The organism is Nonomuraea sp. NPDC052129, from assembly GCF_040680095.1.
In the GTDB taxonomy this organism is placed as follows: Bacteria; Actinomycetota; Actinomycetes; order Streptosporangiales; family Streptosporangiaceae; genus Nonomuraea.
Window position 1 is genome coordinate 625,289 of record NZ_JBFAVX010000001.1, and the last position, 55,939, is coordinate 681,227.

56 protein-coding genes and 1 riboswitch (2 of these 57 cut by a window edge) are annotated in these 55,939 nt (G+C 70.1%); of the genes, 23 read left to right on the forward strand and 33 right to left on the reverse strand.

What is annotated here, in order from left to right; translation table 11 throughout:
* On the forward strand, positions 1-688 hold the 3' portion of the coding sequence (locus AB0L53_RS02855; protein WP_363989342.1) for an MHYT domain-containing protein. 167 nt of this gene lie to the left of the window's left edge; only the last 688 of its 855 coding nucleotides appear in the window; its start codon lies off the left edge, out of view; the stop codon is at positions 686-688.
* A 135-nt stretch (positions 689-823) separates the two neighbouring features.
* Here the strand turns inward: AB0L53_RS02855 and AB0L53_RS02860 are convergent, their stop codons facing one another.
* Positions 824-1,849, reverse strand: coding sequence for a 6-phosphofructokinase (locus AB0L53_RS02860; RefSeq protein WP_358187960.1), 1,026 nt, complete (start codon positions 1,847-1,849; stop codon positions 824-826).
* 78 nt (positions 1,850-1,927) lie between these two features.
* Here AB0L53_RS02860 and AB0L53_RS02865 point away from each other — a divergent pair, with 78 nt between their 5' ends.
* A complete protein-coding gene (locus AB0L53_RS02865; RefSeq protein WP_358538496.1) occupies positions 1,928-2,530 on the forward strand; it encodes an IS607 family transposase in 603 nt (200 codons plus the stop codon).
* Positions 2,531-2,765: 235 nt separating this feature from the next.
* Positions 2,766-3,494 carry a Clp protease N-terminal domain-containing protein gene (locus tag AB0L53_RS02870; protein ID WP_358538499.1) on the forward strand — a complete coding sequence of 243 codons (729 nt, stop codon included), beginning with the start codon at positions 2,766-2,768 and terminating at the stop codon, positions 3,492-3,494.
* Here the strand turns inward: AB0L53_RS02870 and AB0L53_RS02875 are convergent.
* On the reverse strand, positions 3,472-4,839 hold the full coding sequence (locus tag AB0L53_RS02875; RefSeq protein WP_363989346.1) for a N,N-dimethylformamidase beta subunit family domain-containing protein: 1,368 nt from the start codon (positions 4,837-4,839) through the stop codon (positions 3,472-3,474). The genes AB0L53_RS02870 and AB0L53_RS02875 overlap by 23 nt on opposite strands.
* Before the next feature lie 98 nt (positions 4,840-4,937).
* Positions 4,938-5,852, reverse strand: a complete 915-nt coding sequence (locus AB0L53_RS02880) for a lactonase family protein (protein WP_363989349.1) — start codon at positions 5,850-5,852, stop codon at positions 4,938-4,940.
* Between the two features lie 22 nt (positions 5,853-5,874).
* On the opposite strand from AB0L53_RS02880, the gene AB0L53_RS02885 reads away from it, so the two are divergent.
* Positions 5,875-6,786, forward strand: coding sequence for a helix-turn-helix domain-containing GNAT family N-acetyltransferase (locus tag AB0L53_RS02885; RefSeq protein ID WP_363989352.1), 912 nt, complete (start codon positions 5,875-5,877; stop codon positions 6,784-6,786).
* 12 nt (positions 6,787-6,798) lie between these two features.
* Here AB0L53_RS02885 and AB0L53_RS02890 read toward each other — a convergent pair whose 3' ends face one another.
* From AB0L53_RS02890 to AB0L53_RS02900, 3 genes are all read right to left on the reverse strand, one after another.
* On the reverse strand, positions 6,799-6,942 hold the full coding sequence (locus AB0L53_RS02890) for a hypothetical protein (protein ID WP_363989354.1): 144 nt from the start codon (positions 6,940-6,942) through the stop codon (positions 6,799-6,801).
* Positions 6,943-6,944: 2 nt separating this feature from the next.
* Positions 6,945-7,967: an alkaline phosphatase PhoX gene (locus AB0L53_RS02895; protein WP_363989357.1), complete on the reverse strand. Its 1,023-nt coding sequence runs from the start codon at positions 7,965-7,967 to the stop codon at positions 6,945-6,947.
* A gap of 147 nt (positions 7,968-8,114) precedes the next feature.
* A complete protein-coding gene (locus AB0L53_RS02900) occupies positions 8,115-8,582 on the reverse strand; it encodes a DNA starvation/stationary phase protection protein (RefSeq protein WP_357945077.1) in 468 nt (155 codons plus the stop codon).
* Positions 8,583-8,689: 107 nt separating this feature from the next.
* Here AB0L53_RS02900 and AB0L53_RS02905 point away from each other — a divergent pair, with 107 nt between their 5' ends.
* Both AB0L53_RS02905 and AB0L53_RS02910 read left to right on the forward strand, forming a co-directional pair.
* Positions 8,690-9,445, forward strand: coding sequence for a helix-turn-helix domain-containing protein (locus tag AB0L53_RS02905; protein ID WP_363989360.1), 756 nt, complete (start codon positions 8,690-8,692; stop codon positions 9,443-9,445).
* A complete protein-coding gene (locus AB0L53_RS02910) occupies positions 9,442-11,883 on the forward strand; it encodes a VIT domain-containing protein (protein ID WP_363989363.1) in 2,442 nt (813 codons plus the stop codon). The genes AB0L53_RS02905 and AB0L53_RS02910 overlap by 4 nt, the downstream gene beginning before the upstream one ends.
* A 101-nt stretch (positions 11,884-11,984) precedes the next feature.
* On the opposite strand, the gene AB0L53_RS02915 is transcribed toward AB0L53_RS02910, so the two are convergent.
* Entirely contained in the window at positions 11,985-12,248 is a 264-nt protein-coding gene (locus tag AB0L53_RS02915; RefSeq protein ID WP_363989366.1) for a YciI family protein, read from the reverse strand.
* A 72-nt stretch (positions 12,249-12,320) separates the two neighbouring features.
* Between AB0L53_RS02915 and AB0L53_RS02920 the strand changes: the two genes are divergently transcribed.
* The 3 genes from AB0L53_RS02920 (at position 12,321) to mmuM (ending at position 14,842) form a co-directional block, all read left to right on the forward strand.
* Entirely contained in the window at positions 12,321-13,025 is a 705-nt protein-coding gene (locus AB0L53_RS02920) for a Crp/Fnr family transcriptional regulator (protein ID WP_363989368.1), read from the forward strand.
* Between the two features lie 42 nt (positions 13,026-13,067).
* Complete coding sequence (otsB, locus tag AB0L53_RS02925; RefSeq protein WP_363989371.1) at positions 13,068-13,886, forward strand: trehalose-phosphatase; 819 nt, start codon at positions 13,068-13,070, stop codon at positions 13,884-13,886.
* A gap of 89 nt (positions 13,887-13,975) precedes the next feature.
* Positions 13,976-14,842 (forward strand): homocysteine S-methyltransferase, encoded by an 867-nt coding sequence (gene mmuM / locus AB0L53_RS02930; protein WP_363989374.1) that lies wholly within the window; start codon positions 13,976-13,978, stop codon positions 14,840-14,842.
* Between the two features lie 12 nt (positions 14,843-14,854).
* Here mmuM and AB0L53_RS02935 read toward each other — a convergent pair whose 3' ends face one another.
* The gene (locus AB0L53_RS02935) at positions 14,855-15,286 is read right to left on the reverse strand and encodes a DoxX family protein (RefSeq protein ID WP_363989376.1); all 432 of its coding nucleotides are present in this window, start codon (positions 15,284-15,286) and stop codon (positions 14,855-14,857) included.
* An 83-nt stretch (positions 15,287-15,369) separates the two neighbouring features.
* On the opposite strand from AB0L53_RS02935, the gene AB0L53_RS02940 reads away from it, so the two are divergent.
* Positions 15,370-15,825 (forward strand): MarR family transcriptional regulator, encoded by a 456-nt coding sequence (locus AB0L53_RS02940; RefSeq protein WP_358538527.1) that lies wholly within the window; start codon positions 15,370-15,372, stop codon positions 15,823-15,825.
* Between the two features lie 57 nt (positions 15,826-15,882).
* Here AB0L53_RS02940 and AB0L53_RS02945 read toward each other — a convergent pair whose 3' ends face one another.
* Positions 15,883-16,584: a lysophospholipid acyltransferase family protein gene (locus AB0L53_RS02945; protein ID WP_225298509.1), complete on the reverse strand. Its 702-nt coding sequence runs from the start codon at positions 16,582-16,584 to the stop codon at positions 15,883-15,885.
* Positions 16,585-16,731: 147 nt separating this feature from the next.
* On the opposite strand from AB0L53_RS02945, the gene AB0L53_RS02950 reads away from it, so the two are divergent.
* Both AB0L53_RS02950 and AB0L53_RS02955 read left to right on the forward strand, forming a co-directional pair.
* A complete protein-coding gene (locus AB0L53_RS02950) occupies positions 16,732-17,490 on the forward strand; it encodes an alpha/beta fold hydrolase (RefSeq protein WP_357639918.1) in 759 nt (252 codons plus the stop codon).
* 46 nt (positions 17,491-17,536) lie between these two features.
* The gene (locus AB0L53_RS02955; protein ID WP_363989380.1) at positions 17,537-17,995 is read left to right on the forward strand and encodes a hypothetical protein; all 459 of its coding nucleotides are present in this window, start codon (positions 17,537-17,539) and stop codon (positions 17,993-17,995) included.
* A gap of 28 nt (positions 17,996-18,023) precedes the next feature.
* Here the strand turns inward: AB0L53_RS02955 and AB0L53_RS02960 are convergent, their stop codons facing one another.
* Genes AB0L53_RS02960 through AB0L53_RS02990 form a run of 7 tightly spaced genes read right to left on the reverse strand, consistent with a single transcriptional unit; the run spans position 18,024 to position 23,665 of the window.
* Positions 18,024-19,160, reverse strand: a complete 1,137-nt coding sequence (locus AB0L53_RS02960; protein WP_363989382.1) for a hypothetical protein — start codon at positions 19,158-19,160, stop codon at positions 18,024-18,026.
* Positions 19,161-19,197: 37 nt separating this feature from the next.
* Positions 19,198-19,890: an endonuclease/exonuclease/phosphatase family protein gene (locus AB0L53_RS02965; protein WP_363989385.1), complete on the reverse strand. Its 693-nt coding sequence runs from the start codon at positions 19,888-19,890 to the stop codon at positions 19,198-19,200.
* A gap of 15 nt (positions 19,891-19,905) precedes the next feature.
* On the reverse strand, positions 19,906-20,838 hold the full coding sequence (locus AB0L53_RS02970; protein ID WP_358538539.1) for an ROK family glucokinase: 933 nt from the start codon (positions 20,836-20,838) through the stop codon (positions 19,906-19,908).
* 47 nt (positions 20,839-20,885) lie between these two features.
* A complete protein-coding gene (locus tag AB0L53_RS02975) occupies positions 20,886-21,287 on the reverse strand; it encodes a hypothetical protein (RefSeq protein ID WP_363989388.1) in 402 nt (133 codons plus the stop codon).
* Positions 21,280-22,437, reverse strand: coding sequence for an ArsA family ATPase (locus AB0L53_RS02980; protein WP_363989391.1), 1,158 nt, complete (start codon positions 22,435-22,437; stop codon positions 21,280-21,282). Before AB0L53_RS02980 ends, AB0L53_RS02975 begins: the two co-directional genes overlap by 8 nt.
* A 1-nt stretch (position 22,438) precedes the next feature.
* Positions 22,439-22,876 carry an SRPBCC family protein gene (locus AB0L53_RS02985; protein WP_363989394.1) on the reverse strand — a complete coding sequence of 146 codons (438 nt, stop codon included), beginning with the start codon at positions 22,874-22,876 and terminating at the stop codon, positions 22,439-22,441.
* A gap of 21 nt (positions 22,877-22,897) precedes the next feature.
* Complete coding sequence (locus tag AB0L53_RS02990; RefSeq protein WP_357945035.1) at positions 22,898-23,665, reverse strand: metallophosphoesterase; 768 nt, start codon at positions 23,663-23,665, stop codon at positions 22,898-22,900.
* Positions 23,666-23,768: 103 nt separating this feature from the next.
* On the opposite strand from AB0L53_RS02990, the gene AB0L53_RS02995 reads away from it, so the two are divergent.
* Positions 23,769-25,535, forward strand: coding sequence for an AMP-dependent synthetase/ligase (locus AB0L53_RS02995; protein WP_363989398.1), 1,767 nt, complete (start codon positions 23,769-23,771; stop codon positions 25,533-25,535).
* Positions 25,536-25,677: 142 nt separating this feature from the next.
* A complete protein-coding gene (locus AB0L53_RS03000; RefSeq protein ID WP_363989401.1) occupies positions 25,678-26,007 on the forward strand; it encodes a hypothetical protein in 330 nt (109 codons plus the stop codon).
* A 51-nt stretch (positions 26,008-26,058) separates the two neighbouring features.
* Here the strand turns inward: AB0L53_RS03000 and AB0L53_RS03005 are convergent, their stop codons facing one another.
* The 4 genes from AB0L53_RS03005 to AB0L53_RS03020 all read right to left on the reverse strand — a co-directional run bounded on the left by AB0L53_RS03005 (position 26,059) and on the right by AB0L53_RS03020 (position 30,176).
* Positions 26,059-26,886 carry a carbohydrate ABC transporter permease gene (locus AB0L53_RS03005; protein ID WP_357945026.1) on the reverse strand — a complete coding sequence of 276 codons (828 nt, stop codon included), beginning with the start codon at positions 26,884-26,886 and terminating at the stop codon, positions 26,059-26,061.
* Complete coding sequence (locus tag AB0L53_RS03010) at positions 26,886-27,836, reverse strand: sugar ABC transporter permease (protein WP_363989404.1); 951 nt, start codon at positions 27,834-27,836, stop codon at positions 26,886-26,888. Before AB0L53_RS03010 ends, AB0L53_RS03005 begins: the two co-directional genes overlap by 1 nt.
* A 77-nt stretch (positions 27,837-27,913) precedes the next feature.
* Positions 27,914-29,227, reverse strand: a complete 1,314-nt coding sequence (locus AB0L53_RS03015) for an extracellular solute-binding protein (protein ID WP_363989407.1) — start codon at positions 29,225-29,227, stop codon at positions 27,914-27,916.
* 181 nt (positions 29,228-29,408) lie between these two features.
* Complete coding sequence (locus AB0L53_RS03020; RefSeq protein WP_363989410.1) at positions 29,409-30,176, reverse strand: DeoR/GlpR family DNA-binding transcription regulator; 768 nt, start codon at positions 30,174-30,176, stop codon at positions 29,409-29,411.
* A gap of 234 nt (positions 30,177-30,410) precedes the next feature.
* Here AB0L53_RS03020 and AB0L53_RS03025 point away from each other — a divergent pair, with 234 nt between their 5' ends.
* Genes AB0L53_RS03025 through AB0L53_RS03035 form a run of 3 tightly spaced genes read left to right on the forward strand, consistent with a single transcriptional unit; the run spans position 30,411 to position 33,486 of the window.
* Entirely contained in the window at positions 30,411-31,700 is a 1,290-nt protein-coding gene (locus AB0L53_RS03025) for an ABC transporter substrate-binding protein (protein WP_363989413.1), read from the forward strand.
* On the forward strand, positions 31,700-32,572 hold the full coding sequence (locus AB0L53_RS03030) for a sugar ABC transporter permease (RefSeq protein ID WP_363989415.1): 873 nt from the start codon (positions 31,700-31,702) through the stop codon (positions 32,570-32,572). Before AB0L53_RS03025 ends, AB0L53_RS03030 begins: the two co-directional genes overlap by 1 nt.
* Positions 32,569-33,486 (forward strand): carbohydrate ABC transporter permease, encoded by a 918-nt coding sequence (locus tag AB0L53_RS03035; RefSeq protein WP_358443994.1) that lies wholly within the window; start codon positions 32,569-32,571, stop codon positions 33,484-33,486. Before AB0L53_RS03030 ends, AB0L53_RS03035 begins: the two co-directional genes overlap by 4 nt.
* On the opposite strand, the gene AB0L53_RS03040 is transcribed toward AB0L53_RS03035, so the two are convergent.
* The 6 genes from AB0L53_RS03040 to AB0L53_RS03065 form a co-directional block, all read right to left on the reverse strand.
* Entirely contained in the window at positions 33,483-34,568 is a 1,086-nt protein-coding gene (locus AB0L53_RS03040) for a glycosyltransferase family 4 protein (RefSeq protein ID WP_363989419.1), read from the reverse strand. The genes AB0L53_RS03035 and AB0L53_RS03040 overlap by 4 nt on opposite strands.
* Entirely contained in the window at positions 34,565-35,947 is a 1,383-nt protein-coding gene (locus tag AB0L53_RS03045) for a M48 family metallopeptidase (RefSeq protein WP_363989422.1), read from the reverse strand. The genes AB0L53_RS03040 and AB0L53_RS03045 overlap by 4 nt, the downstream gene beginning before the upstream one ends.
* Before the next feature lie 11 nt (positions 35,948-35,958).
* Entirely contained in the window at positions 35,959-36,630 is a 672-nt protein-coding gene (locus AB0L53_RS03050) for a hypothetical protein (RefSeq protein WP_363989425.1), read from the reverse strand.
* Positions 36,631-37,129: 499 nt separating this feature from the next.
* On the reverse strand, positions 37,130-37,645 hold the full coding sequence (locus tag AB0L53_RS03055; RefSeq protein WP_363989428.1) for a C40 family peptidase: 516 nt from the start codon (positions 37,643-37,645) through the stop codon (positions 37,130-37,132).
* A gap of 73 nt (positions 37,646-37,718) precedes the next feature.
* A riboswitch (cyclic di-AMP (ydaO/yuaA leader) is annotated at positions 37,719-37,876 on the reverse strand.
* A gap of 750 nt (positions 37,877-38,626) precedes the next feature.
* Entirely contained in the window at positions 38,627-39,601 is a 975-nt protein-coding gene (locus AB0L53_RS03060; protein ID WP_363989431.1) for an NlpC/P60 family protein, read from the reverse strand.
* Positions 39,602-39,685: 84 nt separating this feature from the next.
* The gene (locus AB0L53_RS03065; protein ID WP_363989434.1) at positions 39,686-41,008 is read right to left on the reverse strand and encodes an NYN domain-containing protein; all 1,323 of its coding nucleotides are present in this window, start codon (positions 41,006-41,008) and stop codon (positions 39,686-39,688) included.
* 153 nt (positions 41,009-41,161) lie between these two features.
* On the opposite strand from AB0L53_RS03065, the gene AB0L53_RS03070 reads away from it, so the two are divergent.
* Positions 41,162-42,238, forward strand: a complete 1,077-nt coding sequence (locus AB0L53_RS03070) for a phosphotransferase family protein (RefSeq protein WP_363989437.1) — start codon at positions 41,162-41,164, stop codon at positions 42,236-42,238.
* On the opposite strand, the gene AB0L53_RS03075 is transcribed toward AB0L53_RS03070, so the two are convergent.
* Together AB0L53_RS03075 and AB0L53_RS03080 are read right to left on the reverse strand one after the other, a co-directional pair.
* Complete coding sequence (locus AB0L53_RS03075) at positions 42,213-42,875, reverse strand: response regulator transcription factor (RefSeq protein WP_363989439.1); 663 nt, start codon at positions 42,873-42,875, stop codon at positions 42,213-42,215. The two genes, AB0L53_RS03070 and AB0L53_RS03075, sit on opposite strands and share 26 nt — an antisense overlap.
* Positions 42,872-44,068 carry a histidine kinase gene (locus AB0L53_RS03080; protein WP_363989443.1) on the reverse strand — a complete coding sequence of 399 codons (1,197 nt, stop codon included), beginning with the start codon at positions 44,066-44,068 and terminating at the stop codon, positions 42,872-42,874. The genes AB0L53_RS03075 and AB0L53_RS03080 overlap by 4 nt, the downstream gene beginning before the upstream one ends.
* A gap of 110 nt (positions 44,069-44,178) precedes the next feature.
* On the opposite strand from AB0L53_RS03080, the gene AB0L53_RS03085 reads away from it, so the two are divergent.
* Genes AB0L53_RS03085 through AB0L53_RS03095 form a run of 3 tightly spaced genes read left to right on the forward strand, consistent with a single transcriptional unit; the run spans position 44,179 to position 46,519 of the window.
* Positions 44,179-44,406 carry a hypothetical protein gene (locus AB0L53_RS03085; protein WP_363989446.1) on the forward strand — a complete coding sequence of 76 codons (228 nt, stop codon included), beginning with the start codon at positions 44,179-44,181 and terminating at the stop codon, positions 44,404-44,406.
* Complete coding sequence (locus AB0L53_RS03090) at positions 44,403-44,927, forward strand: PH domain-containing protein (RefSeq protein ID WP_363989449.1); 525 nt, start codon at positions 44,403-44,405, stop codon at positions 44,925-44,927. The genes AB0L53_RS03085 and AB0L53_RS03090 overlap by 4 nt, the downstream gene beginning before the upstream one ends.
* The gene (locus AB0L53_RS03095; protein WP_363989452.1) at positions 44,924-46,519 is read left to right on the forward strand and encodes a PH domain-containing protein; all 1,596 of its coding nucleotides are present in this window, start codon (positions 44,924-44,926) and stop codon (positions 46,517-46,519) included. The genes AB0L53_RS03090 and AB0L53_RS03095 overlap by 4 nt, the downstream gene beginning before the upstream one ends.
* Before the next feature lie 303 nt (positions 46,520-46,822).
* Here AB0L53_RS03095 and AB0L53_RS03100 read toward each other — a convergent pair whose 3' ends face one another.
* The 3 genes from AB0L53_RS03100 to AB0L53_RS03110 form a co-directional block, all read right to left on the reverse strand.
* On the reverse strand, positions 46,823-48,343 hold the full coding sequence (locus tag AB0L53_RS03100) for a hypothetical protein (RefSeq protein ID WP_363989455.1): 1,521 nt from the start codon (positions 48,341-48,343) through the stop codon (positions 46,823-46,825).
* A 76-nt stretch (positions 48,344-48,419) separates the two neighbouring features.
* Positions 48,420-49,904, reverse strand: coding sequence for a serine/threonine-protein kinase (locus tag AB0L53_RS03105; protein WP_363989458.1), 1,485 nt, complete (start codon positions 49,902-49,904; stop codon positions 48,420-48,422).
* Entirely contained in the window at positions 49,894-51,390 is a 1,497-nt protein-coding gene (locus tag AB0L53_RS03110) for a serine/threonine-protein kinase (protein WP_363989460.1), read from the reverse strand. Before AB0L53_RS03110 ends, AB0L53_RS03105 begins: the two co-directional genes overlap by 11 nt.
* A gap of 86 nt (positions 51,391-51,476) precedes the next feature.
* On the opposite strand from AB0L53_RS03110, the gene AB0L53_RS03115 reads away from it, so the two are divergent.
* Entirely contained in the window at positions 51,477-53,177 is a 1,701-nt protein-coding gene (locus AB0L53_RS03115; RefSeq protein WP_363989463.1) for a DEDD exonuclease domain-containing protein, read from the forward strand.
* Positions 53,178-53,186: 9 nt separating this feature from the next.
* A complete protein-coding gene (locus AB0L53_RS03120) occupies positions 53,187-53,474 on the forward strand; it encodes an Lrp/AsnC ligand binding domain-containing protein (protein WP_225298448.1) in 288 nt (95 codons plus the stop codon).
* A 399-nt stretch (positions 53,475-53,873) separates the two neighbouring features.
* On the opposite strand, the gene AB0L53_RS03125 is transcribed toward AB0L53_RS03120, so the two are convergent.
* Together AB0L53_RS03125 and AB0L53_RS03130 are read right to left on the reverse strand one after the other, a co-directional pair.
* Positions 53,874-55,526 carry a ubiquinol-cytochrome c reductase cytochrome b subunit gene (locus tag AB0L53_RS03125; protein ID WP_363989466.1) on the reverse strand — a complete coding sequence of 551 codons (1,653 nt, stop codon included), beginning with the start codon at positions 55,524-55,526 and terminating at the stop codon, positions 53,874-53,876.
* A protein-coding gene (locus AB0L53_RS03130) for a Rieske 2Fe-2S domain-containing protein (RefSeq protein WP_363989469.1) crosses the window boundary here: on the reverse strand, positions 55,523-55,939 show its end. The gene runs 696 nt beyond the window's last position; the window shows 417 of its 1,113 coding nt (coding positions 697-1,113); its start codon lies off the right edge, out of view; its stop codon occupies positions 55,523-55,525. Before AB0L53_RS03130 ends, AB0L53_RS03125 begins: the two co-directional genes overlap by 4 nt.

A 55,939-nucleotide genomic window follows, 5' to 3' on the forward strand; every position in this document is an offset into this window, starting at 1 on the left:
CACCGGCATCTGGACGATGCACTTCATCGCCATGCTGGGCTTCTCGGTGCAGGGCACGGTGATCCGCTACGACATGCCGCTCACCGCGGCCTCGGCGCTGCTCGCGGTGGTGGTGGTCGGCGCCGGGCTGTTCGTGGTCTGGCGCGGCGGCGAGCGCGCCTCGTACCTGCTCGGCGGCGGCATCCTGACGGGCATCGGCGTGGCCGGCATGCACTACCTGGGCATGTACGCGATGAACATGGCGGGGGACGTCACCTACGACCCCCTGTTCGTGGCGCTGTCGGTGGTCATCGCGATCGTCGCGGCCACCGTCGCGCTCTGGTTCACCCTGCGGGTCCGCGGCGCGCTCAAGATCGGCGGCGCGGCGCTGGTCATGGGCGTCGCGGTGACCGGCATGCACTACACGGGGATGTACGGGATGTCGGTGCACGCGCACAGCCCGGCGGGGCCGGTCACCGGCGCGAAGGCCATCGACTTCCTGCTGCCGCTGATCGTGGGGCTCAGCGTGATCACCATGGGGCTGCTGCTCACCGTCATGCTCTCGCCCTCGGAGAAGGAACTGCACCGGGAGGCGGAGTTCCGTGCCCGGCTGGAGGGACGCACCCCGCCGCAGCCACAGGACGGTGCCCGGGTGGCACAAAACGGGGGCGCGCCGGATGTGGATCTCTTCGGCACGCCCCGCTCTTGAGCTATGTCATAGGTACGGCTTGCGGCGCGTGGTGGGCCGCCGACTCGCCGCGGCGCAAGCCGTACCCTGAGGGGGTTGTAGCGGTAACCCCGCTGATACAGAAGCTACGGCCGCCCGCTTGCAACCCGCTTTCAATCAGCCGAAGAACACCTCGGCCTCCGCGTAGCGCGACACCGGCACCGTCTTGAGCTCGGCCGTCGCCACGTCGAGCCCGACGCGGACCATGTCGGTGCCGCGCAGCGCCACCATGATGCCGTAGTCGCCCTCGTGCACCGCGTCGATCGCCTGCAGCCCGAACCTGGTGGCCAGGACCCGGTCGTAGGCCGTCGGGGTGCCGCCGCGCTGGATGTGGCCGAGCACGGTGGTGCGGGCCTCCTTGCCGGTGCGCTTCTCGATCTCCTTGGCCAGCACCTCGCCGATGCCGCCGAGCCGTACGTGGCCGAACGCGTCGAGCTCGCCGGCCTGCAGCGCGATCTGGCCCTCGATCGGGTGCGCGCCCTCGGCGACCACGAGGATCGGCGAGTAGCGGGTGCGGAAGCGCGACTCGACGTACTCGCAGACGCGGTCGATGTCGAACGGCCGCTCGGGGATCAGGATGACGTTGGCGCCGCCCGCCATGCCCGCGTGCAGCGCGATCCAGCCCGCGTGCCGGCCCATGACCTCGCAGATGAGCGCCCGGTGGTGGGACTCGGCGGTGGTGTGCAGGCGGTCGATGGCCTCCGTCGCGATGTTGACGGCGGTGTCGAAGCCGAAGGTGTAGTCGGTGCCCGACAGGTCGTTGTCGATCGTCTTGGGCACGCCGACGACCTTGACGTCGCGCTCGAAGAGCTGCCTGGCGACGCCGAGGGTGTCCTCGCCGCCGATGGCGATCAGCGCGTCGACGCCGGTGGCCGCCAGGTTCTCCTTGATGCGGTCGACGCCCCCCTCGATCTTGATGGGGTTGGTACGCGAGGAGCCGAGAATCGTGCCACCCCGCGGAAGGATGCCCCGTACGGCCTGGATGTCCAACGGCATCGTGTCGCCTTCGAGCGGGCCGCGCCAGCCGTCACGGAACCCGACGAACTCGTGACCGTAGACGCTCACCCCCTTCCGCACAACCGCCCTGATCACCGCGTTGAGTCCGGGACAGTCGCCGCCTCCGGTGAGCACTCCGATTCGCATGACGGGTTCCTCCTATGGGTTTCTTGCCGTTAGTGAAAACATCAGTTCTTCTCAGTCTTCGTCTGAGATTGTCGATATGTGAAGCTCTCGGAGTGGGCGCGGCGGAACGGCGTGCATTACCAGACCGCCTGGCAGTGGGCGCGAGACGGGAAGATGCCCGTCCCGGTGGTCAAGACCGCCACCGGTAGGTACATGGTCCTCGATCGGACGGCCGAGGTCACGGGCCGGACGGTCGCGTACTGCAGGGTGTCCGGCACCGACCAGCTGGCCGAGCTCGATCGGCAGGCGGCCCGCGTGGTCCGCGCGGCCACCGCGATGGGCCTGACCGTCACCGAGGTCGTCGGCGAGGTCGGCTCGGGCATGGACGGCGACCGGCCGAAGCTGGCCCGCCTGCTGCGCGACGCGTCCGTGGGCGTGATCGTGGTCGAGCGCCGCGACCGGCTCGCCCGGTTCGGGCTGGAGCAGCTGTCGGCCGCGCTGGAGGCCACCGGCCGCCGGATCGTGGTCACCGACGAAACGGAGGCCGGCGAGTCGGGCGCCGTCCCGGGCGCCCGGGTCGACGACGAGCTGTTGCGCGACATGGCGGAGGTCCTCACCTCGCTCTGCGCCCGGTTGTACGGCCGGCGCTCGGCCGCCCGCAGAGCCAGGGCCGCGCTCCGGGCCGCCTTCGAGGCAGCGTGAGGCGGCGCATGTCCCCGGCGAGCGAGGCGCATGCCGATGGAGCCGGCACGAGGATCACTAAGATTCTCCGAACGGTTTCACGACCTGGACCGTAATTCTGCCCGTCCACGCGGCCAGTGGTCTAGACCAAACGCGAGCGTAGTGACCGGAACCCCTTTCAGGGAGGCGATTTCGCGGGGTCCCCCATCGTCAACCATGGGTTGACGCCCCCGCATCGTCAACCTATGGTTGACTCATGGATCAGACCGTACGTCTCGACGACCTCATCAACGCGATCAAGAGCCGTCACCCCGACGGCGACCTCCTCGGCCAGCTCTCCGACGCCGTGACGTTGGGCGAGCACCTCGGCGAGGTGGCCGACCACCTCATCGGCCACTTCGTCGACCGAGCCCGGCACTCCGGCGCCTCCTGGACCGAGATCGGCCGCAGCATGGGCGTGACCAAGCAGGCCGCCCAGAAGCGGTTCGTCCCCAAGGAGGGAGGGCTGGCCGAAGAGCTCCGCGCCTACGCCCGCTACACCGACCGGGCGCGCTCGGTCATCGTGCGGTCCGAGCAGGCGGCCATCAGGGCGGGCAGCGAGTACATCGAGCCCGAGCACCTCGTGCTCGGGCTGCTGAGCGAGCCGGAAGCGCTGGCGGCCAAGGCCATGGTGACGCTCGGCGCGCCGCTGGAGCGGGTCGAGGAGGTCATGACGGCCATGCTCGCCCCGCCGAGCGAGAACGCGCCCGACAAGCCGCCCTACGCCCCGCAGAGCAAGAAGGCCCTGGAGCTGACGCTGCGCGAGGCCCTGCGGCTCGGCCACAACTTCATCGGCACCGAGCACATCCTGCTCGGCGTGCTGTCGCTCGGCGAGGGGACAGCCGTGGCCGCGCTCGACGGGCTCGGCGTGACCAAGGAGGGTGCCGAGCCCGAGATCCAGCGGATGCTCGCCGAGATCCTGCTCAGGCGCCAGGGGAAGGCTTAGGGCGCCCCGCCGGGCCCTGGGCGAACCTGGTCAGGATGTTGCGCGTCGCGCGGCGGGTGAAGGGGGCGGCGGCCTTGGTGACGCCGTGGCCGCACCGCCTTCCCCGCATCCCGCACACCCAGCGCATCGTCCCGGAGGCGAACACCCCGGCCCCTCCCGGTGCGGTGTAGTAGGTGCTGTCGGAGGACGTCGCCCGGCCGCCGCAGTCGACCGGCGAATGGGCCAGCACCTTGATGTTCTCGGGCGAGCCGTCGGACACCTTGTCGGTCTCGACGCCGGCCAGGCCGGGGAAGCGCCTGCCCCGGGTGCCCTCGAAGATCCAGTGGCCGGGTCTGCGCAGCACGTAGGCGGCCTCTGCGGGGAAGCAGTCGTACTCCTGCCCGACCAGCGCGCTCTCCGGCGCGGACGCGCGCCAGAGCGGGCACTGGCTCTCCTTGTCGCACGCGATCATCCGGCCGTACAGCCCGATGCGCCAGTAGACGGCGTTGGCGCCGAGGAAGGCCAGGTTCGTGCCGGCGTCGCGGGCCTGGGTGACGGCGGCGCGCATGCCGGGAGACCAGTACTCGTCATGTCCCAGGGACACCACGGCCCTGGCTCCGTCGAGCACGCCGGGGCGCAGGTCCAGGCTGGTCAGGTAGGCCAGCGGCACGCCGCTCCGCTCGGCCAGCTCGATCGCGGACAGCTCGAAGTCGAGGAAGAGCCGCGCGCCCGAGGTGTCGTAGGGCCGGTCGAAGGTCACCTTGCGCGAGCGGTCGTCGAACCCGCCCGGACCCTGGTAGAGGCTGCGGCCACCCCACAGGTTGTACGCCTGCCAGGTGGTCACCGCGTTGACCAGCACCACCCGCCCCTGTGTCGAGGCCGACCGTACGGTGATCGGGACGTAGCGCTGGCCGCCGCTGGAGGCGTCCAGGCGTACCAGGTAGGCGCCCTCCCGCCAGCCGGTCGTGTCGACGGTGAGCGAGGGCTTCCAGTGGGCGGCCGTGACCATGCCCTCCACCGTCTGGGGCGGCGCCTGATGTACCCCGGTGAGCGGGCCGGAGTGCCACACCTCCGCCGGGTGGGCGCCCACGCGGAAGGCGTGCGCGGTGAAGCGCGGCGCGGTCGTGGAGACGCGCATCCGGAACCGCTCGCCGGGCAGCACGCTGACGCGGTCGGCGTATCCCTCGATCTCGTGCTCCGCCCCGCGCTCGGTGATGCGCCAGCGCACCGGCCGGGCGGCCGGCACCTCAGCGGGGGCGGGCGCGGCGGCTTCGGGCGCCGGAGCGGGCGGGTGGGCCGGGGCGGCGGGGGTGGTGCTGCCGCACGCGGACGCCAGCAGGATCAGGACGATCAAGGACTTGCGCACAGCGCACCATGGTCACGACCGCCCGCCCACCGGACCGGCGACTTGGGGAAGTCCTTACGCCCGCAGCACGCAAGAAGGCCCCGGACGCGCAAGGACCTTTACGCCGGCAGGATGCAAGAAGGGCTGTCGACTTCCAGCACCTGACCCGTCGGCTCGGGTACGCCGTCCTTCAGCGCGAACTCGGTGACCACTCCCGAGTGCTGGTTGGCCACGTACAGGCGGTCGCCGGCGATGGCGAAGTGCCGGGGCCATTCGCCGCCCGACGGCACCTCGGCCACCGGTGTCAGGTCCTCGGCCCGCAGCACGGTGATCGTGTTGGGGCCGCGGTTGGCCACGTACAGGAAGTCGCCGTCCAGGTCGAGGTGGGAGGGCTGGTTGACGCCCTCGGCGCGCGAGGCGAGGGTGCCCGCCGTCTTCTCGCCGTCGATGAGGGTGACGATGCCGTCGAGCTCGCCCACGACGTACAGGCGTGAGCCGGCGAAGACCATGTGGCGCGGCCCGGTGCCCGGGGTCAGGCGCAGCGGCTCCAGCGCCTCGCCCTCGGGGGTGTAGCGGCGGATCTGGTCGGTGCCCAGGTCGGAGACGTACAGCAGGCCGTCGTGGAAGACCGTCTGGTGGGCGTGCGGGCCCTGCTGGCGCTCGGGGTGCGGCCCGGAGCCCTCGTGGCGCAGCACGATCGGGCGGCCCTCGAACGCGCCGCGGGAGTCGAGGTGATGCAGGCTGACCGTCCCGTCGCCGTAGTTGGCGACGGCGAGCAGATTGCCCTCCGGATCGACCGCCACGTGGCAGGGGCTGTCACCCATGCTGGGCCGCTCGTCCAGCGGGGCGAGCGCGGCCGCTTCCGTGCTGAACGCGCTCAGCCAGCCCTGGGCCAGCTCGCCCACCGCGTACAGCACCGGCAGCTTCGGATGCGCGGCCAGGAACGAGGACGAGGTGAGGCGGGTCAACTCTCCGCCGGGGGTGACGATGCCGGGCCCATATCCGCCTATATACAGGTGCTTCACAGAAGGCATCCTCTCATGCTTGACTAAAGCAATGAGTTCGTTGACAAAGGCAAGGGTCGCCGAGATCAGGGCCTTCAACCGCTTCTATACGAAGGTCATCGGCGTCCTTCAGGCCGGAATGCTCGACTCGCCCTATTCGCTGGCCGAGTGCAGGGTGCTGTTCGAGCTCGGGCACGCGGGCCGGCTGGAGACGGGCGAGCTGCGCGCCCTCATCGGTCTCGACGCGGGCTATCTGAGCAGGATCCTGACCCGCCTCGAGGGCGACGGACTGATCTCGAAGGAGCGCGCGGCCACCGACGCCCGCAAGCAGGTCGTCCGGCTCACCGCGGCGGGCGTCGAATCCTACGGGCTGCTGGACACGCGGTCGGACGAGGAGGCCGAGCGGCTGCTGGCCACGCTGCCCGAGCCGGGGCAGGAACGCCTGGCCGCGAGCATGGCCACGATCAGGACGCTGCTGGAGGGCGCCGGCGAGCGCGAGCCGTACGTGATCCGGCCCCTGCGCACGGGCGACCTGAGCTGGGTCGTCTACCGGCACGGCGTCCTTTACAGCCGGGAATACGGCTGGGGCATGGACTTCGAGCGGCTGGTGGCCAGGATCATCGGCGCGTACGACCCGTCGCGCGACATGGGGTGGATCGCCGAGGTCGGCGGGGAGCCCGCCGGGTGCGTGTTCTGCGTACGGGAGGACGACACCACCGCGCGGCTCCGGCTCCTGCTGGTCGAGCCGTCGGCCCGCGGGCTTGGCCTGGGCGGGCATCTCGTGAGCGAGTGCATGCGCCACGCCAAGGCCGGGGGCTACAAGCGGATCACGCTGATGACCCGCGACTGCCTGGACAGCGCGCGGCGCATCTACCAGGCCGCCGGGTTCGAGCTGGAAGCGGAGCACAAGGAGACGGAGAACGGGATCGAGGTCACCGAGCAGGAGTGGAGCCGCGACCTCTAGGCCACCGTTTGCTCAGAGCCTTTCGGTGAGCGTGCGGGCCGCCTCCGTGACCAGCTTGCCGTACTCGGGCCGGAGGCCATCCGGCATGCGGCTGGCCGGGGTGGAGATGCTCAGGCCGGCGATCGGGCCGTCCGGGCCCAGAACGGCGGCGGCCACGGCTAGGCGCGGAAGGGGCCGGCCACCTCGAAGGTGCGGCCGTCGTCGCGGCCCCGTCTGGCCGAGAAGTAGAGCCGCCCGCCGTCGGGCGCGAACGCCAGCCCTGTGAGCTCGGCCCCGCTGAGGCCACCGAGCTTGAGGAACGGCGTGACCGCCCGGTCGGGGGTGATGACGTCGATCTCCGTCGACTGCCTGGCGACGTAGAGGTCGCCCGAGGGGGCGGCGGTGATCGCGCGTACGCCGTCGCAGATCCGGTCGAGCGTGGAGGTCTCGGCGTCGTAGGCCCACAGGCCGCTGTCGCCCTCGGTGGTGAAGTAGCAGACCCCGCCCGCGTAGTGGCAGCCCTCGCCGCCGTCGAAGTGGCGGGCGTCGTCCATCTGGTGGCGCGTGGCCTTGAGCAGGGCGGCGGGCGACGGCACCGGCTTCCAGTCACCGGCGACGCAGAGCACCTCCAGGGTGCCCTCAGTGAGATCGCCCCAATCGCCGGGCCTGAACCGGTAGAAGCACCCGTCGGGCTCCCCCTCCGTCAGGTAGACGACCTGCCGGTCGGGGTCGCAGGCGGCGGCCTCGTGCTTGAACCGGCCCATGGCCAGGCGGGGGCGCCCGGCCCGCATGCCGTACGGGTCGCACTCGAACACCCGGCCGCGGTCACCGAGCTCGCAGGAGAGCCAGCTGTGCCACGGCGTCGCACCGCCCGCGCGGTTGCGGTCGGTGCCGGACAGGATGCGGTAGGCGTCGGCGATCGAACCGTCGGCGCGGAACCGGAGCGCGGACGCGCCGCCGAGCAGCGGCAGCTCGGAGTTGGACACGTAGATCCAGCCGGTGCCGTCAGGGAAGCACGCGCCGCCGTCGGGTGCCGCGTGCCACGTCAGCCCGGCCACCTTCTGGCCCGAGCGGGCCACGACCCGGCCGCTGAACCCCCCGGGCAGCGCCAGATCGTCGCCGCCTGGCGGCTCCAGCGGGCCGTAGGGGCTCATCCCGCCCTGCCAGAGCGGGCCCGTGCGGAGGAGAGTCTTGCTGGACATCGTGAGGCCTCCCTCTAGGTGCCACGCTAGTCGACCCCGCCGACATGAATGACAGGGAGGCCCGAGATCAAACTCTGCGCGAAATCTCTGGCCGTCAGGTGAGCGCGACGATGCGCCGGCCGCCCGGGAGCGCGGGCAGTGGCGGTGTCAGCGCTGGGCCTGGAACATCCAGTGCTGCTTGTCGATGTCCTGAGCCACCGCGATGAGCAGGTCCTGGCTGACCGGGTCGGGCTCATCAGTCGCGGCGACACGCTCACGCATCCGCTTGCCGACGGCCTCCAGGATGTCGGTCATCGTCGCCACGACCTTGCCGTCCTCGATCCAGCCGTTCTCCGGCTGCGAGAGCTTGGTGGACTTGGCGATGGTGGCCGCGCGGCCGTCCGGGTTGATGCTCAGGGCGACGGCGCGTTCGGCGATGGTGTCCGCGTGCTCACGGGCCAGGGCGGTGACCTCGTCGAGCTGGAGGTGGATCTGCCGGAAGTGCGGGCCGGTCAGGTTCCAGTGCATCTGCTTGGCCAGCAGTGAGAGATCGAGGAGATCGACCAGGGCTCCTTGAAGGGCCGTCGCGACCGTCTTCTTCGCATCGCCCGAGAGCGGACCGGTGATCGTAGCCATGATGTGTTCCTCCCCGTGGTTCGACATCAGGGTCTCTTTGCGACCCACCCCCTTTGCCCGCTTTCCCTTGGTTGACACTGCAATAGTGACAGTGTAATTGTGAAGGTATGAGCGAGACCTGGACCATCCGTGAGCTGGCGGAGCGCGCCGCCGACGCGTTGCGCGCGCACGCCCAGCCGCACGCGCAGCCGCTCAACGGCCGGGTCCGCGACGTGCCCGGCGAACGGTTGATCAGGTGGTACACCACGATCGGCCTCGTCGACCCGCCACTGACCAGGCGTGGCCGGATCGCCCAGTACGGCCGGCGGCATCTGCTGCAGCTCGTGGCCATCAAGCGGCTGCAGGCGGCCGGGCGGTCGATCGCGGAGATCCAGACCGCCCTGACCGGCGCCACGGACACGACCTTGGAGCGGACCGCCCACCCCGGCTGGTCGCCCCTGGACGAGGACGTCGCGGCGACGGCGGCCGTTCTGGACGCCACGACGACCGGGACGACGGCGCCCCAGGGCGAGGCGGCTCAGGATGAGGCGGGCATTGCGGAGAGTGAGACGGGCCTTGCGGAGGGCGAGACACCTGAGGCGGCGGCCCTCCCCGACGGCTCGGCGACTCGGTCCGGGAGCCCGCGCGGACGGTTCTGGGCCGCGCGCCCCGCCGATACTCCTCCGCCCGACGGTGCGGGCCGACCCGCACCCCTCCCCCGGCCCAGGGGGCACGGGGCGCTGGTGCGTGGGATCAGGCTGGCCGACGGAGTGACGCTCGTGCTCGACGGCGCCGGCCGTACCCCGGCTGAAGACGACATCCAGGCGGTACTCACCGCGGCGGCACCGCTGCTGGCGCTGCTCGAAGAGAGGAAGCTAGCATGAAGATCACTTCGCTCGAGCCCACCCGGTGCCTGCCGGTGCCGGACGCCGGGTTCGGCGCGCTGCGGACCGCGCGCGGGAACCTGCCTCTGGAGAGCGTCGACGTGTCCGCCGACATCTCCGGCCTGATGGCCGAGGTCGAGGTGACGCAGGGCTTCCGCAACCCGTACGACGTCACGCTGGAGGCCACCTACGTCTTCCCGCTGCCTGACAGGGCGGCGGTGACGGGGTTCAGGATGGAGGCCGACGACCGGGTGATCGACGGCGTGCTCAAGGAGCGCGGCCAGGCCAGGGCCGACTACGACCAGGCGCTGCGCGAGGGGAAGCGGGCCGCGATCGCCGAGGAGGACCGGCCCGACGTGTTCACGATCACGGTGGGCAACCTGCTGCCGGGCGAGCGGGTGACGGTCCGGCTCACCCTGAGCCAGCCGCTGCCGTACGAGGACGGCGCGGCCACGTTCCGCTTCCCGCTGGTCGTCGCCCCCCGCTACATTCCGGGCACGCCGCTCGACGGCCCCGGCGCCGGCGACGGCACCGCGCCCGACACCGACGCCGTCCCCGACGCCTCGCGCATCACGCCGCCGGTGCTCCTGCCCGGCTTCCCCGATCCGGTACGCCTGTCGCTGACGGCCACGATCGACCCCGCCGGGCTGGACCTGCGGGAGCTGGCCTCCAGCCTGCACGTGGTCGAGGAGGAGGGTCATACCGAAGAAGAGGGTCATACGGTACGACTGCGGCCGGGCGAGCGGCTGGACCGCGACTTCATCCTGCGGCTGTCGTTCGAGGCCTCGACCGCGTTGCAGCTCGACGGCCGGGGCGCGTTCTCGCTGACCGTGCTGCCCCCTGCGCTGGAGTCGCCACGCACGCCGCGCGACCTCGTCCTGCTGCTGGACAGGTCTGGCAGCATGGGCGGCTGGAAGATGGTCGCCGCGCGCCGGGCCGCGGCGCGGATCGTCGACACGCTGACGGAGCAGGACCGGTTCGCGGTGCTGACGTTCGACTCGGTGGTGGAGGAGGCGTTCGAGGGGCTCGTGACGGCCTCGGACCGCAACCGCTACCGCGCGGTCGAACATCTCGCGCGCGTGGACGCCCGCGGCGGCACCGAACTGCTGGAGCCGCTGCGCCGGGCGATCTCCCTGCTCCACGACCAGGACGGGCGCGAACGCGTCCTGGTGCTGGTCACCGACGGACAGGTGGGCCACGAGGACCAGATCCTGGAGCAGACCGGCGGCGCGCTGTCGGCCATGCGGGTGCACACCGTCGGCATCGACCGGGCGGTGAACGCCGGGTTCCTGGGCCGGCTGGCCGGTCTGGGCGCGGGCCGCTGCGAGCTGGTCGAGTCGGAGGACCGCCTGGACGCCGCCATGGAGCAGATCCACCGCCGCATCGGCGCGCCCCTCGTGACCGACCTGTCCCTCAAGGGCCTCGACGTGGAGCCCGGCACGGTCACCCACCTGGGCTCCATCTTCCCGGGCGTCCCGCTGCGCGTGCACGGCCGCTACCGGGACGGCTCGTCGGTGACCGTACGCGGGCTGGCATCGGGCGCCCCGTGGGAGCAGCAGGTGACGGGCACCGTGGTGGACAACCCGGCGATCCGCGCCGTCTGGGCCCGCGCGCACCTGCGCGAGCTGGAGGACCGGTACGCCATGGGCGAGCACGAGCTGGAGGCGGAGATCGTCCGGATCTCGCTGGAGAACGGCGTCCTGTGCCGCTTCACCGCCTACGTCGCGATCGACACCAGAAAGGTGGCGGAAGGCGAGCCGGAGCATCGCGTCATCCAGCCCGTGGAGCCGCCGAGCGGCTGGGAAATGCCGCAGAACCCGCCGATGATGCCCTTCATGGCCCAGGCCGCGGTGATGGCCGCGCCGTCCCGCCCCATGTCGATCCCCGACCCGGGCTTCGCCCCCGGCCAGAGTCACGGCCTCATGGGCACCCAGGAGACCGGCGCCCCAGACGCGGCCAGCCGCACCAGAGGGGTCGACTGGGAGGCGGAAGCGGGTCCCGGCGGCGCGCCCCGCAGCCCCGGTGGAGGCTCAGCCGGTGGTTTCGGCGGTAGCTCGGCCGGTGGGCGGATGAGCCCGTCGCCGCGGTTCGCGCCGCCCGCCGCTCCCCGTCCGGGCGGGCCCGGCCTGGAGTCCGTCAGGACGCAGCTGGTCGTCGAGCTCGACCGGCTCCGGGCGCTGCTCGGCGCTCCCGACCCGCTCTACCTGGCGGATCTGGGCTCCCGGCTGTCGGCGCTGGCCGCCTTCCTGGGCGGGCATCCGGAGCTGGCCGCCCTGGGCCGCGAGCTGCAGACGGCGGAGCAACCGGGCATCGACGCCGAAGCGCTGCGGGCGCACGCCATCGAGGTGCTCACCGCAATCACGAGCGGATCACCCTCGGCCCCGACCGGATCGCCCGCGCCGGGTACGCCCCGCCGCCCGTTCTGGAAGCGCACCTGACGACACCGCCCGCGTGACCTGTGGGTGTGGGGTGTGTCCGCATATTTCCGGCCACCCCACACTCCATAGACCGGTGAGCCGGGGCCGGGCGACCAGATCCGTTACAGAATCGGCGTCCACTCCTTGAGCAGCACCACCTCATACCCGTTCACCGCCGTATACGGATCGCTCCGGAGGATGTCCCGCACCTCCCCCTCATCGGCCGCCTCGTACACATGCAACGCCCCACTGTCGTCCGCCCACGGCCCCGCCGTCACGAGCCGCCCCTGGTCATGGAGCCCGCGCAGATGCTCCCGATGCGCCGGCCTGACGGCCAGCCGCCGGGGATCGCCGTCGAACGCCAGCTGCACCACAAATCTCGCCATACCCGCACGCTAGGCCCGCGAGCTGGACGGTCGCCGCATCACCGGGCACGGCCGTGGTGTATCACCTGATACATGACGCACACGCTGGCCGCCCTCCCGATGTTCCGTGAGCTGGGCAAAGAAGGGCTGCGCAGGCTGGAGTCCGTCGCGCGGCAGCGGCGCTACCCGGCGGGGCAGGTGCTCTGCACCGAGGGCGACCCGGCCGACCAGCTGATCGTGCTGCTCGACGGCCGGGTCAAGGCCGGGCGGGTGAGCGTCGACGGCCGCGAGGTCGTGCTGTCGGTGGACGCCGCACCCGTGGCGTTCGACAAGACGACGCTCCTGGTGGAGGGCACGCACCGGGCCACGCTGACGGCCCTCACGCCGGTGGAGGTGGCCTACCTGCCAAGCGTGGCGGTGCTCGAGGTGATCGCCACCGAGCCGTCGGTGGCGGCCCGGCTCATGCGTACACTCGCCCAGACCGTACGCGACCTCGACGAGCGGCTCACGGACGCGGTCGTGCTCGACGTCTCCGCGCGGGTGGCCAAGTGGCTGGTACGACGCAGCGAAGGTGGCCGGGTCCAGCTGCACGCCGGACAGGCGGGCCTGGGGGCCGAGATCGGCGCGACCAGGGTGAGCGTCAACCGGGCCCTGCGGTCCTTCGAGCGCCGCGAGCTCGTCGAGATCGGCGACGGCGAGGTGACGGTGAAGGACGCCGAAGCGCTCGCCCGCATCGCGAAGACCACTCCAACCGGCGACGGAACGAACTCCGGCCAGGTTCGCCCGAAATACGAATAGGCGTCTATCGAAGTCCGGCGGGCTGTTCTATCGTCACCGTACATGGCGACCTCTCGCGCACCGCTGCGCTTCGCCGAGGCGATCTCCGCCACCGTTTCCGCGGCCCGGGAATCGGGTTTCTTCTTCGATTTCGACGGCACTGTCGCGCCCATCATGAATGATCCCGACGCGGTGCTCCCCGTCCCCGGGGCGGTGGAGCGGCTGGGCGCGCTGGCGGAGCTGTTCGCCCGCGTCGCCGTCGTCTCCGCGCGCCCCGCCGCGTTCCTGCGCGACCGCTTCTCCGGCGCCCCCGGCGTGCGGCTCTTCGGCCTGTACGGCCTGCAGACGGTGGTCGACGGCGAGATCAGGAACGCCGGTGAGGCGGAGCCATGGGCGCCGGTCATCCGCCGCCTGGTCGCCGACGCCGCCCGCGATCTGCCGGGCAAGGTGCTGGTGGAGGACAAGGCGCTGATGGTCGCGCTGCACTACAGAGCGGATCCGGCGCTGCGTGGCGCGGTGGAGAGATGGTCGTCGGCGAAGGCCGCCGAGCTGGGCCTGGCCGAGCAGTTGGGCCGCATGGTGGTCGAGCTCAAGCCGCCGGTGCACGGCGACAAGGGCACCGTCGTCGAAGCGGAGAGCGCCGCCCTGGCCAGGGCCTGGTACTTCGGCGACGACCTGTCCGACGACCGCGCCTTCGAGGCCCTGCGTACGCGCGAGGAAGGCGACCCGGAGTTCGTCGGGGTCAAAGTGGCGGTGGCGAACAGCGAAACCGGCGACGAACTGGCCCGCCAGGCGGATTTCACCGTGGCCGGCCCGGCCGACGTCCCGGCCATGCTGGACGAGATAATCCGCGCTTTCCATGGCAACCGGCAAACGCAATAGCCCCGGCCGGAAATTCACCCGCCTTATTAGAGCGGTTCACCCGAGCCGGAAAGTGCTGTCGAGTACGCGGGGCACCATACCCTGGACGGGTGAGCACCCTTGTCCTGGACGGTGGCCTGGCCACCCGCCTCGAAATGCTCGGCGCCGACCTGAGCGACGAGCTGTGGTCGGCGCGGCTGCTGGTGGAGGATCCGGCGCTGATTCGGCGCGTGCACGCCGACTACTTCGCCGCCGGCGCCGACGTGGCCACGACCGCGAGCTACCAGGCGTCGATCCCGGGGTTCGTCCGGCGCGGGCTCGACGAGGCGCAGGCAGAACGGCTGATCAGGCTCTCGGTCGAGCTGGCCGGCCAGGCCCGTGACGAGGCCGGGGGCGGGCTGGTGGCCGCCTCGATCGGCCCCTACGGCGCCTACCTGGCCAACGGCGCCGAATACACCGGCGACTACGACCTCGACGAGCTGGGCCTGCTCTCGTGGCACCGGCCACGCTGGGAGATCCTCGCCTCGAGCGGGCCCGACCTGCTCGCCTGCGAGACCATCCCGTCCTACCCGGAGGCGCGGGCGCTGGCCAGGCTGCTCGCCGAGACGCCGTCGGTCAAGGCGTGGGTGAGCTTCTCCTGCCACGACGCCGCGCACCTCAACGACGGCACTCCGATCGCCGAGGCCGCCGCGTTGTTCGCCGGCAGCTCGCAGGTGGTGGCCGTCGGCGTCAACTGCACCGCGCCGCGGCACATCCCCGGCCTCATCGCCACGCTGGCCGGCGGCCTGCCGGTGGTCGTCTACCCGAACTCCGGCGAATACTGGGACGCCGAGCAGGGCCGGTGGCGCGGCACCGCCGAACCCGTGGAGTACGGCCAGGCGGCCGAGGAGTGGCAACGGGCCGGCGCCTCGCTCATCGGCGGCTGCTGCCGTACCACTCCCGAGCACATCAAGCAGATCCGCGCCCACCTGTCCTGAGCCACGTCAAGCTCAGGCTGCGACGTTCTCAGGGGTGCGGCGGCGGGAGGAGAGCACGCGGTCGAGGGCGAGCGCGCCACCTCCGCTGAAGCCGACGGCCAGCGCGCCCGCCGCCAGCGACAGGACGAACTCGAAGCCGCCCTTGTCCACCCCGAACCCGTTGGCCCCATGGACGAACAGGATGGCGCCCGCCATGTCGAGCGCCAGCAGCGTCCCCACGACGGGCAGCGCCACACCGAGGATCAGCGCCAGGCCGCCCGCGACCTCCAGCACCGCCACCGCCGGAGCGGCGGCCGCGGCCAGCGGGATCCCGGCCGACTCGAAGAACTTGGTGGTCCCGGCGATCCCCATCATGGCGAACTTCTGGTAGCCGTGCACCAGGAAGATCACGCCGACGGCCACTCGGGCGACCAGGATGGCTACGGAACGTGACTGGTCAAGCATGCGCTCTCCAAAGGCAGTAGTTCAGATTTGAACCAGCACTCTACCCGGAAGTTCAAATCTGAACAACAAGTACACTGGACGCCGTGACGGACACCGCGTGGCTCGACGAGACGGAGATGGCGGCTTGGCGCGCCTTCCTGTCCACCTCCCACCTGCTGGAGCGACGCATCGAAGAGCAGCTCAAGGCCGCGGCCGGGCTGACCCACCCGCAGTACGAGGTGCTGGCGCGCCTGGCCGACGCCCCCGGCCGCCAGATGCGCATGACGGAGCTGGCCAGGGGCGTCGTGGTGTCGAAGTCCGCGCTGACCTACCAGATCGGGCAGCTGGAGAAGGCTGGCCTGGTCGAGCGGACCACCTGCCCGTCAGACGAGCGCGGCGTGCTGGCCGTGCTGACCGAGGCGGGCGTCCGCTGCCTGGAGCGCGTCGCCCCCGGCCACGTGGAGGTCGTCCGGGCCTACCTCATCGACCGGATGACCCGCGGCGAGTTGGAGACGATGACCACCGCCATGCGCAAGACCGAGCAGGCACTACGGCAGTGACCGCCGCCGGGCGCGAGACCGAGCAGGCACCAGGGCAATCACCGTGATGAACGGTGGTCAGCCCTTGGCGGCCCGGGCCGCGCGCTCCATCTCGACCTTGGCGCTGGCGGCGTACTTGTCGACGTACTCCTGCTCCGACAGCTCCATGAGCGCGTACATGATCTCGTCGGTCACGGCGCGCAGCACCAGCCGGTCCTCCTCCATCCCGTAATAGCGGGAGAAGTCGAGCGGCTTGCCGAACCGCACCCCGGGCCGAATCCCGAGCTTGGGCAGCGGGTGGCCGGGGGGCATCATCTCGAAGGTGTGGACCATGGCCCACGGGATCACCGGCACCCGCGACATGAGGGCCAGGCGGGCGACGCCCGTCTTGCCCTTGTACAGGCGGCCGTCGGGTGAGCGGGTGCCCTCCGGGTAGATGCCCAGGACGTTGCCCTCGCGCAGCACCCGCATGCCGGTGCGCAGCGCGGCCTCGCTGGCCTTGCCGCCCGAGCGGTCGATCGGCACGGTGCCGACGCCGCTGAAGAACAGCCGGGTGAAGAAGCCCTTGACGCCGCGCCCGGTGAAGTAGTCGGACTTGCCGAGCGAGATGACCTTGCGGCGCAGATGCAGCGGCCCGAAGAAGTGGTCGGCGAACGACAGGTGGTTTCCGGCGAGAATGACCGGCCCCTGCCTGGGGACGTTCTCCACACCCTCCGCCCACGGCCGGAAGACGACGCGGAGGATAGGCCCCAAGATGGCCTTGACCACCCAGTAGAACACCCGGCCACCTCTTCCCCACAGCGCGATCTGTAAGCAAAGTCATCTTCGCATCTCAGAACCGATGCTCCTACCTCACCTCTCGCACAATCCACCTCGATCGTGCGACGATCGGGCAATTCCGGGATGAAATCCCACCGAGGAGCTGTTATGCCGCTCATGCCAGGCGCGGAGCCTTATCACCACGAAGCAGGCCAGGTCGGCGTACTGCTGTGCCATGGCTTCACCGGCACCCCGCAGTCGCTACGGCCTTGGGGCGAATATCTCGCCGGGCAGGGGGTGAGCGTCTCCCTCCCCCGCCAGCCCGGACATGGCACCACCTGGCAGGAGATGAACCGCACCCGCTGGGACGACTGGTACGCCGAGGTGGAGAAGGCGTTCGAGGACCTCCAAGGCCGCTGCGCTAACGTGTTCGTGGCGGGGCTGTCCCTGGGCGGCTGCCTGGCGCTGCGGCTGGCCGAGGTGCACGGGGACGCGATCAGCGGCGTCATCGTGGTCAACCCGTCGATCGTGCGCGATGTGCCGCTGCTGATGCTGGCCCCGGTGCTCAAGTGGTTCCTGCCGTCGGTGCCGGGGGTGGCCAACGACGTCAAGAAGCCAGGCGTGACCGAGTTGGCCTACGCGCGCACGCCGGTGAAGGCGGCCGCTTCGCTGCCCGGCCTGTGGTCGCTGGTCCAGGCCGACCTGGTGAAGGTGACGCAGCCGCTGCTGGTCTTCCACAGCACCGAGGACCATGTGGTGAAACCGAGGAGCGTGGAGATCATTCGCCAGAACGTACCGCAGGCCACGATCGAGGAGCTTACCGATAGCTACCATGTTGCGACGCTGGACAACGATGCCGACAAGATCTTTGCCGGGAGCCTCGACTTCATCCGGACACATGCCTCGGTACCCTTGCAGAGGGACTGATCGCACCCAGGGGGAAGTCGCGATCGCTGCGGAGAGGCCGATCTAGGTGACGCCCCAGAGTGATGAGGACGAGGTCTGGCGCCAGATCGTCGCGTCCTTCAACGACACAGCCGAGCGCGACTCGGCCGACCAGCCATGGCCGGACAGCGAGAACGTACCGGTCGAGCCCGTCGCCCGGGTGGTCAAACCCGCGGTCGACGAGGACGCCGACATGGAGGCGGAGCAGGGCGACGAGGACCTCGACGAGGATGAGGACGGCGAGGAGCGCTTCGTGCCCCCGCCGCCGCCCCCGCTGCCCAAGCTCGACCTGCCGACCAAGCTCGCCTGGGTGGCGCTGTTCGGTGGCCCCGCCTATCTGTTGATCGCCGCGATGGCCAACTGGCAGATGGAGGGCTGGGCGCTCTTCACCGCCGTGGCCGCGTTCATCGGCGGCTTCGTGGCGCTGGTGGTGCGGATGGGCGACGGCCCGCCCAACGACGGCTGGGACGACGGCGCCGTGCTCTGAGACCGGCTGGGACTCCTTCAGCGACCGGCTAGGAGTCCTTCAGCGAAGGCTCTCTGGGCCCGAACAACTCCACCACGTCCGTGTAGCGCTCGCGGGCGTCCACGGCGTGACCGACCGCCCAGACGTCGCCCTTGCCCGCGAGGTAGGTGACCGCCTGCAACCGCACGCTGTCCTTACCCTTCGCGGCGCCGCCCCGGATGATCTCGCAGTCGCTCTTCTCGCAGCGCATCATGAACGGCTCGGCGGCCCGCGACGGGTCGAAGCCGGAGATCCAGAACCGGCCCTTGCCGTCGCCGGTGACCCCGTAGAGCCGCGACTCGGTCTCGGGCAGCCGCTCGCGCTTCCAGCGCTTGCCGTTCCACGACAGGACGAGCGGGTCGACCTCGCCGTCACTGCCGTAGACCCCGCCCACGGCCAGCGCCCGCTTGGGGCCGTCGACCTGGATGTCGCGTAGGTAGCCGCCGGGAATGTCGGGCACGCGCATAGGCTTCCAGGTGGCGCCCGACAGGTGCATGATCAGCGGTGCCCGGCCGGTGTCGCCGACGGCGAACCCGTTGGACACACCATAGAGCGCGCCCGGCTCCAGGACCTTTCCGTCGTCGTCCCTGGGGGACTCCTGGGTGGTCCACTCGCCGCCCTGGCCGGTGAGGATGAGCCAGGAGTTGTCGCGGCTGCCGACGGCCACGACGCGCCCCGGACGGGCGTCGATGCCGCCGAGCCAGTCGCCCCCGCGCATCCCCTGCGCCCTGACCCGGTCGAAGCCGCCGGCGTCTCCGTGGGCGAGGTAGGGCAGGCCGTCGTGGCCGTCGCCCACGGCCCACACGTCGGACGGTGAGGTGGCGGCCACGCCGCGCAGGTTGCCGGCCCCGGTGGCGTCGCGCAGGGTCACCTCGGACCAGCTGGAGCCGTTCCAGTGGCGGACCGTGCCGCGGTTCTTCCAGACGTCCCAGATCTCCTGCTGGCCGACGGCCCAGACATCGCCTGACGAGAGCGCGGTAACGTCGGAAAGCGAGCCGTCGGCGTCCAGGCGGACGCTCGTCGACTGCTGCCACGCCTCAATGGTGGCGGGGCGGGGATCGGCATGCGCGGCGGGCGTGACCTGCGACAAGGCCACGGACGTCGCCAAGATCAGGGTGAGCGCACGCCGCTGATAGCGACGGGTCATGAGCAAATGCTACGGGTTCGCGGACCTCCCCGCCCCGTTAGGGCCTGACTAGCAGTTCGGCGAGTACCGGCAGGTGGTCGGTCGCGGCCGCCAGATCGGTCGCGGCGGCGTCCGCGCCGCCGCAGGAGACGACCGTCAGCTCGGGCGCCGCGAACACCGCGTCGATGCGCTCGCGCGGTTGCCGGGCGGGGAAGGTCAGCCCATCGCCCCGGGGCGCGGCCGGCCGGCAGTCGGTGAGCCGCCCGGCCAGATAGCGCCAGGTGGGCTCGGTCTCCTGTTCGTTGAGGTCGCCGCCGAGCACAATGGCGGCGCCGTACGCGGCCGCCGTACGCTCCATCAGCGTCATGGCCTCGTACGCGTGCCGCAGCCTGGCCGCTCCGTGGAGATCGAGATGGATCGAGCCGACGGCCAGCGGCACCCCCTCGACGCGCAGGACCGCGACCGCCAGCCCGCGGATCTCCAGGCCGGCGAACACCTTCAGCCGGTGGTGCTCGGCCGCCAGCACCTCGATCCCGGGCCGGGCGAACACCGCAACGCCGCCGAGCCTGCCCCCGGCCACCACCCGCAGACCGCACGCCTCGGCCAGCTCACGCCGCCGGCCACGCCAGTTGAGGAAGCGCGGGACCTCCTGGAGGCACAGGATGTCGGCCCGCATCGACGCGATCACCCGGACCAGCGCGGGCACGCTGTCACGCAGCGCCCGGACGTTGTACGTGGCCACGCGCGCCATCGCGAGCGAACCCGGTCAGCGCATCCTGGCGAGGTCGGCCGCGCCGACGACCCCGGCGGCGGCGCCCAGCTCGGCCAGCCGGATCTCGGCCAGCGGCCGGTGCCCCTTACCGGTGAGCTGGCGGGCGAAGGTCTCGCGGGCCCGGTCGAGGAAGAGATCGGCCGCGCGGGAGACGCCGCCGCCCACGATGAAGCAGCCCGGGTCGAGGATCGCGGCCAGGTCGGCCATGCCCTGGCCGAGCCAGTCGGCGAGACTGGCGAAGGCGGCGAGTGAGGCCTCGTCGCCCAGCTTGGCCGCCTCGGTGACCTCCTCGCCCTCGATCTTGCCACCGGCCAGGCCGAGCAGGATCTGGGCCCGCTCCGGCTGGGCGGTGGAGATCTGCCTGGCCTCGATGACCAGGGCGTTGCCGCTGGCGTACTGCTCCCAGCAGCCGAGCTGGCCGCACCCGCACAGCCGGCCCTCGGGCACCACCTGCATGTGGCCGAGCTCGGCCCCCATGCCCCAGTGGCCCCTGAACAGCTTGCCGTCGAAGACCAGGCCGCCGCCGATGCCGGTGCCGACCGTGATGCAGACGACGTGGGACTGGCCGCGCCCCGCGCCGAACTTGGTCTCGCCCCAGGCCATGGCGTTGGCGTCGTTCTCGATGACGACCGGCAGCCCGATCAGCCCGCTGATCTTCTTCTGCAGGGGCTCCTCGCGCCAGGCCAGGTTGGGCGCGAACCGCACGACCGACCGGGTCTCGTCGACGAACCCGGCCGCGCCGACGCCGACGGCCTCGATCTCCCTGCCTTGGGCGAGCTCGCGCACGACCTCGGCCACCGTCGCGGCGACCTGCTCGGGCTGGTCGGCCGGGGTGGGCTTGAGCGTGTGGGCGATGATCTCGCCGTCGTCGTTGACCACGCCCGCGGCGACCTTGGTGCCGCCGATGTCCACACCGATCGTGAGCATGCCCCTGTGTCTCCTTTATTCCAAACCTGGACTATCCCAAATCAGGTCTAACCCAGATCAATATGTTCAACGTTGTCGCGACCGCGATCGCCACTCTGATCGTCGCGTGGCCTGCGAGGGGCCGGCCTGCTCAGCGCGTCGATCGTCTGGCGGAACGCGGCGAACAGCTCGCCGCCTGCCGCCACCAGGTGCCCGGCCACGTCGTTGCCGGACTCCCGCTGTGCCGCGATGGCCCGGCAGACCGGGCAGGCGCGGCAGATGTACTCGTCGTGGGGCTCGGACACCGCCTCGCTCCACACGTCCTTGTCCCTCTGCCCGCCGCCGCCCCCGGTGAACGAGTTGAGCACGGTCCTGCCGACCTGGCGGGTGGCCCGCCCCTGGATGGTGTCGAAGAGCTTGCGCGCCTCGTCCGTGACGGTGCCGATCGGGTCTCTGTTGCTCTCAGTCATCTGGCCCTCCTGCTGTGAACCGTACCCGGAGCAGGCCGTCGCGGAGCGCCGCGCCGCTGATCCGTCTGCGGGCCAGCGCCGCCGGCAGGGCCAGGATCCTCCGGTAGGGGCCGGCGGTGATGATCAGCTCGTCGCCCTTGCGGGCCAGGTCCACCTCGGCCCGGTCGGCGCCCGGCAGGGCAAGGGTCAACTCGTCGGCGGACAGCCGCAGCGGCGGCTGCACGTCAGGGGCGGCGAACGGGTCCACCTCGCCGTAGATCGCCCCGCCCACCTGGGCCAGCGCGTCCTTGCCGACCGGCTCGGCCGGAAGGTAGGGCACGACGTGGATGGGCAGCGGCGCGAACGACTCCTCGGCCTCGGCCAGGAGCTTGGACTGGGCCGCCACCCACTGGGCGCGCCACTCGTCGGCGCCCTCGGCGGGGAAGACCCGGTTGGCGATCACCGCGTCGACGCGGTAGCCGTACAGGTTGAGCGAGGTGAGGGTGCGCCTGGCCTCGGCGAGCACCACGGCCTCCGGCGTGAACACCAGGCGCACGGAGGCGTTGTCGCCGGTGAGGAGCTCGCGCACCTCCAGCAGGCCCCGGTGGAAGCGCTCCCCCGCGCTCATGACCTCCTCGCCGGGCGCGCTGACGCGGGCGACGCTGCGCACGAACGGCGAGACGATCTTCATGATCTTGCGGCCGACCGGCATCAGCCTGGTCATGTGCCAGTCGAGCGCCTCGGGCAGGGCCAGCAGGCGCAGGGTCTCGGCGGTGGGGGCGCAGTCGACGACGATGACGTCCCAGCGCCCTTCGCGGGCGTGCTCGCGCAGCTCCAGGAGGGCGATGATCTCCTCGGCGCCGGGCAGGATGGTGATCTCCTCGGAGGTGATCTCGTCCAGGCCCAGCTCGGTGAGCAGCCCTCTGGCGTAGTCCTGCAGCTCGCCCCAGTGGCGCTCCAGCGTCTTCTGGGTGTCGACCTGGTGCAGGTGCAGCCCCGGCGCGACCTCGCCCGGCTCGACGCCGAGCGCGTCGGCCAGCGAGTGGGCGGTGTCGGTGGAGACGATCAGCGTCTTCAGGCCGCGCTTGGCGGCGAGCGTGGCGGTCGCCGCGGCGGCGGTGGTCTTGCCCACACCGCCCTTGCCGGTGAAGAGCAGAACTCGCGGGCTCACCTCAGTGCCCTTCGACGCGCTTCTTGAGGCCCTTGAGCGCGGTGTCCACGATGACCTTCTCCGCCTTGCGCTTGATCATGCCGATCATGGGGACCTTGAGGTCGGCCGAGAGCTCGTACGTCACCTCGGTGCCGGTGCCCGTGTCGGCCAGCTGGTAACTCCCCGCGAGCTCGGCGAGCATCTTGCCCGGCTCGACGACCTGCCAGCGGACGCTCTCGTCGTCCTGCCAGGTGTAGCCGAGGGTGTAGGCGTCGCTGATCACTCCGGCGTCCAGGACGAAGCGCACCGTCTCCGGCCTGCCGTCGGCCCCGGTGCTGAGGACCTCCGCCTCCTTCACCTGACCCGCCCATTCGGGATAGGCCGCGAAGTCGGCGATGACGGCCATCACGCCGGCCCGGTCGGCGCCGACGGTGATGCTCGAAGTGGTGCGATCAGCCATGCGACCACCGTACCGGTCGGGTCACCATTCGAGGATGAACGGAACCCCCTTTCCCCGGAAATGACCCACGTTCACGCACTCGGTGCGCCCGATACGGGTGCGCCGGTGCAGTGGCTGGTGCACATGCCCGAACAGGGCGTAGCGCGGCTGCGTCCGCCTGATCGCCGCCAGCGTCGCCTCGCTGCCGCGCTCGAAGCGCCTGGCCACCACGTCGTACAGCAACTCGGGCACCGCGGGCGGGATGTGACAGCACAGCACGTCGACCTCGCCGACCGCCTCGACCTTGGCGGCGAACTCCTCGTCACTGATCTCGTACGGGGTGCGGTAGGTGGTCTTGAGCCCGCCGCCGACGAAGCCGAACCGCCAGCCGCCGATCTCCACGCTCTGGCCGTCGAGCACCTGGTGGCCGTCCTGGAGGTAGTCGGACCACAGGCGCGGGATGTCGACGTTGCCGTAGGTGAGGTAGGCCGGCGCGGGCATGGCCGCGAAAAGCTCTTTGTACTGGGCGCGCACGTTGCGCTCGATGTGCTCGCGCGGGTCGCCGTCGAGGGTGGACCACAGCCGCGCCGACATGGCTCTGGCCTCGTCGAAGCGCTTGGCCGTGCGCAGCGCGATGAACTCCGCGGCCCGCTCGGCGCCGAACAGGTCCGGGAAGATGCCCTGCGCGTGGTCGTCGTAGTCGATGAAGAGGATCAGGTCACCGAGGCAGATCAGCGCGTCGGCCCCCGCTCCCGCGCCGGCCAGCGCGTCCGCCCTGCCGTGTACGTCGCTGATGACATGGACCCTCATGCGGGAAATCCTATGAGAGCGGCTGCTAGCGTGAGAATGACCCCTACCCGTGGGTAATTCAACGCGATAGCGTCCAGGCGGTCCCCCGAACAGGAGTTGATTCGTGCGCGAGTACAGCGTCCCGGTGCTGGTCGACGTACCTGCCTCCGCGAGCCTGCCCGACACGGTCTTCAGGCGGGCCGAGCAGGAGCCCGGCGCGGTCGTCATGCGGCGCAAGCAAGACGGCGGCTGGCCCGCCGTCACCGCCTCCGAGTTCCGCGACCAGGTGGTCGAGCTGGCCAAGGCGCTGATCGCGGCGGGCATCGAGCACGGCGACCGGGTCGCGCTCATGTCGCGCACCCGCTACGAGTGGACGCTGATCGACTACGCGATCTGGTCGATCGGCGCGGTCACCGTGCCGATCTACGAGACGTCGGCGGTCGAGCAGGTCAAGTGGATCCTGTCCGACAGTGAGGCAAAGGCGGTGTTCGTCGAGCTCGACGGGCACGCAGAGACCGTGCGCGAGGCCGCGCCCGGCCTGAAGCCGATCTGGCGCGTCGACGAGACCCTCGACGGCTCCGAGGTGACCGACACCGCCTTCGAAGAGCGGCGCGCCGGGGTCGGCTCGGCCGACCTGGCCACGGTCGTCTACACCTCCGGCACCACCGGCCGCCCCAAGGGCTGCCGGATCACGCACGACAACCTGCTGTTCACCGCCCGCAACGTGGTGGCGGGCCCCCTGGAGGCGCTCTTCGTCGGCAAGTCGCCGGCGGCGCTGCTGTTCCTGCCGCTCGCGCACATCTTCGCCCGCATGATCCAGGTCGCCATCATCGAGGCGGGCGCGATCCTGGCCCACACCCCGAACATGAAGAACGTGGCCCCGGACCTGGCCGAGTTCCAGCCGACATTCCTGCTCGGCGTGCCTCGCGTGTTCGAGAAGGTCTACAACGGCGCCGAGCAGCGGGCCATCGCCGGCGGCAAGGGCGCGATCTTCGCCCGCGCCGCCGACACCGCCGTCGCGTGGAGCAAGGCCGAGAGCTCCGGCGGCGCGGGCCTGGGCCTGCGCCTGCGGCACGCCCTGTTCGACCGGCTGGTGTACGGCAAACTCCGCACGGCCACGGGCGGCCGGCTGACGGCGGCGGTGTGCGGCGGCTCGGCCCTCGGCGACCGGCTCGGCCACTTCTTCAGGGGCGTCGGCATCGAGGTGTTCGAGGGCTACGGCCTGACCGAGACCTCGGCGCCCTGCTCGGTCAACATGCCGGGCGCCAACAAGATCGGTACGGTCGGCAAGCCGCTGCCCGGCGTGTCGATCCGCATCGCCGACGACGGCGAGATCCTGGCCAAGGGCCGCCACGTCTTCCACGGCTACTGGCACAACGACCAGGCGACGGCCGAGGCGATCGACGCCGACGGCTGGTACCACACGGGCGACGTGGGCGAACTCGACGCCGACGGCTACCTGCGCATCACGGGACGCAAGAAGGAGATCCTGGTGACGGCGGCGGGCAAGAACGTCGCCCCCGGCCCGCTGGAGGACGCGCTCCGGGCGCACCCGCTGATCTCCCAGGCCATGATCGTCGGCGACGGTCGGCCCTTCGTGGCCACGCTGATCACTCTGGACCCGGAGGCACTGGACCACTGGAAGTCGGTCAACGGCCTGCCGACGGCTACGCTGAGTGAGCTTTGCGCGGATCCGCGGGTGCTGGCGGAGGTGCAGAAGGCCGTGGACACGGCCAATCTGACGGTGTCGAAGGCGGAGCAGATCAAGAAGTTCGCCATCCTGGACGTGGACATCACCGAGGACAGCGGGCACCTGACGCCGACCCTGAAGATCAAGCGCAACGTGGTGATGCGGGACTTCGCCAAGGATGTGGACGCGCTGTACAAATGACTACGCTGGGTATAGAAGTCACTACCCGTTGTCCCGGATTCGCTGGACGCTCTTGACGCCACCCCGCTAGCCTGAGACAGCAATCGGGACCGGAGATCTGATACATCCCCGGTCCCTACCTTCAAAGGTAGGGGAGATAACGGTGAGCATCAAGGAAGCGGGTATGCAGTTCATCGGCGGCATCGAGAACGAATTCGTCCGGATAGGGGCCGACCAGATGGAGATGGGTCAGCAGCTCACTGAGCGCATCAACGGCGTCGCGGACCGGGTCAAGACACTGGACGGCAAGGTCACCGTTCTGGACGCCAAGGTCACGTCCATGCAGGCGTCGATAGACGAGCTCCAGGCTCGACAGGCAACGATGCAGACGTCGATAGACGGGCTCCAGGCCGGACAGGCAACGATGCAGCAGACTCAGACGGAGATGATGCACATCCTCGTCGCCATTCAGCGCAAGCTCGACCTCAACTAAGCAGCCACGCGAACGGCCCCCGACACGACCATGCCGGGGGCCGTTCGCGTGTCAGCCCTTCGTAGCGCCCCCCGTGAGGCCCTTGACGAACTGCTTCTGTAGCAGCAGGTAGAACACCAGGATCGGCAGCGTGGCCAGGAACATGAGCGCGAACATCCCGCCGAAGTCCGCCGCGTACTGCCCGAGCGACTTGTAGATGCCGGTCATGATCGTCGTACCCTCGCGCGGCCCATAGATGATCAGCGGGTTGAGGAAGTCGTTCCAGATCCACACCCCGAGGAAGATCAGCACGCTGGCCGTCGCCGGGCGCAACAGCGGGAAGACGATCTTCCAGAACGTCTGCCACCGCGTGGCGCCGTCGATGGCCGCGGCCTCCTCCAGCTCCCGCGGCACGCCCTTCATGAAGCCGGAGAAGACGAAGACCCCGAACGGCACGTAGTAGCCGACGTTGAAGAGCACGAGGCCCTGCAGCGTCGACATCAGCCCGAGCGCCTTGAGCACCTGCGTGATCGGGATCAGGATCACCTGCGGCGGGATCATCAGCCCGCACAGCAACAGGACCATGATCACTCGGGACCACCAGGTGTTCTGCCTGGCCAGGTAGTGGCCGAGCATGGCCGACAGCACCGTCAGGATGATGATCGACAGTGAGGTGACCAGGACGCTGGTCCGCAGCGACGACCAGAACAGGCTGTCCGGGCTGGTCAGCACCCGGATCAGGTTGTCGAAGGTGGGCGGGATCGGCAGTGACATGGCGCCGCTGGCGACCTGCCGGCTCTCCTTGAAGACGTTGATCAGCGCGATGTACAACGGGATGAAGAACACCCCGCCGACGACCAGCGCGACCAGCGGGCGCAGCCAGGGCACGGTGGATCGCATCAGAGCTGCACCTCCCTGCGCCCCAGCACGCGTAGCGTGATCACCGACAGCAGCGCGATGACGATCAGCATGACGACGGCCTCCGCCGAGGCGTAGCCGGTGCGGTTCTCCACGAACCCCTCCTGCAGGATGACGAGCGCCACGCTCGCGGTCGTCCCCGTACCGGGACCGCCGTTGGTGATCACCTTCACGTGGTCGAAGATCTTGAACGCGGAGATCAGCAGGACGACCGTGTTGATGGTGAGCGCGGGCGCCAGCAGCGGCCAGGTGACGCTCCAGAACCTGCGCACCGGACCCGCGCCGTCGATCGCCGCCGCCTCGGCCAGCTCCTGGGGTACGCCCTGCAGCCCGGCGAGATAGACGACCACGCAGAATCCGAGCATCTGCCAGCAGACGATCGACGACAGCGAGTAGAGCGCGATGTCCGGATCGGACAGCCAGCCCGGCGGCTCACTGACGCCCAGCGCCCTGAGCGCCTGGTTGATCGGCCCGTCGTCGGCGAGGATGCGCGTCCAGATGACGCTGATGACCACGGAGCTGATCACCATCGGGGTGAAGAAGACGCTGCGCAGCGCGTTGTAGAGCCAGCCGCGGCGGTCCAGGAGCACCGCGATGGCGACGCCCAGGACGTTCGGCACGATGACGACGATCAGCGTGAGGATCGTGGTCACCCGCAGCGACTGCAGGAACGTCTCGTCCTGCAGGAGCAACTGGTAGTTGCGCAGCCCGACGAAGTGCGTCTTGGGCCGCAGCAATGCCTGGTCGGTCAGGCTGTAGCCGAAACTGAGCGTGATCGGCAGCACGACGAGGCAGAAGTAGATGAGCGTGCCGGGCGCGGCGAACGACAGGAAATGCCACAGCCCGGCCCCTTTGCCGCCCGGCCGTCGCCGGCGTACTCGGGCCTGCGCGTGGCCGGGCTTGTGATGGTGGATGGTGGTGCCAGCGGCCATCAGGCCAGACCCCTCCTGGTCGGAATCGGATCCCGGTCAGATCGAGGGGCGGGCGCTCGGCGGCCCGCCCCGCCGGATCAGCCGGATTTCTCCCACTCGGTGTCGAGGAAGGCCAGTGCCTGGTCGACCGTCTTCTTGCCGCTGACCAGGTCCTGCGCCGAGGACCAGAACTTGCCCTGCATGCCCGGCAGCATCGCCGTGTCTCCGGCCTCCCAGCTGAACGCGGGGACGGTCGCCTTCTCGTTCAGCGCCTTCTGCCACAGGTCGTAGACGGCCTTGAACACCGGGCCCGTGTCCGACGGCGGCGTGTAGCCCTTGATCGCCGGGAAGAGCGCGTCGGCCTTGACCGAGGCGTCCAGGTTCTCCTTGGTGAGCTGGAAGGCCAGCGCGAACTTCTTGGCCGCGGCCATGTTCTTGGCCGTCGCGCTGACGGACAGCCCGCCGCCGGTGAAGGTCGGCATGTGCAGGGCTCCGTCGTCGCCGGGCCAGGCGAAGACCCCGATGTCGTCCTTCATGGGCGAGGCGTCGGCCGCGGCGGCGAACCAGCTGCCCATCGGGTACATCGCGCCCTTGCCGCCGAGGAAGGCCTCCTGCGTCTTGGGGTAGTCCTGCCCGATCTGCCGCTTGTCGAGGTAGCCCTTGGCGGCCAGGTCGGTGAACTTCTGCGCGGCGGCCTTCATGGCCGGGTCGGTGGCGAACTTCACCTCGCCGTTGCGCCGCTTGGTCATCCAGTCGGGCGTCTTGGCGTACAGGTCCGTGGCCAGGATGGCGGTCCACGGCTGGGAGGTGACGAACACGCCGCCGGACACGAACGGGGTGATGCCCTTGGCCTTCAGCTTCTCGGCGTCGGCCAGCAGGTCGGCGTAGGTCTTCGGCGGCTCGGCGATGCCGGCCTTCTGGAACAGCTTCTTGCTGTAGTAGACGTTCGGGATCGTCTGCGTGTTGGTCGGCAACTGGAGGATCTTCCCGTTGACCGCGCCGCAGGTCGGACAGAGGAAGTCCTTGAGCTCCTCCGGCGTCCACGTGGCCAGGCTGGGCTCCAGGGCGATCAGGTCCTGCATGCCGATCTGTACGTCAGGCAGCTGCCCCGAAGCGGCCAGTTGCTTGGCGTAGTCGTTGCGCTCGGACTCCGAAGGCGCGGCGACCAGCTCGACCTCCAGATCGGGATTGGCCTTGGTCACCAGGTCGACCTGGGCCTTCCAGTACGACTCCGGCAGGTTCGGCGAGGGGAACACCAGGAAGGAGACCTTCTGTTTGCCCCCGGAGGCCGGCGCCGAGGACTGGCTTCCACTGGGCGAATTGCTTGAGCAGGCACTAAGCGCGAGCGCGACGGCGAGTGTCATCGCCCCAGCCGCGAACAGCTTGTTCACTGTGCCACCCTTCTCACTCATCCGATCATTCGGTGGGGGCGCGAAATGATGCGTGTGAATAGGTAGGACCACTACTAGGGGTAACAGCTAAGCACTGCCAACATAAGGGTTGATCCCGCAGAAAGGTAGGATCACTCCGGCTCAGCGCATGCCATGTGATCGGATTGGTATGCGGGGACCGCCAGTGCCCGGCCCGTCAAGATCAAACGATGACCAGCTCGCCCGCCTGCTCGGACAGCGCGGTCCTGGCCGTCTCGGGCAGTCCTCCGTCCGAGATCACCACGTCAGCCTCGCTGAGCCGGGCGATCGTGCTGATGCCCACGGTCCCCCACTTGGTGTGATCGGCCAGCACGACCAGGCTGCTCGCGGCCTCGACCAGGGCGCGGTCGGTCTCGGCCTCCATCATGTTCGGCGTGGTGAACCCGGCCCGCGTGGTCATCCCGTGCACGCCCAGGAACAGCACGTCCACGTTGAGCAGCCGGATCGCGGCGACCGCCACCGGACCGACGAGCGCGTCCGATGGGGTACGCACGCCGCCCGTCAGCACCACCGTCTGGTCCGGCCGCCCTCCGTGCTGGAAGACGTCGGCGATGCGCACCGAGTTGGTCACCACGGTCAGGCCGGGCGTGTTCACCAGCTGGTGGGCGAGCGTCCAGGTCGTGGTCCCGGCCGAGAGCGCCACGGCGGTGCCCGGAAACACCATCTCGGCGGCGCGGCGGGCGATGACCAGCTTCTCGTCCTCCTGCTGGACCGACTTGGCGGCGAAGCCGGGCTCGTCGGTCGAACCGGCGCCGATGACGGTCGCGCCGCCGTGCACCTTGGCCAGCAGTCCCCGCTCGGCCAGCAGCTCGAGGTCGCGGCGGATCGTGATGTCCGAGACGCCGAACTCGCGCACCAGGTCGACCACCTTGACGGCGCCGTTCAGCCGTACGAGCTCCAGAATCGTCTGCTGTCGCTGGACGGCGAGCATCGCATCACCCAGTTCCCAACAGTTTCCCGACATTTCCCGACATGCCATTCGGACGCATCATGACACGCCACCTGCGGATTTCAAGGCCCGTGCTCGGTTGTGATGGTTCTTGGCGGCGTTCGACGTTAGGAATGACATCAAATTGTGCGTTGACAGCTGGTTGAGTGTGCTCTTCTCTGAAGGAAATCGAGCGAATTCGGGGGAATGTGAGGGTCCTGGCAAGGAGGAACCACCATGGTCCAACGTCTGCCGATCTCCCGTCGCAACCTGCTGCTCGGCGCGGCCGCCACCTTCGGCGTCCCGGCCGTCCTGGCCGGCTGCGGCTCCAGCCAGTCCGCCGCGCCGCCGGGTGGTAAGTCGTCCGGAAACCTGGGCACGGTCACGTTCGGTTCCAACGCTTCGGACGAAATCCCCAAGAAGTCCCTCGAAACCGTGTTAAAGGGCTTCACCCAGGCCCAGGTGAAGATCAATACCGTGGACCACAACACGTTCCAGGAGAACATCAACCGCTACCTCAAAGGCACGCCGGACGATGTCTTCACCTGGTTCGCCGGATATCGCATGCAGTTCTTCGCCGAGCAGGAGCTCGCGACGGACATTTCGGACGTGTGGCGGGAGATCGGGAGCGACTACACACCCGCTTTCAAGGCCGCCTCGACGGGCACCGACGGTAAGCAGTACTTCGTGCCGTTCACGTACTATCCGTGGGCCGTCTTCTATCGCAAGAGCGTGTGGCAGGAGAAGGGCTACGAGCCGCCCAAGACGCTGGACGAGTTCACCGCGCTGGCCAAGAAGATGAAGGCCGACGGGCTGATCCCGATCGGGTTCGCCGACAAGGACGGCTGGCCCGCGATGGGCACGTTCGACATCATCAACATGCGGACTAACGGCTACGACTTCCACATCTCGCTCATGGGCGGCAAGGAGTCGTGGACCGACCCCAGGGTCAAGCAGGTCTTCGACACCTGGCGCGGGCTGATGGAGTATCACCAGCCCGCCGCGCTGGGCCGTACCTGGCAGGAGGCCGGGCAGGCGCTGCAGCAGAAGAAGACGGGCATGTATCTGCTCGGCATGTTCGTCGCCCAGCAGTTCCCGGAGAACGAGCGCGACGACATCGACTTCTTCACCTTCCCCGAGATCAATCCGACCTACGGCACCGACTCCATCGACGCACCGATCGACGGCTACATGATCTCGGGCAAGGCCAAGAACGTCGACGGGGCCAAGGCCGTGCTCAAGCACCTGGCCCAGGGCAGCTCGCAGAACATCGCCACCAAGCTGGACCCGGGCACGCTGGCCGCCAGCTCCAAGGCCGACACCAGCGGTTACAGCACGCTGCAGAAGCGCGGCGCCGAGCTGGTGTCCAAGGCGACGCATCTGGCCCAGTTCCTCGACCGTGACACCCGGCCCGACTTCGCCTCGACCGTGATGATCCCGTCGCTGCAGTCGTTCGTCGGCAAGCCGAACGAGATCGACTCCTTGCTGGCGAGCATCGAGAAGCAGAAGACCAACATCTTCCGCTGATGGCCGCCAAGACCCGTCGCTACTCCGCCCGCGACGTGACCATCCTGGTCATCGGGCTGGGGGTGGCCGTCATCGTCAACGTGGGCCTCATCTGGGGGCCCACGCTGGCCTCCATCGGGCTGTCGGGCACCGACTGGAACGGCATCAAGCCGATGGAGTGGGTGGGCGGCAGGAACTACACCGACCTGGTCAACGACTATCCGCCGTTCTGGTCGGCCATCCGCAACAACGTGCTCTGGCTGGGCTTCCTCGGCCTGGTCGCGACGCCGTTCGGGCTGTTCTGCGCGGTGCTGCTGGACCGGCGGCTGCGGCTGTCGCGCGTGTACCAGAGCGCGCTGTACACGCCGGTCGTGCTGTCGCTGGCCGTCGTGGGGTTCATCGCGCAGCTCGTCTACTCCTCCGACTACGGCGTGCTGAACGCGGTGACCGGGCTGACCGTGGACTGGCTGGGCGATCGGTCGATCAACATCTGGGTGGTCATGGTGGCGGCCGGCTGGCGGCACGTCGGGTACGTGATGATCATCTATCTGGCCGGGCTGAAGGCGGTCGATCCCGCGCTCAAGGAGGCCGCCGCGATCGACGGGGCCAACGAGGCGCAGGCGTTCTTCCGGGTGGTGTTCCCGACGCTGCGCCCGGTCAACGTGATCGTGCTGGTGATCACGGTCATCGAGGCGCTGCGCGCCTTCGACATCGTCTATGCCATCAACAAGGGCAGGAACGGGCTGGAGCTGCTGTCGGTGCTGGTCACCGAGAACATCGTGGGCGAGGCGAGCCGCATCGGGTTCGGCTCGGCCATCGCGGTGATCCTGCTGGTGATCACGCTCGGGTTCATCGTCACCTACCTGTCGCAGCTGTTCAGGGAGGAACGATGACGCTCACCGCGCCCATCACCACGCCCCCGGTCCAGGATCGCCGGGAGCCGGTGCGCCGCCGGGCGCGTCCGCTGCGGATCCTGCTGCACGTCTTCCTCGGCCTCGTGGCGCTGGGCTGGGTCCTGCCGCTCGCGCTGGCGCTCTACGCCTCGCTGCGCCCGTACGACGAGACCGCGCGGCTGGGGTACTTCTCGCTGCCCGAGCACCTGACGCTGGACTACTACGGGCAGGCGTGGAGCCAGGCCGACCTGCCCCGCTACTACCTCAACACGCTGATCATCGTGATCCCGGGCGTGCTGATCACGCTGTTCATGGCGTCGTTCACCGCGTTCGCGATCGCGCGGCTGCGCATTCCGGGGCGCAAGGCGCTGCTGATCACGTTCACGGCGGGCAACCTGCTGCCGCCGCAGGTGCTCATCACCCCGCTCTACACCCTCTACACGCTCGTGCCGCTGCCCTCGTGGCTGTCGGACTCGCAGTCGCTGTACGACTCCTACCTCGGGCTGATCCTCGTGCACGTGGCGTTCCAGTTCGGCTTCTGCGTGTTCGTCATGTCGAACTTCATGCGCACGATCCCGGAGGAGATCACCGAGGCGGCGCTGGTCGACGGGGCCAGCGTGTGGCGCCGCTACTGGCAGCTCACGCTGCCGCTGTGCCGCCCGGTGCTGGCGGCGCTGGCCACGCTGGAGTTCACCTTCATGTACAACGACTTCCTGTGGGCGCTGGTGCTGATGTCGTCGGGCGACAAACTGCCCGTCACCTCGGCCCTGAACAACCTGCGCGGTCAGTTCTTCACCGACTACAACCTGCTGGCGGCCGGCTCGATGCTGGTCGCGCTGCCGACGCTGATCGTCTTCCAGATGCTGCACAAGCAGTTCGTCGCCGGACTCACGCTGGGGGCCACCAAGGGCTAGAGGAGCGCGTGGAAGCGGGCGGCGACCAGGTCCCAGGTCCACTCGCCGGCGATCCAGTCGCGGCCCCGGGCGCCCATCTTCCGGGCCCGTTCGGGGTCGCCGAGCAGCTCGATCAGGGCCGCCGCGACCTCCGCCACGTCGGTGCCGTCGACGACGAGGCCGGTCTCGCCGTGCCGTACCGCGTCCGGGGCGCCGCCGGACGCGCCCGCGACGACCGGCAGGCCGGTCGCTGACGCCTCCAGGAACACGATCCCCAGCCCTTCGACGTCGACGCCGCCCAGCCGGGTACGGCACGGCATCGCGAACACGTCGGCGGCGGCGTAGTAGCCGGCCAGGCTCCCCGCCGGGACCGTCCCGGTGAAGCGGACGGACTCCTGCCCCCGCGCCAGCTTCTCCAGCCTCTTGCGGTACGGCCCGCCGCCCACGAACAGCAGCACCGACTCCGGCACCGCCCGCAGCACCCGGGGCCAGGCCCTGATGAGCTGGTCCTGGCCCTTGCGCGGCACCAGCCTCGACACGCAGATCACCACGGGCCGCCCGGCCAGACCGAGCTCGGCCTTGGCCGCGTCCGGGTGGAACTGGCCGGTGTCCACGCCCGGCGCCAGACGTACCAGCTTGGCCGGCGAGATCGCCGCGGCCAGCCGGGCGCGCGTGTACTCGCCGAGGTAGGTCACCACGTCGGCGTGCGCACCGATCCTGCGCAGCGCCCCGCGGAACAGCGGCGCGCTCGCCCACGACGCCTCGTGGCCGTGGGTGAGCATCACCACGCGCCGCGCGCCGGCCGCCCGTAACCCCGGCGCGAGCAGGCCCAGCGGGGCCGCCGAGCCGAACACCACGGTGTCCGCCCGCTGCTCGGCCAGCAGCCGGGCCGCCCGGCGGGCGACCGCCGGGGTCGGCAGCATGAGCGAGGTGGGGTGCCGGACGATCCGGTACGGCTGGCGGCGGTCGAACTCCGCGCACTCCTGCCAGGCCGGAGCGTAGACGGCCACACCGGGGGTGCGCAGGGCCAGCCCGTGCACGAACGACTGGATGCCGCCCGGCCGGGGCGGGAAGTCGTTCGTGACGATGAGCACGCCGGTCACGGCTGCTGCTGGCCGTTCAGCACGGCCCACTCTCGGGCCATGGCGATGCGTTGGGGGCCGGTGGGGTGTGATGCATAGAGGGCATATTCCATCGGATCCGGCGACAAGTCGGAAATATTGGTGATTGCCAGGCGTTTCTGCATGGAGATGAAGGTGGCCGGGTCCTTCGTGAGGTTCAGGGCGTGGAGGTCGGCGCGTGCCTCGATGTGGCGGCTGACCACGTTCTGGGCCGGTCCCGAGATGACCGTTGCCAGGCTCATCAAGCCCATGATCACTCCCACCGCCCGCGGATCGGCCGCCGAGGCGATGCCCGTGCGCCGCCGCAGCATGCCCAGGAGCAGGAACAGCAGGATCGCGCCGAACGCGGCGCCCAGCCCGCCCACCAGCGTGCCCACCAGCACGTCCCCGTACTTGGCGTGGCCCAGCTCGTGCGCCACGACCAGCTCGACCTCGGACTGCGGAGCCCTGAGCAGCGTGTCGTACACGACGATCCGGCGCGTGGCGCCGAAGCCCGAGACGTAGGCGTTGAGCGCGTTCGTCCGGCGGGAGGCGTCGGCGATGAGCACGTCCTCGACCGGGACATGGGCGCGCTCGGCCAGCATCATCAGGTTCGCCCTGAGCGCACCCCCCGGCATCGGGCGGAAGTCGTTGAACAGCGGCTCGAACACGACCGGATACACGAACGAGGCCACCAAGGTGAACGCGAACGCGCCCGCGGCGGCCGGGATCCACCAGCGCCGCAGCCACCTGGCCAGCGCCACCACGACCAGCACCATGATGGACTGCAGCACCACGTTCACGGCCAGGCTCTTGAGCCGGTCACCGGTCCAGCCGGCCCAGTCCTGCGTGGACAGGCCGTAGTCGCGCAGCTGCACCTCGTACCAGATGCCCAGGGGCCACCTGATCGCCTCGACGATCGCGGTCAGCACCACCACCCCGAGCACGACCCGCACCCACCACGGCCCGCGCAGCTTACCCAGAACCTTGGCACCGAACGGCGTGAGCACGAGCAGCCCCGCGAACAGCACGGTCAGCCCGAGGGAGAGGTAGCCGGGCAGGCTGGTGGCCGCGTCGAAGGCGGCGGCCCTGGCGATCTCGGCGGCACTGAAGTCGCGCGCCGGATCCGGCGTCACCGTGGGGGTGCCCGAGGGCATCACCCGCCAGGGCGTCGTGAACGCCACCACGGCCAGGATCACCACACCGAGCACGACCAGCGCCCAACCGGCACCGGACCGGCCGGACCCGGCGTTCCCGCCGTCCGCGACCCAGCCGCCGGACACGGCGCGGTCACTTGGCGCGGCACGGTCGTCTGGCGCGGCGGAGTCGCTTGATGCGTCGTCGTCAGGCGGCATGTCGTCGGTGCCCTGCAGATCGTCCATCCGCGTTCCCCTTACGCAAGCTGGTCCCGCACGTAGTCACGCCACCGTGCCGTCAGCGTCCCTGCCGAGAGCCCGAGCCTGGTGAGCCCCCGGTCGATGCCACCCGTCTGGGCATCACGGTAGAGCCTCACCAGAGTCCCCTCACCGAACCGCTCGGCGATGAAGCGACACGCCAGCCACGCCTCCTGGTAGGCCCGTGCCAGGCGTGCGGGCTCCCGGCTGGACGGAGCGAATGCCGCAGACCCCGGCAATTCGCCCGGCAAGTGCCCGGCCCGCACCTCGGCGGCCAACTCGGCGGCGGCCACCCGGACCGGCAACCCCGCGTCCCGGTAGCCCACGTAGTCGGCGAACCCCTCATAGAGCCACACCGGCAACCGCTTCGTCCCGGCCGCGACGTGGGTAAGCTCGTGGGTGAGCACGATGTCCCGCCCGGTGGGGGTCAGCCGGGCGAAGTTCTCGGGCACCACGACCACTCTCCCGCCATCGGCCACCGCCGCCAACCCGTCGACACTCCCCACCCCGGCCACCCGAGCAGCCTCGGCCGCCGAACCGGGCACGAGCACCACGGGTCGTACGGGGCGTCCGAGCACAGCGGAGACCCGCGACCCGGCGGCATCGGCCCGGCGCGCCAGATCACGAAGCGACTCGGGCGCCGCACGCTGGCTGACGACAACCGAACGCACACCTCGTACGACCTCGGAGCCGTCCCCCCAGAGTCCCCGCGCCTCCGCCGGAAGCTCACGATCACCGGCCGCAGGGTTGTGGCCGGTCGCGGACTGATCGGGGCTACCGGAGGGAAGATCGCGATCCGTCACAGACTGATGGGGGCCACCGGACGGCAGGCCGCGAACCGCTGCCGAGAGGCCGTCCGTCCCCGGAGACCGGTGCGGAGCGGCGCTGGCCGAGGCGAGGGCCAGGAGCAGCACCCCCACCCCCAAGACTCGGCGGCTCACCTGCACGGACACGTTCCCCGATCGTAGTCGCCCCGCGCCGCGAACCGACCGTCGCGGAGAGACCCGGCTCCTCGTCGCGCAAAGCGTTGGCTCGTCGTCGCGGAGAGACCCGGCACGTCGTCGCGGAAAGCGTCGGCACGTCGTCGCGGAAGGCCCGGAACACGCGAAGGTCCCGTCCCAGCTGGGACGGGACCTTCGTGACGGTCTTGCAGGCCAGATCAGGCCGGACTTACAGGCCGGGACGCACCGCGCCCACGAACGACGCCTTGCGCCATCCGTTGAGCTTCTCGACGCGCACCGTCGAACCCGTCCTCGGCGAATGGACCATCTTGCCGTTGCCGACATACATGCCCACATGGCCGAGCCCATGGAAGAACATCAGGTCACCTGGCTTCAGATTCTTCCAGGAGACCTTCTTCTTGATGCGGGCGAACTGGCTGTTCGTCACGCGCGGGATCTTGACGCCGGCCTTCTTCCAGGCGTACTGGACGAGACCGGAGCAGTCGAAGGAACCAGGTCCTGTGGCCCCGAAACTGTACGGGTCACCGATCTGGTCCTCGGCCACGGCGACGGCCGTACGGGCCTTCACCTTTTGCCGAGCGACCGCTGTCTGTTGCGCGACCTGCTTCACGGACCTGACGGCTTTCGCCGCTGTATTGGTCCCGGAAACTTCGGCCGCATCACGCGTTGTCGCCGCCTGCGCCGTCGGGGCAGGGAGGACCAAACCTCCGGCCGTCACGGTCATCGTGAGCGCTGCGCCACTCAGGGCAATGCGGGACAGACGGGGGTTACTGGGGGAGGTAGACAGGATTTCTCCTTGGAGCTTCCACGAACGCCTACCGGGTTAGCTGACGGATTCGGGCCTGGAAGTCGCCCTACGGCGCAATACGCGCCGATTCACCCCTGATCCCTGGGCGGGATCGCTGGGTCCCCGGCTCCGTGCCTCCTGGCTGCACGGACTCGGCAGGCCACCGCCACGTAATGACATGTGGAAAGGCGGTGACCTAACGGATTTCTTATCTGTCCACATCGGGGACCCGATGGAGAGTCGCGACGCCATGGCTTGTTCGCCGCGACGCCAGAAGCTACGCCCTTGAGTAACGAGCTGGCAAAGCCGTCATGGGGTTGTCAGGATCACTCAGAGGTGTCAGTAAAGTCCCCAACCGCAGCTGGAGCGCCGGGTTATGTTATTCAAATGTGACCCTTCTCACACTTGACGACACAGTGATCTGTCAGGTCCCATTTGTCACTCTTGTCACACTGGTCCCGCCAGCAACGCGCAAGGCAGTGAATGGTGCCGACTAATGCGCGGAAGTGGGCAACGCGAGGATCGCGGACGGGCCGAGATCAGTGATCGTCGTCACCCGCCGAAAGCGTTCGAGCAGCGTTCAGCCGACCCGGCGCCAGCGGCATCGGCCTGCGCGCCGAGGTCCGGTGACCAGCAAATCGGGGCCGGTTGACCACCCGGCCGGGGTCCGTTGGCCACCCGGGCGAGGTCCGTTGGCCGGCAAGCCGGTAAGCCCCACGTGGACCGCCAAGCGTCCATCGGCGGACCATCCGGTCCATGGCCGCCTGAAGCCACGGACCGGGTCAAGAGGACGCACGTCACGGCGCCCAGCGCGCCCCACCGGAGGAGCGTGTCCCTGGACAGAGCCCAGCCACGGACGGCGGGTGGGGCCCACCGTGCTTGCCGTACAGAAAATCAGTGCTTTTCCGCCAGAACAACCTACGGGCGGATAGCTCCCACCAGGGTGCCACCGTAGGAGGAGAGGGTGACCACCTTGACCACGTCGCCGGTCTGGGGAGCGTGCACGATCTGCCCGTTGCCCGCATAAATGCTGACATGCCCAAGACCCGAGCTGAAGATCAGGTCGCCCGGCTGCAGGTCCTTCAGATCCACCTTGCGGGCCGAGCCCCAGGCCCACTGCTGCCACGTGGTCCGGGGCAGCGACACGCCCCCAGCGCGCCACGACGCCTGCGTGAGGCCCGAGCAGTCCCACCCGCGCGGTCCCGTGCCGCCGAACACGTACGGCTTGCCCACCTGCGCGTAGGCGAACCTGAGCACCGCGGCCGCGTTGCCGGAGGCCGAGCCGGTGTACTTGATGCCGGTGCTGTTGGGGTCACCGGTCTTGTAGGCGCCGAGCTTCTCCAGCAGCTTCTTCTGCTTCGCGATCAGCTCGCGGACCTCCGAGCGCTCCTTCTCGACCCCGTCGCGCTCCTTGTCGGCCACCTGCAGCGCCGCCTCGGCCTTGTCGCGTTCGTCCTTGAGCCCGCGGTTCTCGCGATCGAAGGCCGCCAGCCGCGCCACCTTCTCCTCCGACAGCTGCCCCGCGAGCGCCATGCTGCCCAGCAGGCCCGTGGGATCCGGCTGGCCGATCATCGTGGGCCAGGAGGTGGAGTCGGGGCCGCGCGTGTAGGTGTCGACGGCCATGTCGATGACCTGGGCGCGCAGCGTGGCGACCGTCTCCAGCTTGCGCTTGTAGCTGGCGTTCAGCTTGCCGTACTCGCCTTGGGCCGCCTTGTACTTCTCGGTCGCCGTGTTGTAGCGGTCGACGACCTTGTCGGCCTGGTCGTTCAGCTTCTTGAGCTTGGCTTTCGCCTGTTTGATCGTGGGCTTCGGCGCGGCGAGTGCCTCGCTTGTGGGGAAAAGCAGCAGCCCGATCGCGAGTCCCGCGGCCAGTGGCGCCCGGCCAAACCTCACAGTGTCGCCTCCAGGGGAATATATCTGGGGCGAAATGGTACAGAAGTGGCGGGTGTGCTTTCACCCTAACAACCGATTCGTAATCTACGCGCGGCCCAGCCTGCGCAGCAGCAGAGCCGACGGAACCGGTCTGGCTCCCATGCGCCTGACGGACTCGGCCACCTCGCGGTCGGAGGAGACCACCGCCATGGCCCGGCCGGGCGGCTCGGCGCGGACGAGCTGGCGGATCAGGTCGTCGGCGATCTCGCCGGGCGCGCTGAAGAGCACCCGCACGCCGCGCGGCGCCACCACCTGGACGGGTGCGTTGAGCTCGGCGCCGTCGAAGACCACGGTCACCTCGACCCTGGTCTGCGCGACCAGCCCGCCGAGGCCGGTCATCAGCCGGTTGCGCTGGTCGGCCAGGGTCAGCGTGCCGTAGCCGGTCTTGGTCACGTTGTAGCCGTCGATGATCAGGTGCACCTGCGGCAGCGCGAGCAGCTGGTCGAGCAGCTGCGGGTCGTCGTCGGCCAGCGCGCGGGCGGGCACGCCCCTGACGCCGGGGCGCTCGCCCGTGAGCGCGGCCACCGAGTCGGCGGGCCTGCTGATCACGGTGGGCAGGGCCAGCTCCCTGCGCAGCCCGGCGGAGGCGTCCTGGAGCGCGTCGAGCAGCACCCTGACGCGGGCGTCCTCGATGCTCCTGCCCTCACGCGCGGCCCGGCGCGAGGCTTCGAGCTGCTTCTCCACATCGGCCAGCCGCTCGCGGAGCCGGCGCAGCTCGGACTCGCCCGCGCTGCCCGCGGCCGTGGCGGCGGACTTGGCGTCGTCGGCCGCGTGCTCCATCTCCTCGGCGCGGCGCACGGCCGCCTTGCTCCGCTCGCGGGCCTCGTGGAGCTTGCGGCGCAGGTCGGAGTTCTCGGCGCGGGCCGCCCTGAGCTGCTCGCGAAGCCGGTCGGACTCGTCCTTGGCGGCGCTCTTCTGGGCGGCGAGCTGCTCGCGCAGCCGGGTCACCACCTCTTCGCGCTCGGTCCCCTCGGCCGCGACCGCCGACTGCTCGAGATCGACCCGGGCGGCCTCGACCATCTCCGCCCAGCCGACGGGTCGCGTCAGATAGGCCGCGGCGGCCACCAGCACGGGGTCGGCGGCGGGTGGCACGTTGCCCTCGATCAGCGAAGCGACGAGCTCGGGCCATCCGGCGGCCACCGACTCGGCGACCACCTCGCGGAACTCTTTGTCGTTCTCCAGCTGGGCGGCGATGGGCGCGCTGCCCAGTTTGGCGCGCTTGCGCGGGTCGAACTTGGCGATGCCGCGCAGCGGCGGCGGAATCGTGGCAGCGGGCATGGACCCGAGGACCTGCGCCGCCAGATCGACGACGTTGAGTCTCACCTGCTCGGGAAGCGGGCGAGACAGACCTTCACCCGCTGAACTCATCCCACGGTCCCTTCGTGACATGCCCTTTCAGACAAGGGTACGGCTGTCGTGTACCTGACCGTAACGGCAGGTTTCATATGGACAAGCGCTTGCTAGGGGTATACGACTGGGCCGGGACCCGCGTTCACCCGGTGTTCATCCAGGAGGCCCACCGTGACGGACGAGATGCGCACCTCCACCCGTGACCTGGAGGAACTGCACGATCGGCTGGGAATCTGGCTCAGCGGGCGAGTTGACCGGTCGGTGACGGTGTCCGAGCTGTCGAGGCCCATGGAGAACGGCATGTCCAGCGAAACGCTCTTCTTCACCGCGTCCTGGCCCGGAGAGCGCGTCCGGTGCGTGGCCAGGATGGCGCCCGCCCAGGAAGCGGTGCCCGTCTTCCCTTCCTATGATCTGCGGGCCCAGTTCGAGATCATGCGCTCGGCCAGGGAGAAAGCTGGAATTCCAGCACCCAAAGCCCTCTGGTTCGAGCCCGACCCCGGCCCGCTGGGCACTCCCTTTTTCATCATGGAACGGGAGGATGGTGACGTACCGCCCGACGTCCTGCCGTACACCTTCGAGGGCTGGATGCTCGACGCGGCGCCGCATGATCGGCGTCGGCTGCAGGACGCGACAGTGGCGATCGTGGCCGCGCTGCACGACGCGCCGTTCACCGAGCGGGACCTGGCCGTACTCCCGGAGGGCGGGCTGCGCCGCCACGTGGACGGGCAGCGCGCCTATTACGAGTGGGCGCACGGCGGGATGCGGATCCCGCTGCTGGAGCGGGGCTTCGACTGGCTGGAGGCGCACTGGCCGCGCGACCCTGGGCCCGACGTGCTCTGCTGGGGCGACGCCCGCATCGGGAACGTGATGTATCGCGACTTCAGGCCGGTGGCGGTGTTCGACTGGGAGATGGCCGCGGTGGGGCCGCGCGAGCTCGATCTGGCGTGGATGATCTTCCTGCACCGTTTCTTCCAGGACATTACCGAGGCCATCGGCATGCCCGGAATTCCCGACTTCATGCGACGCGACGACGTTTGCGGGAAATATCGGGAGCTGACGGGCTATCAGGTGCAGGACATGGAGTTCTACGAGATGTACGCGGCGCTGCGGCACGGGGCCATCATGGCCAGGGTGTGGCAGCGCCGGATCCACTTCGGCGAGCTGCCCATGCCGGACGACCCCGACGACCTGGTGCTGCACCGGGCCACGATCGAGCGGATGCTCAAAGGCTGGCGTCGTACACCGTGAGCGCGATCTGCACCCGGTTGTTGAGGTCCAGCTTGGTGAGGATCCGCGAGACGTGCGCCTTCACCGTGGCCACGCTCATGTAGAGCTCGCGGCCGATGGCGGCGTTCGACTTCCCCTGGCCGACCGCCAGCGCCACGTCGCGCTCGCGCTCACTGAGCTTGGCCAGCAGGTCACGGGCCCTGTCCGTACGCCGGCCCGCGCCGCCGCCGTCCTCGGAGACGTGCGTGATGAGCTGGCGGGTCACAGCGGGCGACAGGATCGGCTCGCCGGCCGCCACCTTCCGGATCGCCTCGACCAGCTCGCGCGGCGGAATGTCCTTCAGCAGGAACCCCGCCGCCCCCGCGCGCAGCGCCCGCACCACCTGGGCGTCGGCATGGAAGGTGGTCAGCACCACCACCTCGGGCGGCGACTCGGCGGCGCGCAGGGCCTCCGTCGCGGTGAGCCCGTCGACGTCGGGCATCCGGATGTCCATCAGCACCACGTCGGGCCGGTGCGCGGCGATCAGCGGCGGCACCTCGGAGCCGTCGCCCGCCTCGGCCACGATCTCGATGTCGCCCGTCCCGCCGAGGATCATCGACAGTCCGGCTCGCACCAGGGCGTCATCGTCGACGATCAGCACGCGGATCGGCGCGGTCATGCGTCCTCCTGGGAAGTCTCCACCGGCCAAGGTAACCAGGCGCGCACCAGGAAGTCGCCTTCGCGGGTCGCGCCGTGTTCGAGTCGCCCGCCCGCGAGCTGGGCCCGCTCGGTCAGGCCGATGAGCCCGGCGCCGGCTCCGGGGATGCGCGTGCTCTGGCGTACCCGGAGCGGGTTGCGGACCTCGGCCGTCAGGCCCGCCCCCGGAGCACCGGCGACGGTGACCGTCACGGGAGCGCCGCTCGCGTGCTTGCGCGCGTTCGTGAGTGCCTCCTGGACGATGCGGTAGACGTTGCGGCCCAGTCCTTCCGGCGTGTCACCGGCGTCGAGCGCGAAGTCCACCTCCATGCCCGCCTCATGGCACTCCTCGATCAGCGGGGGCAGGTCGGCCAGCGTGGGCTGCGGGCGGTCGGGGACGGGGTCGCCGGCCGCGGGCGCCGAATGGCGCAGCACGCCGATCACCTCGCGCAGGTCCTGCAGCGCGTGGTGGGCGCTGTTCCTGATCGCCCCGGCGGCCCTGGCGATCTCCTCCGCGGGTGCGTCCGGCCGGAACTCCAGCGCGCCCGCGTGCAGGCTGAGCATGGAGATGCGGTGCGCGAGCACGTCGTGCATCTCCCTGGCGATCCGCTCGCGTTCGAGCCGCTTGGCCTCCTCCGCCGCGCTGTCGGCGCGCTGCCTGAGCGACCAGACGAGCTGCCGCCTGGCCCGGACCACGATGCCCCAGGCGAACACGGTCAGCACGATGGCCGCCCCGAAGACGTTCTGCCCCAGCAGGCCCAGCTCCTTGTCGGGCCTGAGCATGGAGAACGGGATCAGCGTCAGGATGCCGAGCAGTGCGACCGGCCCGGAGATCTTGAACGGCCGGTGCACCGCCACGGTGAACAGGGCGACGACCGCGGGCCCGCCCACCAGCGTCAGATAGATCGACAGCACCGTGGTCACCAGCGCCAGCCCGACCGGCCACCTGCGGCGCAACCACACCGCCGCGCAGGCCAGCGCGCCGACCACCTGCTCGATCGCCACCACGGGCGTCGGCTGCCCCTCCAGGTCCGGCATGCTCAGCAGAGCCAGCCCGCAAGCGGCCAGGAACATCAGGACGTCGACGATCCAGTCGCGGGTCGAGCGCCGCACCGGACGCCGCTCGACGCCGTCCCCCAGCAGGACTGAGGGCAGCAGCCACCGGTATTCCGTCACGTTCCACGAGGTTAGAGCCTGCCCGGGCTCAAGGACAGCGACCAAAGTCGATGGTCGCCGAGACCTACGGCCGACGCGGCGGGCATCGCGGGCGCGGAACGCTGGATGGCATGAAGGTGATATTGGACCTGTTGGGCTGGCTGCTGGTGGCGCAGGGCGTCGGCGGCGTGGTCAACACCCTGCTGGGCTGGTGGCGGTGGGCCCACGACCTGCTGCTGGTCAACATCCTGCCGTTCCTCCACGGCCGCGAGATCTTCGCCGCCATCGTGATCGGCGTGCTCGGGCTGGTGCTGCTCGCGGCGTCGGCGTCGATGCGCAAGACGGAGAACCTGACGTGAGCACCGCCGCGCGACCGCGCGAGCCAGACGTGAGCACGACCACGCTGCGTCCGCCGCGCAACCAGGCCGACAGGCGGGCGATCTCCTGGTGGACGGTCCAGGCGATGATCCTGGCCGTGCCGGTTTCCGCCGCCTCGGTGGCGGCCTACTGGCTGTTCACCGACCGGTCCGTCTGGCCGGGGATCGTGACGGCCGTCTTCGCGGCGGCCTGCCTGCTGCTGGCGGTGGCCGCGCCACGCGCGTACTACCGGGTGGAGCGCTGGGAGGTCACCGGCGAGGCCGTCTACACGCGCAAGGGCTGGCTGACCCACACCTGGCGGGTCGCGCCGATGTCGCGCATCCAGACCGTCGACACCGCGCGGGGGCCGGTGCAGCGGCTGTTCGGGCTGGCGGACGTCACGGTGACCACGGGCTCGGCGGCGGGCGCGATCAAGATCGAGGCGCTGGACCACGAGCTGGCGGCCGAGCTGGCGCGGCGGCTCACCGCGATCACCCAGGCGACGCCGGGAGACGCGACGTGAGCTGGCGGAAACTCTCCTCACGGAGCCTGGGCGCGTCGGCGGTGCTGTCGCTGGCCATCGTGGTGCCCGCGGTGACCGTCCTGGTGCGCACGCTGATCGGGCTCGACTGGTCACTGGGCGCCACGGTCGCGGCGGGCGCGGGCGCGGCGGTGCTGATCGTGGCCGGGGTCCTGGCGTACGACGGGGCGCGGCTCCGCTCAACCCGGTGGCGGCTCACCACGGAGCGCCTGGAACTGCGCTCGGGCATCGCCGTACGGCAGCACCGCTCGATCCCGCGCGACCGCGTGCGCAGCGTCGACCTCACGGCGGATCCGGTACGGCGGGTGTTCGGGCTGACCGTCGTCAAGGTCGGCACCGGAGAGCACCCGGGCGAGGGGACCGAGCTCACCCTGGACCCGCTGCCCAGATGGGAGGCCGAGGAGCTGCGCCGTACCCTGCTGCGGACCGGCGATGTCCCGCTCGCCGACGACGGCGCGGTGGCGGAGCTGCGGTGGGCCTGGATCAGGTACGCGCCGCTGTCGGTGTGGTCGTTCGCTGGCGGCGCGCTGGTGCTGGGGGCGCTCTACAAGCTGCTCGACGCGTTCGGCGTGAACCTGTTCACCACCGGGACGGCGACGGGCGCCTGGGACTGGGTCACCGGGCAGCCGTGGCTGGCGGTGCCACTGCTCGTGGCCGCCAACGTGGTGATCGGGGTGGCGGGCGCGCTGCTGCTGTTCGCCGAGTCGTGGGGACGCTACCGGCTGGAGCGCGAGCCGGGGCGGCTGCGGCTGCGGCGCGGGCTGCTGACCAGCCGGTCGCTGACGCTGGAGGAGCGGCGGCTGCGCGGCGTGGAGATCAGCGAGCCGCTGCTGCTGCGGCTGGGCGGCGGAGCACGGGTCAAGGCCGTCGCCACCGGGCTGCGCAAGGCGGCCGAGAACGAGACGGAAGACGTGGCCGCGCTCACCCCACCACTCCCCCGCGCACTGGCCGAACAGATCGCCGAACGCGTCATGGGCCTGGGACGGCCCGGAGCGGGGGCCTCGCGGGCGGAGCCGGGGCAGGCCGCGACGTCGACCGCGGTGGGCCCATGGCGAGCCGGGCTGGTGGCGCATCCTGCGGCGGCCAGACGCAGACGCCTCGTTCGCGCGGTCGTCACCGTCGTGGTGCTGGCCGCGTTGGCCGGGGTGCCGCCGCTCCTCTGGACGTGGCAGGCGGGCTGGATCTGGCCTGCGGTCGTGCTGATCATCGGGCTCCCGACCGGCCTCTGGCTGGCTGCCGACGCCTACCGGGGGCTCGGCCACGCGCTCGGCCCGCACCACCTGATCACCAGGAAGGGCTCGGCCGCACGGCGTACGGTCGCGCTCGACCGGAGCGGCATCGTCGGCTGGACGGTCGAACAGTCGTTCTTCCAGCGCCGCGCCGGTCTGCTCACGCTCTCGGCGACGACGGCGGCGGGAGACGGGCACTACGACGTGGTCGACGTCGGCACGGGCGAGGGGCTCGACCTGGCGGCACGCGCCGTACCCGGCCTGCTGGAGCCCTTCCTCGCCGGGAAAAGCAGCGAGCCGCGGATCTCCCCCGGCTTGCCCATGCCCCTGTATTGGACAAGCTAGATCACGCGGCTCATTTGCTTTGCGGTCCCACGCTATTTGCCGCACTTGCAGCGCACTTGCAGAGCTGTAACCGTCGCCGTCAAGCTCCGGCCGGGTGGACGATCCGCGACGGTAGCTACATGCCGTGTGAGCCACGTGCCTCTGCGGAGAGCTGAGCGGCCCCCAGAGGTCCGGCGCGACGCCGGTCACGCCTGTGACCGTGAGCGAGCTCGCGATGCGCGACACTGGCCGCTGGGCGGCCTCAAGCGCCCAGTCAGGCCGGACGCCCGCCGTCGGGTCAGGCTGGGCGCGCCCGCTGCCCGGTCAGCTGCCGATCGGCTTCTTGGCCAGCTCGGCCAGGTACGTCTTGGCCAGGGACAGCGCCCCGTCGCGCGCTTCCTTGTCGGGCATCAGCTTGACCTTGGGCGAGTTGACGGGCTCGTCCTTGGGCCGCTCGGCGCCCGAGTAGTCCACCACGATCACCGTCGCCCCCTGCCGCAGCAGCACCGTGCCCGTGGAGGCGAACGTCTCGCCGTGCATGATCCGTACGTACTGGCTGAAGGCCGCCTCTCCCAGGCCCTTGACCTCGGTCAGCCCGCTCCATGAGATGCCGCCGATGGTGGAGCCCGCGTTGGTGCCGCGGCTGCCGCGCTGCCCCGTGTAGTAGGCACGCGCGGCCGGCGCGTCCTCGACGCCGGCGCGGTTGGTGAAGCGGTGCGTGGTGATCAGCGCGCTGCGGATCCGCTTGACGTCGGCGCCCACGGGGATGTCCAGGTTCAGCCACCGGCACTCGGTCTGCGCGTCGTTGCCCACCTCGGTGCCGCGGGCGCGCGGAGTGGGAGTGGGGACCAGCCGGCTGACCGGGTCTTTCATGGCCTGGCAGGCGGCCGGGAAGATGGCGAGGTTCGTGGGCGAGGGCGTCCCCTCGGGCTTGGGCGTGCTGGTGACGGCGGCCTTGTCCGGCTGGGCCAGCACGTTGGGGTGCTGCGCCTTCCAGGCCGCGACGCCCTTGGCGATGTGCCCGAGTACGGTGCCGGCCTCGCGGATCCCGTTGGCCTCGGTGACCGACTGGGTGGTCGCGTTGCTGAGGATCTGCGCGTCCTTGCGCTGCTGGTCGGCTTGGTACTTGACCCTGATCGTCATGTCGTCGACGCGGGCGTGGGCCTCGCCGAAGGAGTACCACAGCAGCTTGCCGGAACGGCGCCAGGTGTATTGGGCGAACGCGGCGTCACCGATGCCGGGCACATCCTTGACCGGGGAGACGTACTCCTTCTCCCCCTTCTTCGGTGTGGGCTTGGCCGTCTCGGCGTACTTGCCGCCGCCGTAGTCGATGTCGTAGGAGTTCTGGGCCATGGTCCGGCCGGTCTTGGCGCCGTCGCCGCGGTGCTGCTCGACACGGACGTCGATCTCCCGGCTGCGCCAGTATTCGCCGAACGAGATGCGGCGGTTGACCCAGTTGCAGGTGAAGCTGAGCGTGTAGTCGGAGTCGTTGGAGCCCTTGGACACCGTCGCTTGAGGCACGAGGCGTTCGGTCTCGCTCTTGGGCAGCATCGAGCACACGTCGAGCGCCGGCGCCGCCGCCGAGACGGGCGACTTGACCGGCTTGGCGCCGGTCGAGGGCGTGGAGCGGGCGACCTTCCCGTACACGATGTACGCGCCCGCGCCGCCCCCGATCAGCACGACCACCGCGACGGCCACCACGGGCAGGATCCACGACCGCCTGCGCGGAGGCGGAGGCGGGGGCGGCCCCCAGGGCGGTCCGGGCGGCATGGTCGGCTGCTCGAACTGCCTGCCCTGGATCGGATAGGGGTTGGTCGGCGGCTCGAACGCGCTACCGGGATTCACGAGGGACTCCTGAGGTTGCCCTGACTTGCGGGGAAACATGCTAGTGACACCACTTGCAAGATGCTTGCGAAGGGCTTCAGTTGCGCAGCGCCGCGGAGACCACGCGGGCGGACTCGATCGCCGTCTTCCTGTCGGCCGGGGAACTCGGCGGAACGTCCTCGCGGCGCAGGATGACCTCGCCCACGAGGTTACTCGTACGGAAGAGCAGCGTGCTGTCCGATCGGCCGGATTCGGTGCTGTTCATGTAGAGCTCGTAGGCGTCCTGGACGAACGCCGCCTCGCCCACGCCCGGCACGTCGGCCAGGGGGCCGACGGTCTTGCGGAAGACCGTGCCCTTCGCCGCCGCGCGGCTGCCGCGCTCGCTGTCGAACCGCAGCCGGGCCACGGCGGGGCCGCTGTAGTCGCCGTCGGGCTGCTCGGCCCTGGTCCGCACGGTGATCGAGCGGACGACCCGGGAGCCGTCGCGCACCTGCCACACGCACTCACCCGCCCTGGTGCGCTGCCGCTGCACCGCGCCCGTCGACGCCTGCCCGGGATCCTTCAGCAGTTGCCCGGCCGTTGCGTCACCGATCAGCCCGCACGGGTCGGGCGCCGCCGCGTAGCTGCCCGTCTCCTTCGGCCCGTTCAGTACGCTCACGCCGTACCAGCCGCCCACCCCCACCACGGCGACGGCGGCCAGCACGGCGGGCACGAGCCACCATCGGCGCCGGCGAGCACCGGAAGCGGACCCGAGCCCCCAGCGAGCACCAGGCGCGGGCACGCCGCTCAACCGTTCGCCGATCTGCTCGGCCGACGGCCGGGTCTCGGGGTCCTTGGCCAGCATGGCCATCAGCAGCCCGCCGAGCTCACGCCCCGCCCTGGCCGGGAACGGCGGGTCGTGCAGCAGCACCGCGGCGGCCACCGCGGCCGGCAGGGCACGCTCGAACGGCGGCCGGCCCTCCACCGCGGTGTAGAGGCTCGCGCCGAGCGACCACAGGTCGGAGGCGGGGCCGGCGGCATGCTCGTTCAGCCGCTCGGGGGCCATGTAGCCGGGCGAGCCCGCGGTGCCCCGCCGATCGCCCCGGCCACCCATCGGGGTCGCGATGCCGAAGTCGGTGAGCATGGCCGAGCCGTCGGCGTCGAGCATGATGTTGCCCGGCTTGACGTCCTGGTGCAGGATGCCGTGCGCGTGCGCCACCCGCAGCGCCGACAGCACCTGCGCCCCGATGCGGGCCACGGCCTGCGGCGGCAGCGGGCCGCGCTCCACGATGACCTTGTCCAGCGAGCGCCCGGCGACCAGGTCCATGACGATCCACGGCTGGTCACCGTCGAGCACCACGTCGTGGACGAGCACGATGGCGGGATCGCGCAGCCGCCCCGCGGACCTGGCCTCATGGATCGCCCGATCGGCGAACTCGGCCCGCTGGCTCGGCGTCAGCCCGGCCGGCACCCGCACCTGCTTGACCGCGACCTGCCGGTCGAGCGTCTGGTCGAGCGCCCGCCACACGGTGCCCGCGCCGCCTTCGCCGAGCCGCTCCACCAGGCGGTAACGGCCGGCCAGGAGGTAGAAGTCAGCCTGCACTGCGCAACGCCCGCTCGCTGGCCCGCGCGGCCTTCAGCGCCGACTGCCTGATGTCCTCGTCGGTGGGCTTGGTGGCGAGCGTGGTGTACTCGACGCTCACCACCAGGTTGGCCAGCCGGTAGTAGACGTGGGCGGAGTGCACCCGGCCCGATGGCCCGGTGAGTTCGAAGGCGAAGCCCTCCTCCCCGACGCCGGTGAGGGCGTGGACAGGCGTGCGCTTGGCCTTGAGTGAGTTCTTCACCCCGATCTCCGGCCAGGTCCAGTCGACCTGGTCGTACTTGGCCCAGTAGCGCTGCTGGTTGCCCAGCAGCGTGTGGGCCGTCACCGGAGTCATCGACCAGGGGTCGGGGGTGTCGGAGTCCTTCTGGAGCTGCAGCCCCACGCCGCTGCCCTGAACCGGCCAGCCGCACTTGGGGCCCACCTCGTCGGAGCCGGGCTGTGGCTTGGGCGGCTGCCGGGTGTTCAGCAGCTCGCCGATCTCGGCCTGGGCGAGGAGCGAGCACACGTTCATGGGGACGCTGAAGGCTTCTGGCACCTTGTCCTGATTTTTCACCACAAAGTAGGTGACGCCGACGGCGATCAGCAGCACCGCCACGGCGGCGGCGATCCAAACGATCGCCTTACCGCGGCGCTTCACCCGGCCGGGCGCGGTGAGATCGTGCTGCGTCGCGAGCCGGACCGTCCGCCCGGCCGCGACCTCCCCGAGCGCGTGCACGGCGGCCCGCGCGTCGAGGCGGGCGGCGGGATGGCGCGCCATCATGGCGGCGAGCACCGGCCCGATCGGGCCGGGCACGACCGGCGGCGGCAGCGTCAGCGTCGCCCTGATCCGCTCGGCCGGCGAGCCGCCGTAGGCCGGCCCGCCCGCGGCGGCCGTGAAAAGCGTGGCGCCGAGCGACCAGATGTCGCTGGCCGAGCCGCCCGGCTCACCCTCCAGCCGCTCGGGCGCGATGAAGCCGGGCGAGCCGATCATCAGCCCCTGCTCGGTCAGCGTCGCCTGCCCCTCCTGCCGGGCGATGCCGAAGTCGGTGAGCACCACCCGGCCGCCGTCGGTGAGGAAGACGTTGCCCGGCTTGACGTCGCGATGCTGCAACCCCTGCGCGTGCGCGTTGGACAGCGCGTCCATGACGCGCGCCCCGATGTCGGCGACCTGCTCCTGCGGCATCGCCCCGTGCTCCCGAACCGCGTCCGCGAGAGTACGGCCCCGCAGCAGCTCCATGACCAGCCACGGCCGCTCGTGCTCGACGATGACGTCGTGCAGCGCCACGATGCCCGGATGCCGCAGCCGGGCGGTCGCCTGGGCCTCGCGTACGGCCCGAGTCACGAGGTCGCCGCGCTCCTTGGCGGACAGGCCCTCGGGCAGCGTGAGCTCCTTGACCGCCACCTCGCGGTCAAGCATCTCGTCCCTGGCCAGCCACACCCTGCCCATGCCGCCGCTACCGAGCGGCCGCAGCAGTGAGTAGCGGCTGGCGAGTCTTCCCCCGGACATAAACGGAAGGGTAACTAAGGATCAAGCCAGACAGTTATTCGTTCGAAACTGATAACTGTCGGTCTACCTCTCTATGGTCTTGGTTCGTGGATCCGGTTCAAGGCACTCTCGACGAGCTCGGCACTCCGCTGAGCGACGTCACGTTCGTCGTGTTCGACCTCGAGACGACCGGGGGTTCCCCGGCCGATCACATGATCACCGAGATCGGCGCGGTCAAGGTGCGGGCGGGCGAGGTGCTCGGCGAGTTCTCCACGCTGGTCGATCCCGGCGGGCCGATCCCGCCGTTCATCTCCGTGCTGACCGGCATCACCGATGCCATGGTGGTGGCCGCGCCGCGCATCGAGTCGGTGCTGCCGGCCTTCCTCGAGTTCATCCGCGGCACGACCCTGGTCGCCCACAACGCGAGCTTCGACACCCGTTTCGTCAAGGCGGCCTGCGCGGCCCACGGCTATCCCCCACCGGCCAACCCGGTCGTCGACACCGTCGACCTGGCCCGCCGCGTGCTGACTCGTGACGAGACGCCCAACGCCAAGCTCGCCACGCTGGCCAGATTCTTCCGCAGCCCGACCGACCCCTGCCACCGCGCTCTGGAAGACGCCAAGGCCACCGTCCACGTGCTCCACGGGCTGATCGAGCGGGCCGGCTCCTTCCAGGTCCACACGCTCGAAGAGCTCAAGTCCTTCGTCCGCGCCCCCACGCCCGAACAGCAGCGCAAGCGCCACCTGGCCGAGTCGGTGCCCCACTCCCCCGGCGTCTACCTCTTCGAGGACGAACGCGGCGAGGTCCTCTACATCGGCAAGAGCACCAACCTCCGCAACCGCGTCCGCTCCTACTTCACCGCCGGCGAGACCCGCCCGCGCATCCGCGAGATGATCGGCATCGCCGAGCGGGTCCGCCACATCGTCTGCACCACCGCCCTCGAAGCCGAAGTACGCGAGTTGCGCCTGATCGGCGGCGCCAAACCCCGCTACAACCGCAGGTCGCGCTTCCCGGAGAAGGTCGTCTGGCTCAAGCTGACCGACGAGCCGTTCCCCCGGCTGTCGATCGTGCGCGAGCTCAAGGACGACGGCGCCGCCTACCTCGGCCCCTTCTCCAGCAGCCGCTCGGCCGACGACGCCCGCATCGCCCTGCACGAGGCGGTGCCGCTGCGCCAGTGCACGCAGCCGATCAGCCTGCGCACCCACCGCGCGGCCTGCGTCCTCTACGAGATGGGCCGCTGCGGAGCGCCGTGCGAGGGCAGGGAGAGCCAGACCGACTACGCGCTGCACGCCCAGGCCGCCCGCCGGGCCATGACCCTCGACGCCTCGTCCGTCTTCTCCGCGGTGTCGGCCCGCATGGAGCGCCTCTCGGTCGAGCAGCGCTACGAGGAGGCCTCCGTCGACCGTGACCGTCTCGCGGCCTTCGTCCGCGCCGCGGCCCGCATGCAGCGCCTCACGGCCATCACCCGCATCCCCCAGCTGGTCGCCGCCAGCCCGGCCTTCGACGGCGGCTGGGACATCCACGTCATCCGCTACGGCCGGCTCAGCGCAGCCGGCGTCATGCCACGCGGCGCCCACCCCGTCCCCTACGTCGAGTCCCTCGTGGCCATGGCCGAGAGCGTCATCCCCGGCCCCGGGCCCGTCCACGCGGCCAGCGCCGAGGAGACCGAGTGCATCCTGCGCTGGCTGGAGTCACCGGGGGTGCGCCTGGTGGAGGTCGACGGCGAGTGGAGCCTGCCCGCCCACGGCGCCGCCCGCCACAAGGCCCGCATCGACCTCGCCTATCGCGGCCTCGATCAGGGCCGCTAGAGTTGGCCCATGGTCACGGCTATCGTCCACATCAACGCCGAGGTAGACCGGATCCCGGAGGTCGCTCAGACGATCGCCGAGATCGAGGGGGTCAGCGAGGTCTACTCCATCACCGGCGAATACGACCTGCTGGCGATGGTCCGGGTGGCCGCCTACGAGCAGATCGCCGAGGTGATCCCGGGGCGCCTCAACAAGGTGGCCGGCGTGCTCCACACCGAGACTCACATCGCCTTCCGCACCTACTCCAAGCACGATCTCGACGCGGCGTTCTCGATCGGCTTCGGCGAAAGCGACTAGCTCCACTCACCGCGGGAAATCAGGCTTTTTTACGGCCGGCACGGTGAGCCCCGATGCGCGTGCGGGGCTGGGCCCTGTCCAGGGATACGGTCCTGAGGTGTGCGGGGCTGGGCGCCGTGACGAGACGGTGAGACCGTGGCTTCCGGCAACCCCTCACCGCACCCGCCATGCACCGCTGACCGCACCCGCCGTGTACCGCTCACTGTGCCCGCCGCGTGCGACCCACCGCGCCCGCCGCGTACAGTTCGATCTACTCGCCGTGCGGCAGCCGCTTGATCGCGCCGGACTCGACACCGTGCGAGACGACACCCGCGCGAGAGGGCATCGGCCCTGAAGACACCTGAAGACAAAAGAACGGGCCCGGACGGATGATCCGTCCGGGCCCGAACCGAAGAGAAACTACCGCGTCACGGAGTGGTCGTCGCCAGCGCCGATCGCCGCGTGCTCCTCCTCATGCTCATGCCCATGCCCGTCGTCGAGAGGAATCTTCTCCCCTCCGTACGCCTTGGACATCCGGGCGCGCAGCTTGCCGAGCGGACCACGCATCCCCTTCGGCGGGATCCCCGCGCTGTCAGGGGCGGCCGGCAGCATCAGCACCGGCTCCTTGCCCTGGACGTGCGCGGCGATGTCGTCGTCCGCCGGCGTGTGCAGCTCGATGTACTCGCCGTGCGGCAGCCGCTTGATCACACCGGACTCGACGCCGTGCGAGACGACACCCGCGTCGTAGCGCTGCAGGCCGAGGCAGATGCGATACGTGATCAGGTACGCCAGCGCGGGCAGTACGAAGATCAGCACCCGCCCCACGTACGTGGTCACGTTCAGGCTGATGTGGAAGTTGGCCGAGATCTCGTCGTTGGCGCCGAGCAGCCAGAGCACACCGTAGAACACGATGGCCGTCATGCCGATCGCCGTGCGGTGCGGGTTGTTGCGCGGGCGGTCGGCGATGTGGTGCTCACGGTTGTCGCCCGTGACCCAGCGTTCCAGGAACGGATAGAGCGCCAGGCCCGTCATGATGATGCCCATGGGCACCAGCGCCGGGATGATGACGCTGAGCGGCAGTGTCCCGGCATGGGACGCGCCGAACAGGTTGATCTCCCACGGCACCATGATGCGCAGCGCGCCTTCGAGGAAGCCCATGTAGAAGTCGGGCTGCGAACCGGCCGAAATGTCAGCGGGCGTGTAGGGCCCGAACAGCCAGATCGGGTTGATCTGGGCGAAGGTCGCCAACCCCGCCACCACCGCGAACGTGAACAGGAAGTACGCGCCCGCCTTGGCCATGAAGGCCGGGTAGAACGGTGCTCCCACCACGTTGTGGTTGTTGCGGTTCTTGCCGGGCATCTGGGTGTGCTTCTGCGTCCACATGAGCACCATGTGGGCGGAGACGAGCGCCAGGATGATGCCCGGGATGAGCAGGATGTGCAGTGAGTAGAACCGGGAGATGACATCCTCACCCGGATATTCCCCGCCGAACAGGAAGAACGTGACGTACGTGCCGACCAGCGGCAGCGAGATCGCCACACCCTCGGTGATCCGCAGACCGGCGCCCGACAGCAGGTCGTCAGGCAGGGAGTAGCCGGTCAGACCCTCGGCGAGCGCCAGCGTCAGCAGCCCGACGCCGATCAGCCAGTTGAGCTCGCGCGGCTTGCGGTAGGCGCCGGTGAAGAACACCCGCAGCGCGTGCACCATCATGCCGGCCACGAACATCAGGGCCGCCCAGTGGTGCATCTGCCGCATGAGCAGACCACCCCGGACGTCGAAGCTGAGCTCCAGCGACGACGCGTAGGCCTGGGACATCATGACGCCCTTGAGCGGGGCGTACGACCCGTCGTAGGCGATCTCCGCCATGCTCGGCTTGAACCAGAACGTCAGGAACGTACCGGTCAGCAGCAGGATGACGAAGGAGTAGAGCGCGATCTCGCCCAGAAGGAACGACCAGTGGTCGGGGAAGACCTTGCGAAAGTTGCGCTTGAGGAAGTTGCCCGCGCCGAGGCGCTCGTCGAGGAAGTTCGACGGGCCCGCGATGGCCTTGGGTACGGTGGTCAGCTCGCTCATGCCTGGCCTCCCTTGGACCTGGCCTCGGCTTCGGCGTCGCCGCGCTCCCAGTAGCTGGGACCGGGCGGCACGTTGAAGTCCCCCTTGGCGACGAGGAAACCCTCACCGTCGACCGTGATCGGCAGCTGCGGCAGCGGCCGGGCGGCCGGGCCGAAGATGACCTTCGCTCCGTCGGCGGCGTCGAAGGTCGACTGGTGGCAGGGGCAGAGGATGTGGTGGGTGGTCTGCTCGTAGAGGGCCGCGGGGCAGCCCACGTGCGTGCAGATCTTGGAGTAGGCGACGATGCCGTCGTGCGTCCAGTTCTGGTTGACCCCGGACTTGATCTCTTCGGGGCGGAACTTGATCAGGATCAGCGTCGCCTTGGCCAGGGCGTTCAGGTCGTGCTGGTAGCCATCGGGCACCACCGACAGGAT

Coding starts and splice junctions, on each gene's coding strand:
- AB0L53_RS03125 (WP_363989466.1), bottom strand. CDS start 55,526: ATGAGCGAGCTGACCACCGTACCCAAGGCCATCGCGGGCCCGTCGAAC.
- AB0L53_RS03055 (WP_363989428.1), bottom strand. CDS start 37,645: ATGACCGTGACGGCCGGAGGTTTGGTCCTCCCTGCCCCGACGGCGCAG.
- otsB (WP_363989371.1), top strand. CDS start 13,068: ATGGCGACCTCTCGCGCACCGCTGCGCTTCGCCGAGGCGATCTCCGCC.
- AB0L53_RS03065 (WP_363989434.1), bottom strand. CDS start 41,008: ATGAGTTCAGCGGGTGAAGGTCTGTCTCGCCCGCTTCCCGAGCAGGTG.
- AB0L53_RS03005 (WP_357945026.1), bottom strand. CDS start 26,886: ATGCGATCCACCGTGCCCTGGCTGCGCCCGCTGGTCGCGCTGGTCGTC.
- AB0L53_RS02870 (WP_358538499.1), top strand. CDS start 2,766: ATGGATCAGACCGTACGTCTCGACGACCTCATCAACGCGATCAAGAGC.
- AB0L53_RS03030 (WP_363989415.1), top strand. CDS start 31,700: ATGGCCGCCAAGACCCGTCGCTACTCCGCCCGCGACGTGACCATCCTG.
- AB0L53_RS02970 (WP_358538539.1), bottom strand. CDS start 20,838: ATGCTCACGATCGGTGTGGACATCGGCGGCACCAAGGTCGCCGCGGGC.
- AB0L53_RS02915 (WP_363989366.1), bottom strand. CDS start 12,248: ATGGCGAGATTTGTGGTGCAGCTGGCGTTCGACGGCGATCCCCGGCGG.
- AB0L53_RS02885 (WP_363989352.1), top strand. CDS start 5,875: ATGAGTTCGTTGACAAAGGCAAGGGTCGCCGAGATCAGGGCCTTCAAC.
- AB0L53_RS03045 (WP_363989422.1), bottom strand. CDS start 35,947: ATGGACGATCTGCAGGGCACCGACGACATGCCGCCTGACGACGACGCA.
- AB0L53_RS02880 (WP_363989349.1), bottom strand. CDS start 5,852: ATGCCTTCTGTGAAGCACCTGTATATAGGCGGATATGGGCCCGGCATC.
- AB0L53_RS03010 (WP_363989404.1), bottom strand. CDS start 27,836: ATGGCCGCTGGCACCACCATCCACCATCACAAGCCCGGCCACGCGCAG.
- AB0L53_RS02920 (WP_363989368.1), top strand. CDS start 12,321: ATGACGCACACGCTGGCCGCCCTCCCGATGTTCCGTGAGCTGGGCAAA.
- AB0L53_RS02905 (WP_363989360.1), top strand. CDS start 8,690: ATGAGCGAGACCTGGACCATCCGTGAGCTGGCGGAGCGCGCCGCCGAC.
- AB0L53_RS02965 (WP_363989385.1), bottom strand. CDS start 19,890: ATGGCGCGCGTGGCCACGTACAACGTCCGGGCGCTGCGTGACAGCGTG.
- AB0L53_RS02900 (WP_357945077.1), bottom strand. CDS start 8,582: ATGGCTACGATCACCGGTCCGCTCTCGGGCGATGCGAAGAAGACGGTC.
- AB0L53_RS03075 (WP_363989439.1), bottom strand. CDS start 42,875: ATGACCGCGCCGATCCGCGTGCTGATCGTCGACGATGACGCCCTGGTG.
- AB0L53_RS03110 (WP_363989460.1), bottom strand. CDS start 51,390: ATGTCCGGGGGAAGACTCGCCAGCCGCTACTCACTGCTGCGGCCGCTC.
- AB0L53_RS02985 (WP_363989394.1), bottom strand. CDS start 22,876: ATGGCTGATCGCACCACTTCGAGCATCACCGTCGGCGCCGACCGGGCC.
- AB0L53_RS02860 (WP_358187960.1), bottom strand. CDS start 1,849: ATGCGAATCGGAGTGCTCACCGGAGGCGGCGACTGTCCCGGACTCAAC.
- AB0L53_RS03025 (WP_363989413.1), top strand. CDS start 30,411: ATGGTCCAACGTCTGCCGATCTCCCGTCGCAACCTGCTGCTCGGCGCG.
- AB0L53_RS02910 (WP_363989363.1), top strand. CDS start 9,442: ATGAAGATCACTTCGCTCGAGCCCACCCGGTGCCTGCCGGTGCCGGAC.
- AB0L53_RS02895 (WP_363989357.1), bottom strand. CDS start 7,967: ATGTCCAGCAAGACTCTCCTCCGCACGGGCCCGCTCTGGCAGGGCGGG.
- AB0L53_RS03020 (WP_363989410.1), bottom strand. CDS start 30,176: ATGCTCGCCGTCCAGCGACAGCAGACGATTCTGGAGCTCGTACGGCTG.
- AB0L53_RS03085 (WP_363989446.1), top strand. CDS start 44,179: ATGAAGGTGATATTGGACCTGTTGGGCTGGCTGCTGGTGGCGCAGGGC.
- AB0L53_RS03035 (WP_358443994.1), top strand. CDS start 32,569: ATGACGCTCACCGCGCCCATCACCACGCCCCCGGTCCAGGATCGCCGG.
- AB0L53_RS02990 (WP_357945035.1), bottom strand. CDS start 23,665: ATGAGGGTCCATGTCATCAGCGACGTACACGGCAGGGCGGACGCGCTG.
- AB0L53_RS02950 (WP_357639918.1), top strand. CDS start 16,732: ATGCCGCTCATGCCAGGCGCGGAGCCTTATCACCACGAAGCAGGCCAG.
- AB0L53_RS03015 (WP_363989407.1), bottom strand. CDS start 29,227: ATGAGTGAGAAGGGTGGCACAGTGAACAAGCTGTTCGCGGCTGGGGCG.
- AB0L53_RS02975 (WP_363989388.1), bottom strand. CDS start 21,287: ATGACTGAGAGCAACAGAGACCCGATCGGCACCGTCACGGACGAGGCG.
- AB0L53_RS02960 (WP_363989382.1), bottom strand. CDS start 19,160: ATGACCCGTCGCTATCAGCGGCGTGCGCTCACCCTGATCTTGGCGACG.
- AB0L53_RS03120 (WP_225298448.1), top strand. CDS start 53,187: ATGGTCACGGCTATCGTCCACATCAACGCCGAGGTAGACCGGATCCCG.
- AB0L53_RS02935 (WP_363989376.1), bottom strand. CDS start 15,286: ATGCTTGACCAGTCACGTTCCGTAGCCATCCTGGTCGCCCGAGTGGCC.